Below are 57,671 nucleotides of genomic sequence, written 5' to 3'. Positions count from 1 at the left end.
GGGATTTGGGTTGTCAGGCTCGAGGATCAACCCGATCCAGCGCCCGGTTCACCGCAAGCTCGGCCAGCATGATGATCTGCTGGATCCCGAGCGCAGTACTGCGTTGCGGGCCGCTGAGTTCGTTGGCGAAATTGCTGGCGATGGTACTGGCCGAGGCCAGCGATTCGCAGGCATTGGCCAGCAGGCTTTCGGTGTCGACGTTGGGAGTGACCCTATACATCGTGCTCGGGCGCGGTTTGGAAGGGTTGGGACACAGGTAATAGTCGAGGGCGCGTTTGATGGCTTCGCGGTTGCGGGCGAGGTCTTCGGCGCGCATGGCTTCTTCGAGGGGTGTGGGTGATTCGAGGGGTGGGTCGGGTATCAGCTTATCCATGTAGCATTTTCTCCAAGTTATGGAGCCACTTTCCCGATCTCACTCGAAGAAGAGGTGGCAGCTATGTACGGGGTGAGATCACCGGTATGGATACCCGGCAGGACATTCGTCCACCCGTACACAGCCGCCATAGAGAATCGCTGACAGTCTAAGCTGGCGGCGATTATGAAGGGGCTCGCACAAGTATCCAAATGAATAGCCGGGATCTCACTCCCGGTCGCTGAATTGGCAGCGACAACCAAAGACTAGGGATCGTGCTTCCGACGGACAACCTGAAAACTTTGTGGGAAGGTTCGGTGAATCCCACACCTCTTTAAACATCCGAAAATGGAACGCGGAGCGTCCCGGGCTGCATTCCCACGCGGAGCGTGGGAACGATCAAGCAGTCCGCAGTTGCTTTCCGCTTTTCGCTTCCCACCACTCAACACGATGAGCGTTAGCTCGAGTAAAGCTCTTGATCTTCTGGCCCCTTCGGCAGGCTGAGTGGAGGGATTCATCCGGGGGTGGGAGCGCAGCGACCGTGCGGCGCAGCCGCATGCATCGAGAGGAGGTGCAGCGAAGCAAACCGTAGGCGATGCCCCCGGATGAATCCCGGAACGAAGGAACACCGAGCCCCAGCGAGGTGCCGTACGCCGGGGCCCAGCCTTTTGGTTACTTTTTGGCGTTTGAAAAAGTGACCCGCTGTAAGAGCGGAACCATAAGAAGCCGTTACCGCAGCAACGGATATGTACCCAACCACCCCAGATATACCGAGATAGACACCTAACCTAGAAAAACGATATTTCCGCGCCCACCAAAACCCCAGCTAACCTCCCCCGCCACAACCACCTCCAGACAAGCGGGCCAGACATGCATAGATCCACCCTGAAACCACTCCTGATCACCCTGGCCCTGACCGCCATAACCCCAATCGCCAACGCAGCAACAACCCTGGTCTACTGCTCCGAAGCCAGCCCCGCAGGCTTCGACCCAAGCCAATACACCAGCGGCACCGACTTCGACGCCTCCGCCGAAACCGTCTTCAACCGCCTCACCCAATTCAAACGCGGCGGCACCGAAGTCGAACCCGGTCTGGCCACAAGCTGGGACGTAACCCCGGACGGCCTCCAGTACACCTTCCACCTGCGCCAGAACGTAAAATTCCACACCACCGACTACTTCACCCCGACCCGAACCTTCAACGCCGACGACGTCCTGTTCACCTTCCAGCGTCTGCTCGACCCGGACAACGCCTTCCGCAAGGCCTACCCCGCCGAGTCCCCCTACTTCACCGACATGGACCTGAACACCACGATCAAGTCCGTGGAAAAACTCGACGAAAACACCGTGCGCTTCAACCTGAACAACGTCGACGCCGCGTTCGTGCAAAACCTCGCCATGAGCTTCGCCTCGGTGCAATCGGCCGAATATGCCGAGCAGTTGCTGAAGGAAGGCAAGGCAGCAGACATCAACCAGAAACCGGTCGGCACCGGCCCCTTCGTGTTCAAGCGCTACCAGAAGGATTCGCAGATCCGCTACGCGGCGAACAAGGACTACTGGAAACCCGAAGATGTGAAAATCGACAACCTTGTGTTCTCGATCACCCCGGACGCCGCCGTCCGCTTGCAGAAGCTCAAGACCGGCGAATGCCAGGTCAGCGGCTACCCGCGCCCGGCCGACATCGAAGTGATGGAAAAAGATCCGAACCTGCGAGTCTTGAAGCAGGCCGGCTTCAACCTCGGCTTCCTCGCCTACAACACCACCCATCCGCCGCTGGACCAATTAAAGGTCCGTCAGGCGCTGGACATGGCCATCGACAAACCGGCGATCATCAAGGCGGTTTACCAGAGTGCCGGGCAGCTGGCACAGAACGCCTTGCCACCCGCGCAATGGTCCTATGACCCGAATATCAAGGACGCACCGTACGACCCCGTAAAAGCCAAGGCGCTACTCAAGGAAGCCGGGGTTGCACCGGGTACAACCATCAACCTCTGGGCGATGACCGTGCAGCGTGCGTCCAACCCGAATGCACGGATGTCGGCACAGATGATCCAGCAGGATTGGGAGAAGATCGGCATCAAGGCCAACATCGTCAGCTATGAGTGGGGCGAGTACATCAAGCGTGCCAAGAATGGCGAACACGACGTGATGATCTACGGCTGGACCGGTGACAACGGCGACCCGGACAACTGGCTGGGCGTGCTTTACAGCTGCGCGGCGGTGAAAGGCAGCAACTACGCCAAATGGTGCGATCCGGCCTACGACAAGCTGGTGCAGCAGGCCAAGGTGTCCACCGATAAATCGCAGCGGGTAAAACTGTATCAACAGGCGCAACTGATCCTGAAACAGCAAGTGCCGATCACGCCGATCGCCAACTCCACGGTGTTCCAGCCACTGCGCAAGGAAGTCACCGACTTCAAGATCAGCCCGTTCGGTCTAACCCCGTTCTATGGCGTGGGTATAAATAAGTAACACCCGGCCCCAAGGCGGCGCGCAAATCGTGACCGATGCACCGTTTTGGGGCTTCATTTGCACCGTAAAAACCGACCGCAAACGGTCAAATGCGTCAGAAGTTATACAGATGCGACATTAAGGTACGTTCGTGCCACCGTTTGATGCCGCCGGGCGCTCTGGATCTTGCATTGGGTATGGGCCCTGCATAAGTATCCGCAGGCACGACTCACGAGGTCGTACCTCACTATTAAAAAATGACAACAAATCATGAGGCCAACATGCTTAAACACGCGGTCATTCCGTTTTTAGTCGGCGCAGGCTTGTTAGCCTCCGCACCTTTCGCTTCCGCTGCGACTAACCTGGTGTTCTGCTCCGAAGGCAGCCCGGCCGGTTTCGACCCAGGCCAATACACCACCGGAACCGACTTCGACGCCTCAGCCGAAACCATGTTCAACCGTCTGACCCAGTTCGAGCGTGGCGGCACCGCCGTTGTTCCTGGGCTGGCGACCAGCTGGGACATCTCCCCGGACGGCCTGACCTACACCTTCCACCTGCGTAAAGGCGTGAAGTTCCACACCACCCCGTATTTCAAGCCGACTCGTGAGTTCAACGCCGACGACGTGCTGTTCACCTTCAATCGCATGATTAACAAGGATGACCCGTTCCGTAAGGCGTACCCGACCGAATTCCCGTACTTCACCGACATGGGGATGGATACCAACATCACCAAGATCGATAAAGTCGACGACCACACCGTCAAGTTCACTTTGAAAGAAGTCGACGCCGCGTTCATCCAGAACATGGCCATGAGCTTCGCGTCGGTTCAGTCCGCCGAGTACGCAGCGCAGCTGCTGAAGGAAGGCAAGGCGGCCGACATCAACCAGAAGCCGATCGGCACTGGTCCGTTCGTGTTCAAGAGCTACCAGAAAGACTCCAACATCCGTTACACCGGCAACAAGGATTACTGGAAGCCTGAAGACGTGAAGATCGACAACCTGATCTTCGCCATCACCACCGACCCGTCGGTACGTATCCAGAAGCTGAAGAAGAACGAGTGCCAGGTCACGCTGTTCCCGCGTCCGGCCGACCTCGCGGCACTGAAAGCAGATCCTGCGTTGAAGATGCCTGACCAGGCCGGCTTCAACCTGGGCTACATCGCTTACAACGTGATGGACAAGGTCAAGGGCAGCAACGAGCCGAACCCGCTGGCCGACCTGCGCGTTCGCCAGGCGCTGGACATGGCTGTGAACAAACCGCAGATCATCGACTCGGTTTATCAGGGCGCAGGCCAATTGGCCGTCAACGCCATGCCGCCGACCCAGTGGTCCTACGACACCACCATCAAGGACGCCAAGTACGATCCTGAGAAAGCCAAGCAGCTGCTCAAGGAAGCCGGCGTGAAGGAAGGTACCGAGATCGTCCTGTGGGCGATGCCGGTTCAGCGTCCGTACAACCCGAACGCCAAACTGATGGCCGAAATGCTCCAGTCCGACTGGAAGAAGATCGGTCTGAACGTGAAGATCACCAGCTACGAGTGGGGCGAGTACATCAAGCGTTCCAAAGGTGGCGAGAACCAGGCCATGATCATTGGCTGGAGCGGTGACAATGGTGATCCGGACAACTGGCTCAACGTGTTGTTTGGTTGCGACTCGCTGAGTGGCAACAACTTCTCCAAATGGTGCGACAAGAAATTCGACGGCCTCGTGAAAGAAGCCAAGCGCACCACTGACCAGGCCAAGCGCACCGAACTCTACAAAGAGGCGCAACACGTCCTCAAAGATGCAGTCCCTATGACACCTATCGCTCACTCGACGGTGTATCAACCCATGCGCGCCAACGTGCAGGACTTCAAGATCAGCCCATTCGGCTTGAACTCCTTCTACGGCGTCAGCATCAAGTAAAAAAGCCGGCGGCGACGTTTTCAGCGTCGCCGCTGTTTTTTTCTGCCGAATAGTTAGGAATTTGCCTACATCCCTTTCCACTTGGTCTTACCAGGTTGGTTTAGGACGTGTCGCCTTTTCCTACGAGTCTTTAGGACTCAGCGCATTTACTGCCAGACCTGCGGCCCCTACCGTCGGGTTCTGACCAGTGACTGCGTGGGCTATCGGTTTGCTGCTGGATTGAGCTCAATGCGGCCACAACTTCCCTGGAAGGGATCGCGGCGCATTGAAAAACACTGAGACAAGAGGGAGCGTCATGCGCCACACCTTGGTTTTTTCCGCATTGCTGGGCGCCGGCCTGTTGGCCGCTACGTCCGCGAGTTTTGCCGCCAGCGACAGTCTGGTGTTCTGCTCCGAAGGCAGCCCGGCCGGTTTCGATACCGCGCAATACACGACCGCGACCGATAACGACGCCGCCGAACCGCTGTACAACCGTCTGGCCGAGTTCGAAAAAGGCGCGACCAATGTCGTACCGGGCCTGGCAACGAGCTGGGATATTTCCGAGGATGGCCTCAAGTACACCTTTCACCTGCGTGAAGGGGTGAAATTTCATACAACGGCGTACTTCAAACCTACCCGCGATTTCAACGCCGACGACGTGCTGTTCACGTTTAACCGCATGCTCGATCCGCAACAGCCTTTCCGTAAGGCTTATCCGACCGAGTTCCCGTATTTCAACGGGATGAGCCTCAACAAGAACATCGCCAAGGTCGAAAAGACCGGGCCGCTGACCGTGGAGTTCACGCTCAACAGCGTAGACGCCGCGTTCATCCAGAACATCGCCATGAGCTTTGCCGCCATTCTGTCCGCCGAATACGCCGACAAGCTGCTGGCCGAAGGCAAGCCGAGCGACATCAACCAGAAGCCGGTCGGCACTGGCCCGTTCGTGTTCAAGAGCTATCAGAAAGACTCGAACATCCGCTACACCGGCAACCCGCATTACTGGGATCAGAGCCGGGTGAAGCTGAAGAACCTGATTTTCGCGATCAATACCGACGCATCCGTGCGTGTGCAGAAGCTCAAGGCCGGCGAATGCCAGGTCACGCTGCATCCACGCCCGGCCGATGTGCCGGCACTGAAAAACGACCCGAAACTGCAACTGATCGAAAAACCGGGTTTCAACCTTGGCTACATCGCCTACAACGTGCGCCACAAACCGTTCGACCAGCTCGAAGTGCGTCAGGCGCTGGACATGGCGGTGAATAAACAGGGGATTCTCAACGCTGTTTATCAAGGTGCCGGCCAACTGGCGGTCAACGCCATGCCGCCGACCCAATGGTCCTACGACACCAGCATCAAGGACGCCGCCTACAACCCGGAAAAAGCCAAGGCACTGCTCAAGGCTGCCGGCGTCAAGGAAGGCACCGAGATCACCCTGTGGGCCATGCCGGTGCAGCGCCCGTACAACCCGAACGCCAAACTGATGGCCGAAATGCTCCAGGCAGACTGGGCCAAGATCGGTCTGAAAGTGAAGATCGTCAGCTACGAATGGGGCGAGTACATCAAGCGCACCAAGAATGGCGAACATGACGTCAGCCTGATCGGCTGGACCGGTGACAACGGGGACCCGGACAACTGGCTCGGCACGCTGTACAGCTGCGACGCCATTGGCGGCAACAACTATTCCATGTGGTGCGACCCGGCTTACGACAAGCTGATCAAAGAGGCCAAGGTCGTCACCGACCGCGACCAGCGCACCGTGCTCTACAAACAGGCCCAGCAATTGCTCAAGCAGCAAGTGCCGATCACGCCTGTCGCCCACTCGACGGTCAACCAGCCGCTGAGCGCCAGGGTTGAAGGGTTCAAGGTCAGCCCCTTCGGCCGCAACGTGTTTTCGGGTGTCAGCATCGATTAAACCCATAACCGATTAGCCGCAATGCTGAGGAGGCTGTCTACCTCCTCACGCAAGCGCTTTGCCGAAATTTGCCGATCAGGCCTTTTGCAAACGTTTGCGATGTGTGAATGAGTTCTAAAACCAAAAACCGGCCCAACAAAAAAAGCCGGCATAAAAAGAAAGTAAAGGAGCTTCACCCATGAAACTGAGCAGCACCGCGATACTGGCCTTGGCCATCAGCAGCATCACCGCCACGGCGTTTGCCGAGGAGCAGAGCCAGGCGTTCACCCCGGTGACCGTCAACGAGAAAAGCGCCCAGGCTGACGCCACCGGCTTCCTCGAAGGCTCCAAAGTCAGCGGCACGACCCGTAACTGGTACGCCAACGAGCAACTGAAGCGCGGCGGCAAGTTCACTTACCGCAAAGACGGCGTTGCCACCCCGACCGATCGTCGTATCAACTGGGTACAGGGCACCATCGTCAACTTCACCTCCGGCTTCACTCAGGGCACCGTGGGTGTCAGCACTGAAGTAGCCGCCTACAACGCCGTGGCCCTGGAGCGTGACCGCAAGGCCCTGGCCTCCAACAACGGTGGTGCACCGGGTTCGCGTCCAGGCGCGGGCAACAACCGTACCCTGACCAAGGAAGGCGGTGACGCTGAAGGCCAGTGGAGCAAACTGGGCCTGGCCAACGTCAAGTTCCGCGTTTCCAACACCACCCTGACCGCCGGTCGCCAGAACTTCAGCACGCCAATCGTCGACACCATCGGCAACCGTGCGCTGCCTTCGAGCTTTGAAGGTGTGAGCCTGCACAGCGAAGAGCTGAACAACCTGTCGTTCGACGCCGGCAGCTTCGACCGCGTATCGCCGCGTACCGAAGAGAGCCTGTCGAAATTCCGCACCGAGTACAGCGCCAACGGCGCCGAAACCGATCGCGTGAGCATCGTCGGCCTGAACTACCAGCCGCTGCAGAGCCTGAAGACCAGCCTGTACGCCTCCAAGGCTGAAGACTTCTGGAACCAGTACTACTTCGGCGCCACCCACGAACTGGGTGACAGCAACGTCGTGAGCCTGACCACCGGCCTGAACTACTACAAGACCGTCGATACCGGCAAGAAAGAGATGGGCAACATCGACAACGACACCTACTCGCTGTCGTTCGGCCTGACTCACCAGGCCCACAGCCTGACCTTCTCGTACCAGGCGATCAACGGTGACGAGTACTTCGACTACCTGCACGAAACCAACGGCATCTACCTGGCCAACTCCCTGCTGTCCGACTTCAACGGCCCGAACGAGAAATCCTTCCAGGTCGCCTACGGTCTGAACATGGCCGAATACGGCGTGCCAGGCCTGAAGTTCAACATCTACCAGGCCCGCGGCTGGGGCATCGACGGTACTCACTACACCGGCACTGCGTATGACGTACGCAGCATGGACGGCGAGCACCACTACGAATACGGCATCGGTGCCACTTACGCGGTACAGAGCGGCCCGCTCAAGGCGACCACCGTGCGTGCCACCTACACTGCTCACCGCGCCAGCGAAAACCAGGCTGACGGCAGCATCAACGAGTTCCGTCTCGTGACCACCGTACCGTTCAACATTCTGTAAAAACGCGTGCCGACGGCTGACTCAGTGACGAGTCGGCCGTTCGGCTTTTTGTCTTCAACCGATTGCAGAGGGTTATCGATGAAAATGCTTCCCCTACGTGCGGCCGTCGCTGCCGCCCTGTTGAGCGCCGCCATCGGCGTCTCGGCCAAACCCTTGGTGGTCTGCACCGAAGCCAGTCCGGAAGGCTTCGATATGGTCCAGTACACGACTGCAGTCACTGCCGACGCGGTGGCCGAAACCATTTTCAACCGCCTGGCCGACTTCAAGCCCGGCACCACTGAAGTGATCCCGGCGCTCGCCGAGTCCTGGGACATCAGCGACGACGGCCTGACCTACACGTTCCACCTGCGCAAAGGCGTCAAGTTTCACACCACCGAATATTTCAAGCCGACCCGCGACCTGAACGCCGACGACGTGGTCTGGAGCTTCCAGCGTCAGCTGGACCCGAATCACCCGTGGCACAAGCTGTCGAGCGTGGGCTTCCCGTACTTTGAAAGCATGGGCTTCAAGGAACTGCTCAAGAGCGTCGAGAAAGTCGACGACAACACCGTAAAGTTCACCCTGACCCGCCGCGAAGCGCCGTTCCTGGCCGACATCGCCATGGCATTCTCCTCGATCTACCCGGCCGAATACGCCGACCAGTTGCTCAAGTCCGGCAAGACCGGCGACCTGAACAACAAGCCGGTCGGCACTGGCCCGTTCGTCTTCCAGCGCTACAACAAGGACGCCCAGGTTCGCTTCAAGGCCAACCCGGACTACTTCCGTGGCAAGCCGCCGGCCGATGCGTTGATCCTGGCCATCGCCACCGACAACAATGTGCGCCTGCAGAAACTCAAGGCCAACGAGTGCCAGGTCGCGCTGTATCCGAAGCCGGATGACATCCCGAGCATCAAGAAAGACGACAAGCTGAAAGTCGATGAAATGGACGCGATGACCGTTTCCTACATCGCCATGAACACCCAGCACAAATACATCAGCGACGTGCGCGTGCGTAAAGCGATCGACATCGCCTTCGACAAGGAAGCCTACGTCAACGCGCTGTTCGGCAAGGGCAACGCGACCGTCGCGGTCAACCCGTACCCGCCGACCCTGCTGGGCTACAACCACGAGCTGAAAAACCCGCCACGTGACCTCGACGCAGCGCGCAAACTGCTCAAGGAAGCCGGCGTGCCGGAAGGCACCGTGTTTACTCTGTTTACCCGCAACGGCGGCGGCCCGACCAACCCCAACCCGATGCTCGGCGCGCAAATGATGCAGGCTGACCTGGCGAAAGTCGGGATCAAGATCGACATCCGCGTGATGGAATGGGGCGAAATGCTCAAGCGCGCCAAGGCCGGCGAACACGATATGGTGTCGGCCGGATGGGCGGGCGACAACGGCGACCCGGATAACTTCCTGACGCCTATGCTCAGTTGCGAGGCCGCCAAGAACGGCGAAAACTACGCTCGCTGGTGCAACGAGAAATTCCAGACCCTGCTCGACGAAGCACGGGCTAAAGTAGATCCGGCCGAACGCGCCAAACTGTACGAAGAAGCCCAGGCCATCTTCAATCAGGACCAACCGTGGATCAGCATGGCCCACACCCGGATGTTCACCGCAATGCGCAACAACGTAGAGGGTTATCACATCAGCCCTCTGACAACCAATAACTTCGCCACCACCCAGGTGAAGTAGATAAGAAACTCCCGGCCTCCCTGACCCCAGGGTCGCCGGGCACGCCTAACCGGCTGATGAGGTACCACAAAAGATGTTTAGTTTTATTGCCCGCCGACTGGGGTTGTTGATCCCCACGTTTTTCGGCATCACCTTGCTGACTTTCGCGTTGATTCGCATGATTCCCGGCGACCCCGTGGAAGTGATGATGGGCGAACGTCGGGTCGACCCCGAAATGCACGCTCAGGCAATGGAACGCCTCGGTCTGAACAAACCGCTGTATGCCCAGTACCTGGACTACATCGGCAAACTGGCCCACGGCGATCTCGGCGAATCCCTGCGCACCCGTGAGAGCGTATGGACCGAGTTCACCTCCCTCTTCCCGGCGACCCTGGAACTGTCCATGGCCGCCCTGCTGTTCGCCGGCGTCCTGGGCCTTCTGGCCGGGGTGATCGCGGCCCTCAAGCGAGGATCCCTGTTCGACCACGGGGTGATGGGCATCTCCCTGGCGGGGTATTCGATGCCGATCTTCTGGTGGGGCCTGATTCTCATCATGTTCTTCTCGGTGAGCCTGGGCTGGACCCCGGTTTCCGGGCGGATCGACCTGCTCTATGACATCGAGCCACGCACCGGCTTCATGCTGATCGACACCCTGCTGGCCAATGACACCGGCGCGTTCCTGGATGCGCTGCATCACCTGATCCTGCCGGCCATCGTCCTCGGCACCATTCCGCTGGCGGTGATCGCGCGGATGACCCGTTCGTCGATGCTCGAAGTGCTGCGTGAAGACTACATCCGTACCGCCAAGGCCAAAGGCCTGTCGCCGTCGCGCGTGGTGTTCGTGCACGGTCTGCGCAACGCCCTGATCCCTGTGCTGACCGTGGTCGGCCTGCAAGTCGGCACCCTGCTGGCCGGTGCGGTACTGACCGAGACCATCTTCTCGTGGCCCGGCATCGGCAAATGGCTGATCGAAGCCATTGGCGCCCGGGACTATCCGGTTGTGCAGAACGGCATTCTGTTGATCGCCTGCCTGGTGATCCTGGTCAACTTCGTGGTGGACATCCTCTACGGCTTTGCCAACCCACGCATCCGTCATCAGCGCTGAGGTCAATACCCATGAGCACTCCAACATCCTCAGTAGTCACCGCTGCACCTGGCGCGGATCAAAGTCTGCTGTACCCGTCGCCGTACAAAGAATTCTGGCAAGCCTTCGCCAAGAACAAGGGCGCCGTTGCCGGCCTGCTGTTCATGCTGCTGGTGATTTTCTGCGCGATCTTCGCGCCGTGGGTCGCCCCGCATAACCCGAGCGAGCAATACCGTGACTTCCTGCTGACGCCGCCGGCGTGGCTCGAAGGCGGGCAGATGCAGTTCCTGCTCGGCACCGATGAACTGGGGCGCGACCTGCTGTCGCGTCTGATCCAGGGTTCGCGCCTGTCGCTGCTGATCGGTCTGTCGTCGGTGGTGATGTCGCTGATTCCGGGGATCCTGCTGGGTCTGTTCGCCGGTTTCTTCCCGAAAGTGGTCGGCCCGACCATCATGCGTCTGATGGACATCATGCTGGCCCTGCCGTCGCTGCTGCTGGCTGTGGCGATCGTCGCCATCCTCGGCCCTGGCCTGATCAACACCGTGATCGCGATTGCCGTGGTTTCGTTGCCGTCCTACGTGCGTCTGACCCGTGCTGCCGTCATGGGCGAGCTGAACCGCGACTACGTGACCGCTGCGCGCCTGGCCGGTGCCGGCCTGCCGCGCCTGATGTTCATCACCGTGCTGCCGAACTGCATGGCACCGCTGATCGTCCAGGCAACGCTGAGCTTTTCTTCGGCGATCCTCGATGCCGCCGCCCTGGGCTTCCTCGGCCTCGGCGTCCAGCCGCCAACCCCTGAGTGGGGCACCATGCTGGCCTCGGCCCGCGACTACATCGAACGCGCCTGGTGGGTCGTGAGTCTGCCTGGTCTGACCATTTTGCTCAGCGTGCTGGCAATCAACTTGATGGGCGACGGCCTGCGCGATGCGCTGGACCCGAAACTCAAGAACGCCGCCTGAGGAGATTCCCATGTCACTGCTAGAAATCAAGAATCTCAACGTTCGCTTCGGCGACAAGAACGCCACACCGGTGGTCGACGGCCTCGACCTGAAAGTCGACAAGGGCGAAGTCCTGGCGATCGTGGGCGAGTCGGGTTCCGGCAAGTCCGTGACCATGATGGCGCTGATGGGCCTGATCGAGCACCCGGGGATTGTCACTGCCGACTCTCTGAGCTTCGACGGTAAAGACATGCTCAAACTGAGCAATCGCCAGCGTCGGCAGATCGTCGGTAAAGATCTGTCCATGGTGTTCCAGGATCCGATGACCGCGCTGAACCCGAGCTACACCGTCGGTTTCCAGATCGAGGAAGTGCTGCGCCTGCACCTGAAAATGTCCGGCAAGGCCGCCCGCAAGCGCGCCATCGAACTGCTGGAAAAGGTTGAAATCCCCGGCGCTTCCAGCCGTATGGACGCTTATCCGCACCAACTGTCCGGCGGCATGAGCCAGCGTGTGGCAATTGCCATGGCGATTGCCGGCGAGCCGAAACTGCTGATCGCGGACGAGCCGACCACCGCACTCGACGTAACGATTCAGGCGCAGATCATGGACCTGCTGCTGGCGTTGCAGAAAGAGCAGAACATGGGCCTGGTGCTGATCACCCACGACCTCGCCGTGGTGGCCGAAACCGCCCAGCGCGTCTGTGTGATGTACGCCGGCCAGGCCGTTGAAGTCGGTCAGGTGCCGCAACTGTTCGACATCCCGGCCCACCCCTACAGCGAAGCGCTGCTCAAGGCGATTCCGGAACACAGCCAGGGCGCCGAGCGTCTGGCGACCCTGCCGGGCATCGTTCCGGGCCGTTACGACCGTCCGCAAGGCTGCCTGCTGTCGCCGCGCTGCCCGTACGTGCAGGACAGCTGCCGCGCGCAACGTCCGACCCTTGATCCGAAAAGCCACAGCCTCGCCCGCTGCTTCTACCCGCTGAACCAGGAGGTGGCGTAATGGCCGTCGTACTTACCGCCCGCGACCTGACCCGTCACTACGAAGTCTCCCGTGGCCTGTTCAAGGGCCATGCGACCGTACGCGCCCTCAACGGTGTGTCGTTCGAGCTGGAAGCCGGCAAGACCCTCGCCGTTGTGGGCGAATCGGGCTGCGGCAAATCCACCCTGGCCCGTGCCCTGACCCTGATCGAGGAGCCGTCGTCCGGTTCCCTGAAAATCGCAGGGCAAGAAGTGGCCGGCGCCGACAAGGCCCAGCGCAAGCAGCTGCGCAAAGACGTGCAGATGGTGTTCCAGAGCCCATACGCCTCGTTGAACCCCCGGCAGAAAATCGGTGATCAACTGGCCGAACCGCTGCTGATCAACACCAACCTGTCGGCTGCCGAACGTCGCGAACGAGTCCAGGCGATGATGAAGCAGGTCGGCTTGCGTCCCGAGCACTACCAGCGTTATCCGCACATGTTCTCCGGCGGTCAGCGTCAGCGTATCGCGTTGGCTCGCGCCATGATGCTGCAACCGAAAGTGCTGGTGGCGGACGAACCGACTTCGGCACTGGACGTGTCGATCCAGGCGCAGGTGCTGAACCTGTTCATGGACATGCAGCAGGAGTTCAACACCGGTTACGTGTTCATCTCGCACAACCTGGCGGTGGTGCAGCACGTGGCCGATGACGTGATGGTGATGTACCTCGGGCGTCCGGTGGAAATCGGTCCGAAGCACGACATCTATGCCCGTCCTCTGCACCCGTACACCCAGGCGCTGCTGTCGGCGACTCCGACCATCCATCCGGATCCGGACAAGCCGAAGATCAAGATCGTCGGCGAGCTGCCCAACCCGCTGAACCCGCCACCGGGCTGCGCGTTCCACAAGCGCTGCCCGTACGCGACCGAACGTTGCAGCGCGGAAGAGCCGGCCCTGCGCCAGCTCGACACGCGTCAGGTAGCTTGCCACTACGCCGAGCAGTTCCTCGACGGCGCGGCATAAAAAACCCGCCCTGTTGCCGGGGCGGGTCGTTAAAGCGTTGACCAAACCTCTTCTTTCTCGATTGCGCATCAGTCGGGGAAGAAGAGGTTTTCTTTTGTCTGCGAGCTATGTCTGGCTGTCGCCATCGTCCGGATCATCGGTGTCCGGCTCGTCGGTGGTCGAGTCGTCATCGTCCTTGCTGCCACCCTGATCCTGATCACCGGGTTCGGATTCGGACTTGGCGAGCATGATCACACCCGCGTGCCCCTGGGCCGCATTGAAGCCCTGTGCGGGCGCCGCGTTGCTCGCCCACGCCGCCGTGGTGCCAAGCGTCAGCATCACCAAAACCTTAAGCAACAACACTATGCGTTGAAAAATGCTCATAAGCGTTTCCATCCTTTCGTGGTTGAAGCCAGAGTGCCGGTCCGGCGCTGAATAAAATCTAGTTCCGATCAGCCGGGTTCACCAGATAGGACGCTAACCAATGCCCGGAAATGCCATGGCTGGACAGACCGCTTTCGAATAACCCCCATAACCGGATCAGCTAAGCGAGGCGGCCTTGCGGGTTTGCACGGGCTGGCTGGCCGAGACGCGCAAACGAGTCGCCAGACAAACCAGCGGGACCGACATAATGGCCAGCGCCGCACTGGCTACCCAGACACTGTGCCCACCGAACTGCCCGTATAACTGGCCGCTGAGCACCGGCGACAGCAACGCACTTGCGCTCCAGGCCATGAAGAACAGACCGAAGTACTGACCGCTTTTGCCGCTTTGCGCATGCTGCATGACCAGCACATTCAGCGGCGGCATGAACAGCGCCTCCCCCAGCGTCCAGACCACCGTCGACAGGCAGGCATAAACCAGCCCGGAACCCAATGGCAGCATGCCGAGCCCGACCGCCAGCAACACGCAACCGGCGATCAACGGCCGACGCGAGCCCCAGCGTTCGCCCCAATGCGAGATTGGAATCTGCAACGCCACGACAAGGACCGCGTTGATCGCGAACTGCCAGCCGATGGCCTCGGTACTCAAGCGATAGTAGTCGCGCAGATAGTTGCCGAGTGTGCTGTAAACGGTGTCGAACGCCATGCCGAGCAGGACGGTCGCCGCCAGCAGCCAGAGAAACGGTTTGTCGCGATATGGCAGGCCGGAGCCGGCCTGCGTCTCTGGAGTTTCGTCCGGGATCAGCACCGTTCGCCCCCAGGTCGTGCGGACAAACCACAGCAGCGCCACCAGCGTCAGCACCGCACTGATGAAGAACACCCAGCGAAAATCCGTCTGCGCCAGCACACCGCCCGCGATACCGGCGGCGGCCATCCCGAGGTTTCGCGCGATACGGCTCAAGGCCTGCGCCCGGGCGCGCTGTGCAACCTCGCAATATTCCATGATCAGGCGTTGATGCAACGTACGGATCGCGCCGTCGATCGTACCGCTGAGCAACAGCAACGCGGCCAGCAACGGCACTTGCGTCACCAGCCCGAGCCCGAGCAGCACCCAGGCTGAAACGAAGAACAGCGCCGCCGTCAGCCGCGCGGTGCGGATATGGTCGCTGAGCAAGCCGCCCAGCATCGAACCGATCAACAGTCCGCCGCCGTACGCCGCCAACAGCCAGCCGACCGTCTCGATGGCGAAACCCAGCTCCTGACGCAGATACAACGCCATGAACAGCTTGACCATGCTGCTCAGGCGATTGATGAACAACAGCGCCGCGAGTACCCAGGCCATGGTGCTGAAGTAACCGTCGAATCGCAGCAAGTGAGTGAACAACCCTCTCATTCCATTGATCCTTGGAGGTGCGTGAGCGTTGACACTAGCCGCCAGAAAGCGGGTTGTCGCCTGGACAATCAGTGAAGATTGAAATCCGGAGTCCGCTCACCTACTGATAGGAAAAGGCCTACACGAAGAGCCTGTGCACTCTTTTACATCGCACGTAGCATTGGCATCGAATTGAGAGTGCCTCCAGGCAACCAGGCGAGAGCCGAAAGCGCTCCACTGGTCTGAAAAGAGCGTCTTCATGATCGCAAAATCATCACGAAATCTTAGCTAGCCTATAACACAAAGAAATATTTTCATTTGCACGCACTTCATCGCATAAAACAAATAAAAATTTTCCTTAGAGAGTCGAATGAAAAGATCTAAAACTATGCATAATGCAAAAAAATATTTTCCTTGAGTCTGAAAATAGACCACAACAAAAAGGAATATTTTCCTTATGCGAATACAACGTAAAAGTGATGACGCAATCTCCGCTCAGTTAGGTGAGGCCCTGCGCGCGCGCCGCCTGCGCAAGGACATCACACAAGACCAGCTTGCAGACAGTGTCGGAGTCAGTACTCCCACGATTCAAAAGCTGGAAAAAGGCAAAGGCACCCTACAGTTACTGATCGCAGTGCTACGAGAGTTTGACTCTCTGGACCTTCTCTCCGGCCTGATCGAGCCTCCCCGTGCGAGCCCGATGGCTGCGGCTCAGACAGGCAAGACAGGTCGTGTCCGTGCGCTGGGGGCCGTTCGTACCAGCGACGGCCGGATACATGTCCACCAAAGCACTCAACCGCAGACATCACCAGAAAACAAAGAGCAGGGCAAAGCGAAACCTTTGCTGATACCAAGGAAGAAATGACGTGGCGATAACTGCAGAAGTGTGGATGTGGGATACCAAGGTAGGCGCTGTGCTTTGGGATGAAAGCCAGTCCCCCGCAACAGCAACATTTGAATTCGATCCAGCGTTTACGGAAATCGGACTGGAGATTGCACCACTGACCATGCGAGCAGTGGCAGGTGAGGTGTACGCCTTCCCATCGCTGAACGTTCAGGCTTTCAAATCTCTCCCGCCATGCCTTTCAGATTCGCTTCCCGATGACTTCGGTAACGCAGTGATCGACGCTTGGCTGGCCAAGGAAGGACGCGACCCCAACAGCTTCACTCCCGTTGAGCGATTGCTTTACATCGGCGCCCGAGGCATGGGGGCGCTGGAGTTCCGCCCTGCCGTGGACAGGGCCAGGACCAGGATCGAAAAGCTGGAGCTCGATTCTTTGGTGGAGCTTGCCGGACAGATCCTCGAGCAGCGTCAACAGCAGTTTGCCGGGCTGCAACTGGGTCATGAAGGCAAGCAGGGTGAGGAAGCGCTCAAGCATATGTTTCAGGTGGGTTCATCGGCTGGCGGCCAACGACCGAAGGCAATCATTGCCATCAATGAAAAGACCGGTGAGCTTTGCTCGGGACAAATCACGGCCCCGGCGGGGTACAGCTATTGGCTGTTCAAGTTCGACGTGCCCAAAGGGGCAAACTCACTGGGTGACCCTGCCGGCTTTGGCCGGGTGGAATACGCTTACCATCTGATGACTGTCGCCTCGGGGATTACCATGACCGAGTGCCGTCTGCACATTGATGGTCCTCGCGCTCACTTCATGACTCGCCGTTTCGACCGGATGGACGATGGTGACAAGATTCACGTGCAAACATTGTGCGCCATGGACATTGCCGACTACACCAAACCAGGCGCGTACTCTTACGAACAAGCGCTACTCGTAGCGAGGGATCTGAGTCTTCCCAGAGAGGATCAAATAGAGCTGTTTCGACGCGCCGTGTTCAATGTGATTGCGCGAAATCAGGACGACCACACTCGAAATATTGCTTTCCAGGTCTGGAGGGACGGCGTTTGGCGCCTGACTCCGGCATATGACATGTGCTGGGCTTATCGCGTCGACTCGCCATGGGTATCCACTCACCAGATGACCATCAATGGGAAAAGGGATGCCTTTACGGTCGAAGATCTGCTCGCACTGGCGAAACAGATCCCCAGGTTGAACGGGCGCAAAATCATCAAGGAGGTCGCCGATTCGGTTCGTCGATGGCGCGAATTCGCAGGTATCGCTGGCATTGAAAATGAAAAACTGATCGAAGAAATTGAACACAGCCACCGGCTGTATCTTGCGGACGACCTGTGAAGCAAAAACAAAAAAGCCCTGCAGGCGTAAACCTGCAGGGCTGTTCGGTCTGAACCCCGCAGTTTGCGCTGCAGGGAATCAGCACAGTAGATCAGCGCTTAGTGGTGCTCACGGGTCGCACGGAATTTCACGTCCGGCCAGCGTTCTTCCATCAGCGCCAGGTTGACCCGGGTCGGGGCGAGGTAGGTCAGGTGACCGCCGCCGTCCAGCGCGAGGTTTTCCACCGCCTTGTTGGAGAATTCCTCCAGCTTCTTCTTGTCGCTGCATTCGATCCAGCGCGCGGAGTACACGGTGATCGGCTCGTAGGAGCACTCGACCTTGTATTCCTCTTTCAGGCGGCTGGCGACCACATCGAACTGCAGCACACCGACGGCGCCGAGGATGATGTCGTTGCTGCGTTCCGGGAAGAACACCTGGGTCGCGCCTTCTTCGGCCAGCTGTTGCAGGCCCTGGCGCAGTTGCTTGGATTTCAGCGGATCGCGCAGGCGTACGCGGCGGAACAGTTCCGGAGCGAAGTGCGGGATACCGGTGAAGCCCAGGGTTTCGCCTTCGCTGAAGGTGTCGCCGATCTGGATGGTGCCGTGGTTGTGCAGACCGATGATGTCGCCGGCGTACGCCTCTTCCAGCTGTTCACGCTCGGAGGAGAAGAACGTCAGGGCGTCGCCGATGCGCACGTCCTTGCCGGTACGCACGTGGCGCATCTTCATGCCTTTCTCGTACTTGCCGGAGCAGATACGCATGAAGGCGATGCGGTCGCGGTGTTTCGGGTCCATGTTCGCCTGGATCTTGAAGATGAAGCCCGAGAACTTCTCTTCCACCGGCTCCACGGTGCGCTCGTTGGCTACGCGTGGCAGCGGACGCGGCGCCCAATCAACCACAGCGTCGAGGACGTGATCGACACCGAAGTTGCCCAGTGCGGTACCGAAGAACACCGGGGTCAGCTGGCCGTCGATGAACTCCTGCTGGTTGAACTCGTGGCAGGCGCCCTGCACCAGTTCCAGCTGCTCGAGGAAGCGGTCGTACTCGTCACCGAGGTGGGCGCGGGCTTCGTCGGAGTCGAGCTTCTCGATGATCTTGGTTTCGGTACGTTCGTGACCGTGGCCAGCGGTGTAGACAATGATGTAGTCGTCCGCCAGGTGGTACACACCCTTGAAGTCGCGGTAGCAACCGATCGGCCAGGTGATCGGCGCAGCCTTGATCTTCAGGACGGCTTCGATCTCGTCGAGCAGTTCGATCGGGTCGCGGATGTCACGGTCGAGTTTGTTGATGAAGCTGACGATCGGTGTATCACGCAGACGGCAGACGTCCATCAGGGCGATGGTACGTGGCTCTACACCTTTACCACCGTCGAGAACCATCAGGGCGGAGTCCACCGCGGTCAGGGTGCGGTAGGTGTCTTCGGAGAAGTCTTCGTGGCCCGGGGTGTCGAGCAGGTTGATCATGTGTTCGCGATACGGGAACTGCATGACCGACGTGGTAATGGAAATACCCCGCTGCTTCTCCATCTCCATCCAGTCGGATGTCGCATGGCGGTCGGATTTACGGGATTTCACCGTACCGGCCACTGCAATCGCCTTGCCCATCAACAGGAGCTTTTCGGTGATCGTGGTTTTACCGGCATCGGGGTGGGAAATAATGGCGAAAGTGCGGCGTTTCGCGACTTCGGCGGCCTGTCTGGTCATGGGAAATCGCCTGGCGGTGATTCAAAAAAGGGCCGCGATTATAGCCCAAGTCAAGACAATAACCGAACCGTTGAGCACATTAAGGGTGGCCAAATGCTGCCTCAGATGGGAACCTTTTAAAGCACGGAGACGTCCATCCCCTGTTACGACTTTTCGTCAGGGGCTGAAAAATCAGCAAGTTAGCCTGACGAGGCTGCGCTCATGGCTCGCTTTCAGACCGCTTTTCGCCGGTGCTGGGGGAGCTGCTTCTCGCGAACGTTCACTCCCGGCAGCCAGGCATGGCATGCCACTCGGGACAGCGTCCGCCGACTATAAAAAAGGAGTCCGCCTGTGGCTATCCGCTATGGCAAAGGGCTGATGGGAGGTGCGGTGGTGATCGCGCTCCTGGCCCTGCTGGTCCACTGGATCGGCATCAACACGATCGAACACTACCGCGACGATTTGTTGTTTTACCTGCAAGCTCATCTGATTCTTGTCCTCGCTTCAATGCTGGCCGCCCTTGTCGTGGGCATCCCCGCCGGTATCTTCCTGAGCCGCCCGACCATGGTCGGACGCGCCGAACGCTTCATGCAGATCTTCAACATCGGTAACACCGTGCCACCGCTGGCCGTACTGGCGATTGCCCTGGGGATTCTCGGCATCGGCAGTGGTCCGGCGATCTTCGCTTTATTCCTCGCCTCACTCTTGCCGATTGTGCGCAACACCTACGAAGGCCTGAAAAACGTCCAGGGCTCGCTAAAAGAAGCCGCCACCGGCATCGGCATGACCCCGCGTCAGGTGTTGTGGCAAGTCGAGTTGCCCAACGCCGTGCCGATCATCGTCGGCGGTGTGCGAGTGGCCCTGGCGATCAACGTCGGTACGGCGCCGCTGGCGTTCCTGATCGGCGCCAACAGCCTCGGCAGCCTGATTTTCCCCGGCATCGCCCTGAACAACCAGCCGCAACTGCTGCTCGGCGCCGCGTGCACCGCGCTGCTGGCCCTGCTGCTCGATGGCGTGGTCACCCTCGCCAGCCGTCTCTGGCTGGAACGCGGTTTGCGCCCGTCTTAAGGCTTCGGCAAAGGAATATTCATGAAACGACTTAGCTTGATCTTGGGCTGCGTTCTGCTGTTCGCAGGATTTGCCCAGGCGGCGGAAAAGCCGCTCATTCGCCTCGGTGCCCGAGTGTTCACCGAACAAACCCTGCTCGCAGAAATCACCGCCCAATACCTGCGCAGCAAAGGCTACGACGCGCAGACCACCGGCGGACTGGGCAGCAACCTCGCCCGCAGCGCCCACGAAAGCGGGCAACTGGACATGCTCTGGGAATACACCGGCGTGTCGCTGGTGGCCTACAACCATGTCTCCGAAAAACTCGACAGCGAACAGTCCTACGCCCGGGTGAAAGAACTCGACGCGAAAAAAGGCCTCGTCTGGCTGACCCCGTCGAAGTTCAGCAACACCTACGCCCTGGCCCTGCCAAAAAAGGTCGCCGAGGAATATCCGCAGATCAGCACCATAAGCCAGTTGAACGATGTGCTGCGCAGCGAGGCCAAGAGCAATCATCTGGTGGCGCTGGACACCGAATTCGCCAATCGCTCCGACGGCCTTAACGGCATGGTCAAGCTCTACGACATGAACCTGACCCGCCAGAACATCCGGCAGATGGACGCGGGACTGGTCTACACCGCACTGCGCAACGGCCAGGTGTTTGCCGGTCTGGTCTACACCACCGACGGTCGCCTCAACGCGTTCGGCCTGAAGCTGCTGGAAGACGACAAGCATTACTTCCCGGACTACACCGCCGCCCCGGTGGTGCGTCAAGCCTACCTCGACGCTCACCCGCAACTGGCGGCGCAACTCAAGCCGCTGGCCGAGCTGTTCGACGACGAAACCATGCGCCAGCTCAATGCGCGGGTCGATGTCGATCACGAGAGCCCGTCGAAAGTCGCTGCCGATTTCCTGCGCCAGCACCCACTGAACTGAAGGAGGAGAAGTCATGGAATTCCTGAACGCCTTTTCCCACCTCGACTGGCAGCAGGTGATGCACCTGACCTGGCAGCACATCACACTGGTCGGCATCGCCGTCAGCCTGGCGATTCTCATCGGCGTGCCGCTGGGCATCCTGATGACGCGTTTCCCGAGCCTCGCCGGCCCGTTGCAGGCCAGCGCCACGGTGCTGCTGACCGTGCCGTCGATTGCACTGTTCGGCCTGTTGCTGCCGTTCTACTCGAAGTTCGGCCAGGGCCTCGGCCCGATGCCGGCGATCACCGCCGTGTTCCTTTATTCACTGCTGCCGATCATGCGCAACACCTACCTCGCCCTGACAGGCGTCGAACCGGGCATTCGCGAAGCTGCACGCGGCATCGGCATGACCTTCGGCCAGCGCCTGCGCATGGTCGAGTTGCCGATCGCGGTGCCGGTGATTCTCGCCGGCGTGCGCACCGCCGTGGTGATGAACATCGGCGTGATGACCATCGCCGCGACCATCGGCGCCGGCGGCCTCGGCGTGCTGATCCTCGCCTCCATCAGCCGCAGTGACATGTCGATGCTGATCGTCGGCGCGCTGCTGGTCAGTCTGCTGGCGATCTTCGCCGACCTGTTTTTGCAGTGGCTGCAACGCTCTTTGACTCCAAAAGGATTACTCAAATGATCGAACTTCAAAACCTCAGCAAGACCTTCCAAAGCAACGGCAAAGATGTGAAAGCCGTGGACTCGGTAAGCCTGACCGTCAATGAAGGCGAAATCTGCGTGTTCCTCGGGCCATCGGGTTGCGGCAAAAGCACCACGCTGAAAATGATCAACCGCCTGATCAGACCGACCTCGGGCAAGATCCTGATCAACGGCGAAGACACCACCGACCTCGACGAAGTGACCCTGCGTCGCAACATCGGCTACGTGATCCAGCAGATCGGCCTGTTCCCGAACATGACTATCGAAGAGAACATCGTGGTGGTGCCGAAACTGCTCGGCTGGGACAAACAGAAATGCCACGACCGCGCCCGCGAACTGATGAGCATGATCAAACTTGAACCCAAGCAATATCTGCATCGTTATCCGCGAGAGCTGTCCGGCGGCCAGCAGCAACGGATCGGCGTGATCCGCGCACTGGCGGCGGATGCACCGTTGTTGCTGATGGACGAACCGTTCGGTGCGGTCGACCCGATCAACCGCGAGATGATCCAGAACGAGTTCTTCGAGATGCAGCGGGCGCTGAACAAGACCGTGATCATGGTCAGTCACGACATCGACGAGGCGATCAAGCTCGGCGACAAGATCGCGATCTTCCGCGCCGGCAAGCTGTTGCAGATCGATCATCCGGACACCCTGCTGGCGCATCCGGCAGACGACTTTGTCAGCAACTTTGTCGGCCAGGACAGCACGTTGAAACGTCTGTTACTGGTAAAAGCCGAAGATGCGGCGGACAACGCTCCATCCGTGAGCCCGGAAACTCCGGTGGCCGATGCGCTGGAATTGATGGACGAGCATGACCGTCGTTACGTGGTGGTCACCTGCGCCGAGAACAAGGCACTGGGTTATGTGCGACGTCGCGACTTGCATCGCCAGACCGGGACCTGTGCGCAGTTCCTGCGTGAGTTCAACGCCACGGCTGCGTACGACGAGCATTTGCGCATCCTGTTGTCGCGCATGTACGAGTTCAATCGTGCGTGGTTGCCGGTAATGGATGCCGAGCGAGTGTTCCTCGGCGAGGTTACCCAGGAGTCGATTGCGGCGTATCTGAGTTCGGGTCGCTCGCGCGGAATGAAGACCAATATCGTGTCACCGGCCGAGGCGGTGGCCTGATCAAAAGCAAAAGGGCTGTTCGACGGCCCTTTTTTTCGACCACCGGATCCTCAAGGCCGGGATTTTTTCGCCGACGATGAGCCGGCAAGAAATATCAACACACCAGAGCGCCGAACCCGGCCGATTTTGTCAGCTTCAACCAGCAAATCCCCCCTCACCTGCCCTTCTCGCCGCCAACGTCGCCGATGTTGAAGTGATCGTAGTTATCTGAGAGTTGGCGCACATCAGCATCGAACGTGCAGGTATTTTTAACACCTGAAAATTATTGCGGAACATCTGACCGTCATCTCGGTCGGCTACAAAGAGTGATATCCGCGACGCACGTCAGAAGCGTGCAGAAACGCGACATTTTTAGTTGATCTCAGGCCCCTCACGCCCTAAAGTTCGCGCCGAACGTCCATGCTGGAAACGATCCATCCGGCTCAAGTACTGACGACGAGACAGCAAGGCCAAGGGCAACGACCCATGGCCTTTTTGCTTTCGGCGACATGCCTTGGGAAGTAGGCGAACCAAAGTGGGGATACGGAGGACGTTCATATGCACCCATTGATTAACGACGTTTGCCACTAGGAGTCCCAAGTATGTCGATCCAGGTCGAAGACTATTTCGCGCGCGAAACCTTTCAGAAAATGAAGGCGTTCGCCGACAAACAGGAAACCCCGTTCGTGGTGATCGACACCGCGATGATCGCCCAGGCCTACGATGACCTGCGCGCCGGTTTCGAATTCGCCAAGGTCTACTACGCAGTCAAGGCCAACCCGGCCGTCGAGATCATCGACCTGCTCAAAGAGAAGGGTTCGAGTTTCGACATCGCCTCGATCTATGAGCTGGACAAAGTGCTGAGCCGTGGCGTCAGCCCGGACCAGATCAGCTACGGCAACACCATCAAGAAATCCAAGGACATCCGCTACTTCTATGAGAAGGGCGTGCGTCTGTTCGCCACCGACTCCGAAGCCGACCTGCGCAACATCGCCAAGGCTGCGCCGGGCGCCAAAGTCTACGTGCGCATCCTGACCGAAGGCTCGACCACGGCCGACTGGCCACTGTCGCGCAAGTTCGGCTGCCAGACCGACATGGCCATGGACCTGCTGATCCTCGCCCGTGACCTGGGTCTGGTGCCGTACGGCATCTCGTTCCACGTCGGTTCGCAACAGCGTGACATCAGCGTCTGGGACGCCGCGATCGCCAAGGTCAAAGTGATCTTCGAGCGCCTGAAGGAAGAAGACGGCATCCACCTGAAACTGATCAACATGGGCGGTGGCTTCCCGGCCAACTACATCACCCGCACCAACAGCCTGGAAACCTACGCCGAAGAAATCATCCGTTTCCTGAAGGAAGACTTCGGTGATGACCTGCCGGAAATCATCCTGGAACCGGGCCGATCGCTGATCGCCAACGCCGGTATCCTGGTCAGTGAAGTGGTACTGGTTGCGCGTAAATCCCGCACCGCCGTCGAGCGTTGGGTGTACACCGATGTGGGCAAGTTCTCCGGCCTGATCGAAACCATGGACGAAGCCATCAAGTTCCCGATCTGGACCGAGAAGAAAGGCGAGATGGAAGAAGTCGTGATCGCCGGCCCGACCTGCGACAGCGCCGACATCATGTACGAAAACTACAAGTACGGCCTGCCGCTGAACCTGGCCATCGGTGATCGCCTGTACTGGTTGTCGACCGGTGCGTACACCACCAGTTACAGCGCCGTAGAGTTCAATGGCTTTCCGCCGCTGAAGTCGTTCTACGTGTAAACGTCGATGCCGTAATGCAAAAAGCCCATGACGTGTCATGGGCTTTTTTGTGCCTGCGATTCAGGTGTTCTGTAACTCGGCGCAGCGGCGAGCGTAGGCCTGCGCCAATGCCTGGATTCTCGGATCGGTTGCGCTCGCCAGCGTCTGGCTCGCCACTCTCAGGAAATTCAGATTGCCGCCGGTCAGCGCTTTCTCCAGCCAGACAATCGCGTCGTCGACGCGCCCCTCAGCCGCCAGCACCGCCGCATGACTGAACTGCCCGCGAAAATCCCCGCCCTCGGCCGAACGTCGATACCAGTCACGGGCCGCTACGGGATTCGCCGGGCACACTTGCCCTTCTTCCAGATAACGCCCGAGCAGATTCATCGACTTGGCATGACCGGCTTCGGCCGCGCGTTGATACAGCGTCATGGCCTGAAGATGATCGACCGCTACACCGCGCCCGGTCGCCAGCAGATTGGCGAGGTTGTACATCGCCCAATCCAGCCCGGCATCCGCTGCAACGCGATAATGCCTGGCGGCAACCGCCGCGTCGGCCACACAACCCCATCCGTGTTCATGGCAACGGCCGAGCATGTTTCGCGCCATCAGATGACCTTGTCCTGCGGCGATTCCAAACCAGCGCAATGCCAACGGTTGATCCTGAGCGATCCCGTGACCATCGAGCAGAATCTGCCCGAGCAGCGCCTGTGCCTCCAGCACTCCCTCACCCGCCGCCATCAGAATCGCTTGAGCCGCGCGGGCCGGACTTTCTTCAAGCATCGCGGTGAGGCGTTCGCCGTCGAGGACTTCCTCGCGGCGCAAACGAAAATCCGCCACTCAGACCTCGACCCAGCGACGCAACAGGTTGTGATAAGTGCCGGTGAGGCGGATCAACGAAGGGTGATCGGGCATGTCATGGGTGAGTTGCTGGATCGCGCCGTCCATCTCGAACAGCAAGGCGCGCTGGCTGTCTTCGCGCACCAGGCTTTGGGTCCAGAAGAACGAGGCATAGCGCGCGCCGCGCGTGACCGCGTTGACCTTGTGCAGGCTGGTGCCGGGGTACAGGACCATGTCGCCAGCGGGCAGTTTTACGCGCTGGGTGCCGTAGGTGTCCTGGATCTCCAGCTCGCCGCCGTCGTAATCCTCGGGCTCACTGAAGAACAGCGTGGCCGACAGATCGGTGCGCACGCGCTCGATGCTGCCCTTGGGCTGACGCACCGCGTTGTCGATGTGAAAATCGAAACTGCCGCCCGCCGTGTAGCAATTGAGTAACGGCGGAAATACTTTGTGCGGCAATGCGGCCGACATGAACAGCGGATTTTTCCACAGGCGTTCAAGCATCGCGGCGCCGATTTCCTTGGCCAGTGGGTGGCCTTCCGGCAGTTGCAAATTGTGCTTGGCCTTCGCCGATTGATAGCCGGCGGTGATCTTGCCATCGGCCCAGTCGGCCTGTTCCAGAGCCTCGCGGATGCGCCGCACTTCGTCTTTCTCGAACAGAGCGGGGATGTGCAGCAGCATGTCGAAGTCACCTGATGGCAAAGAGGCGGCAATGGTATTGATTCTTATTGGCTGTGTAAAACCCGCTAGACGAATGAATCGGCAAAAACCGTAAGGTTAAATTGTAAAGAATGTAAATTCGTCGCGAATAACAATGTTTCGCAATTGATACGAATACCTGTTTACCCTATATTCCGCCGCCTCAAATCCTTGGGGAGGGGAATAAAAATGTCACGTCAACACGCACAATTACCCGTCAGCTCACCACGTCTGCTCGCCTCTGCCATCGGCGTTGCACTGACCGCCGGCTCCGCTGGCCACATGGTGTTCGCGGCCGAAAAGACCGACAGCAAAGCCTCCGGCAATGCCATTGCCCTGGACGCCACCGCCATCACCGGCGAAGCCCAGGACTCGACGTCCTACCAGGTCGAGAAAGCCTCCTCGCCCAAGTACACCGCGCCGCTGGTCGACACGCCGCGCTCGGTCACCGTGATTCCGCAACAAGTCCTGAAAGACACCGGCGCCCTGAACATGCAGGATGCGCTGCGCACCGTACCGGGCATCACCTTCGGTGCCGGTGAAGGTGGCAACCCACAGGGCGACCGTCCGTTCATCCGTGGTTTCGATGCCCAGGGCGACACTTACCTCGACGGCGTGCGCGACACCGGTTCCCAGAGCCGCGAGATCTTCGCCGTGGAAAACATTGAAGTCAGCAAGGGCCCGAACTCCGCTATCGGCGGTCGCGGCGCAGCTGGCGGCAGCATCAACCTGGTGAGCAAGAAAGCCCACCTGGGCAACTCGTTCGACGGTGGTTTCACCTGGGGTTCCGACCAGACCCAGCGCTACACCCTGGACGGCAACTACCAGTTCAGCGATACCGCTGCCGGCCGTCTGAACCTGATGAGCCACGAGAGCAACGTCGCCGGTCGCGACAGCGTCGACTACGACCGTTGGGGCATCGCGCCGTCCCTGGCCTTCGGCCTGGGCACCGACACACGCGTCAACCTCGACTACTACCATCTCGAAAGCAACGACACGCCGGATTCGGGCATCCCGTACACCATTCCCAAGGCCGGCTCGGCGGCACGTACCAAGTCCAACCCGGACAAGCCGTACTCGGGTGGCGATCACAGCAACTTCTACGGTCTGGACGGTCGCGACTTCCGCAAGGGCCGCACCGACACCGCGACCTTCGCCATCGAGCATGACCTGAGCGACTCGCTGACCATCAAGAACACCCTGCGTCACGGCACCAGCATGCAGGACTACATCCTGACCCAGCCGGACGACAGCAAGGGCAACGTCAACAACGGCAGCGTCTGGCGTCGTGCGAACACTCGCGTGAGCAACACCGAGACCACCACCAACCAGACTGACCTGTTCGGCAACTTCTACGTTGCGGGCTTCAAGAACAGCTTCTCCACCGGTGTCGAATACACCCGTGAGGAAAGCCGCAAGTCCTCGTACAACGTCAACACCGACACCACGCCGCGCACCAGCGCCGCGACCACCAACTGCACCCCGTCGATGATCGGCGCGTCGAGCGGCTACAACTGCACCTCGCTGTCGAACCCGAACCCGAACGATCCGTGGAACGGCGCGATCTCGCGCAACTACGCCGGCACCGACACCCAGTCCGATACCTACGCGCTGTATGTGTTCGACACTCTGGAACTGTCCTCGCAATGGCTGGTGAACATGGGCCTGCGTTACGACCACTTCGAAACCGGCTACCACACCTACACCAACGCGGGCACCACCACCGCCAAAGGTGCTGACACCAGCGAGTTCGTCACCGGTCAGTTCGGCATCGTCTACAAACCGGCAGAGAACGGCAGCATCTATGCGTCCTACGCCACCTCCGCCACGCCACCAGGCAACACCCTCGGCGAAGGCATGGACGGCAACCCGCTGGGCGGCACCACCGATCGCAACGGCAACCTGCTCAAGAGCGACATGGAGCCGGAAACCACCAAGAATTACGAAATCGGCACCAAGTGGGATCTGTTGAACGATCGCCTGTCGCTGACCGCCGACATCTTCCGCACCGAGAAAGAAAACGCTCGTGTCCAGGTTGATACCACCTCGTACGAAAACGCCGGCAAGACTCGTGTACAAGGTATCGAGTTGTCCGCCAGCGGCAAGATCACCGACAAGTGGCAAGTGTTCGCCGGTTACGCCTACATGGACAGCGAACAGGTTGATGGCGGCCCGCTGAACCGTGCCACCGACGGCAACGAACTGCCTAACACGCCGAAAAACAGCGCCAGCCTGTGGACCACTTACCAGGTCACGCCGAAGCTGACCATCGGTGGCGGTGCGTTCTACGTGGATGACGTGTTCGGCAGCGTGGCCAACACCACCATGGTCGATTCCTACGTTCGCTACGACGCGATGGCCGCGTACAAGCTGACCAAAAACGTCGACCTGCAACTGAACGTGCAGAACCTGACCAACGAAACCTACTACGACAAAGCCTTCTCGACTCACTTCGCCAACCAGGCGGCGGGCCGTACGGCATTGCTGAGCACCAACTTCCACTTCTGATAGAAGCCGGAAGCCTCGGGCCCCGTTCATTCACTTGAACGGGGCTTTTGTGCGTAATAAAGAACGTTTCTCGATAAGCCACGGCATAATGCACGCCGTGAACACAATTTCCGAACGGACAAGGCTAGCGACGTGTTGAAGAAAACCCTGTTCCAGTTGCACTGGTTTTTTGGCATCACTGCCGGGCTGGTGCTGGCCCTGATGGGCATCACCGGCGCTGCCTATTCGTTTCAGGACGAGATCCTGAAAGCCCTCAACCCATCTGTTTTGCAGGTGGAGAAACAGGTCGCCGGCGTCCTGCCGCCCGCTGAGCTGGTGGCGCAGATCGAAGCCGCCTCGGGCAAGAAAGTCTCGATGCTCTCGGTCGAGACCGAGAGCGGCACCGCCGGGCGCGTCTGGTTCACCCCGCCGAAAGGCGAGCGACGTGGCGAGATGCGTTACTTCGATCCCTACACCGCCGAGTTCAAGGGTGAGGCCACCGGTCAGGACTTCTTCGGGCTGATGTTGCAGTTGCACCGGTTCCTCGCCATGGGCGATACCGGCCGCAACATCACCGGTGCCTGCACCCTGATGCTGCTGTTCTTCTGCCTGTCTGGCCTCTATCTGCGCTGGCCGCGCCAATGGAACAGCTGGCGCGTCTGGCTGACTCTGGACTGGAAGAAAAAGGGTCGCAGCTTCAACTGGGACCTGCATTCGGTGTTCGGCACCTGGTGCATGCTGGTTTACCTGCTGCTGGCGCTGACCGGACTGTCCTGGTCCTACGAGTGGTACAACAAAGGCCTGACGAAACTGCTGTCGGACGCGCCGCAAAACGAGCGCGTGCGCGGCGGCCGTGGCCCGGCTCCCGAAGGTCCGGCGCCGACTGCCGATTACGCAGCCATGTGGATCAGCATCTACAGCGCCGCCGGTCCAGGCCTCGCCTCCTACAACATCCGCATGCCGCCAGTGGCCGGCCAACCGGCGACCGTGTTCTACCTGCTCGACAACTCGCCCCACGAGCGTGCGCTGAACCAGATCACCCTCGACCCGGCCACCGGCGTCGTCAAACGGGTCGACCGCTACGCCGACAAGAGCTTCAAGGCGCAATTGCTGACCAGCATTTATGCGCTGCATGTCGGAAGCTATTTCGGTCTGGTCGGGCGGATCATCGTGACGGTCGCGGCGGTGCTGATGCCGCTGTTCTTCATCACTGGCTGGCTGTTGTACCTGGATCGCCGACGCAAGAAAAAGCAGATCAAGGATGCCCGTCAGGGTCTCGAACAACCGGCCGGCGATGGCCCGGCGTGGCTGATCGGTTTCGCCAGCCAGAGCGGTTTTGCCGAACAACTTGCTTGGCAGACGGCAGGCCAGTTGCAGGCCGCCGGTTTGCCGGTGAAAGTGCAGCCGTTGGCGAATGTCAGCGAACAGGATCTGCAGGAATCAAACAACGCGCTGTTCGTGGTCAGTACCTTCGGCGACGGCGAGGCGCCGGACAGCGCTCGCGGTTTCGAGCGCAAAGTCCTGAACCGTGCCTCGGCTCTCGACAACCTCAACTACTCGGTGCTCGGTCTCGGCGACCGTCAGTATCAGCACTTCTGCGGCTTCGCCCGACGCCTGCATCAATGGCTGGGCGAACACGGCGGCAAGACCCTGTTCGCCCCGGTGGAAGTCGATAGCGGCGACCCTTACGCGCTGCGGCACTGGCAGACCCAGCTCGGTCTGATCACCGGCCAGGTGCCGGTCGATACCTGGCAGGCACCGAGCTACGGCAACTGGACGCTGGTCCGCCGCGAGTTGATGAACCCTGACAGCAGCGGCTCGCCAGTGTTTCTGCTGGGACTTTCCGCACCGGATACCAGCAGCTGGCTGGCCGGCGACCTGGTGGAAGTGCTGCCGCGCAACTGCCCGTGGGCCATCGAACACTTCCTCGACGGCCTCGGCATTCGCGGCGAAACCAGCGTGAAGGTCAACGGCCTGGAAGAATCGCTGGAAGTGGCCCTCGCCACCCGCCAGTTGCCCGAGCACCGCGCCCATCTGGTCGGCCTGCACGCTCAGGCGCTGGTGGATGCGATGGTGCCGCTGGCGATGCGCGAATACTCGATCGCCTCGATTGCCGCCGACGGCGTACTGGAACTGATCGTGCGTCAGGAACAGCACAGCGACGGCACCCTCGGCATCGGCTCCGGCTGGCTGACCGAGCACGCGCCGGTGGGCGGCAGCATCAGCCTGCGGGTTCGGCGTAACAGCGGGTTCCACCTGCCGAACCAGCCTGTGCCGATGATCCTGTTGGGTAACGGCACCGGCCTTGCCGGTTTGCGCAGTCTGCTCAAGGCGCGGATTGCCGACGGGCAGCAGCGCCAATGGCTGTTGTTCGGCGAGCGCAATCGGGAACACGATTTCCTCTGCCGCGCAGAACTCGAAGAGTGGTTGATCAATGGTGATCTGGCGCGTCTGGACCTGGCGTTCTCCCGGGATCAGGCCGAGAAGATCTACGTCCAGGACCGCTTGCGCGAATCGGCTGGGGAACTGAAGAAGTGGCTGGCGGACGGTGCCGTAATCTACATCTGCGGCAGCCTGCAAGGCATGGCGTCAGGCGTCGACCTGGCGCTGCATGACATCCTCGGCGCCGAAGAAGTCGAACGCCTGATCGAACAGGGTCGCTACCGCCGCGACGTTTACTGACCATAAATAACAACTGTGGGAGCAAGTTCGCTCCCACAGTTTGTTTGCGCTGAACTCAGGTCGGCTGTAACTTCTGCTCGAATACCGCCACCCCGTTCAGATCCCGCAACACCACGCTCATCTCCCCGCTCTGCCCCTCGATATTCACCTCGCCAAAAAACTGGAATCCGGCAAACGGCGAGGCGTTTTGCGTCGGCGGCGCTTTCTGGAACACCACTTCCGGGCCAAAAGTCTTGTCCAGCGGATTGGGTCCGAAGCTCCCGGCATTCAACGGTCCTGCGACAAACTCCCAGAACGGTTCGAAATCCTGGAACGCCGCGCGTTCCGGGTGATAGTGATGCGCCGCGCAGTAATGCACGTCCGCTGTCAGGAACACGAAATTGCGCACCTGATGTTTACGTAGAAACCCGAGCAATTCCGCGACTTCCAGCTCACGGCCCTGAGCCGGGCCGGGGTCTCCGTTGGCCACGGCCTCCCAACGCGGCACGCCGGGGCTGACTTCACCGTCCGGCACGCCAAGACCGATCGGCATGTCGGCCGCGATGACTTTCCACTGGGCTTTCGAGGCCTTCAATCCGCGCTTGAGCCAGTTCAGTTGCTCACGCCCGAGGAACGGTTTTTCCGCCCCGAGATTGTCGTCGTTGGCGCCGCGATAGCTGCGCATGTCGAGCACGAACACATCGAGCATCGGCCCATAGCTCAACTTGCGATAAATCCGCCCGCCACCGTCCGCTGCCTGACGGCGCATCGGCGAATATTCGAGCCAGGCCTGACGCGCGCGCCCGACCAGGGTGTGGATATCTTTTTCCTGATAGCGCTCGTCGAGCTGCTTGCCCGGCGACCAGTTGTTGACCACTTCATGGTCGTCCCATTGCCATATCTGCGGCACTTCGGCGTTGAAGCGGCGGATGTTTTCATCCATCAGGTTGTAGCGATAGTTGCCGCGATAATCGTCGAGGGTCTGGGCGACCTTGCTCTTGGCTTCCGTGGTGAGGTTGCGCCACACGCGGCCACCCTCGGTGGTCAGTTGCGCCGGCACCGGGCCGTCGGCGTAGATGGTGTCGCCGCTGTGGATAAAAAAGTCCGGCAGACGCAAACGCATGGATTCGTAGATGCGCATGCCGCCGATGTCCGGGTTGATGCCGAAGCCTTGACCGACCGTGTCGCCGCTCCAGACGAATCGGATATTGCGCCGTGCGGTCGGTGCGCTGCGCAGGTGGCCGAGCCACGGTTCACTGGCGACGCCGGTCTGGGCGTCCTTGAAATACACGCGATAGAAAATCGCCTGATCGGCGGGCAATCCGGTGAGCTCGACGCGGGCGGTGAAATCGCTGCGCGCGTCGGCCAACGCGGAGATGACACGCCGAGGATGGCGGAACTGACTGCGGGTGTCCCACTCCACCACCATCCGCGCCGGGCGGTCGCTGCGGCTCCAGATCATTGCCCGGTCGCCCTGCAGGTCGCCGGACTGCACGCCGTCGGTGAGTTGCGGTCGATCCTTGACCGAGGCGATCACGGCCGGCGCCAGCCCCGGCATCAGCAAACCGGCGCCGACCACTTGCATCACGCGCCGGCGACCGAGGTTGAAATCGCTCATGCTGTTCTCCCTGAAAAAAGGAAAACTTAACCATCACCAGATGAAGCGGGTATGACACCTCAGGCGTTGGCCGGCTCCAGCGCCAGCTCGACCGCTTCCGGCCGCTTGACCAGCGCATACACCACCGCCGTCAGCAGACTGCCCGCGACAATGGCCAGCAGGTACAGCAGCGCATGGTTGATCGCATTCGGAATCGCCAGCACAAACAGGCCACCGTGGGGCGCCATCAGCTTGCAGCCGAAGTACATCGACAGCGCACCGGTCAGCGCACCGCCGGCAATGCTCGCCGGGATCACCCGCAACGGGTCTTTCGCGGCAAACGGAATCGCCCCTTCGGAAATGAAGCACAAGCCCAGCACCAGCGCCGCCTTGCCCGCCTCGCGTTCGGTCTGGGCGAACTTGCGTCGAGCGATGAACGTAGCGATGCCCAGACCAATCGGCGGCACCATGCCGGCGGCCATGGTCGCGGCCATCGGTGCGTAACTCTGCGAAGCCAGCAGCCCCACCGAGAACGCATACGCAGCCTTGTTGATCGGCCCGCCGAGGTCGACGCACATCATGCCGCCCAGCAACACACCCAGCAGGATCGCGTTGGTGGTGCCCATGCTGTCGAGGAAGTGCGTGAGCGCCGCGAGCATCCCGGCCACCGGTTTGCCGACCACGTAAATCATCACCAGCCCGGTGATCAGGCTGGCGAACAGCGGGATGATCAGAATCGGCTTCAGCGCTTCCAGACTTTGCGGCAATGCCACATAACGACTGATCAGCTTCGCCGCATAACCGGCAATGAAACCGGCGACGATCCCGCCGATGAACCCGGCGCCCAACGTACTCGCCAGCAAACCACCGATCATCCCCGGCGCCAGGCCCGGACGGTCGGCAATCGAGTAGGCGATGTAACCGGCCAGCAACGGCACCATCAATTTGAACGCGGTTTCGCCACCGATCTGCATCAGCGCCGCCGCCAGCGTGCCCTCTTCCTTGAACGCGGTGATGCCGAACACGAACGACAACGCAATCATCAAACCGCCCGCCACCACCATCGGCAGCATGAACGACACACCGGTCAGCAGGTGTTTGTAGACGCCGGTTTTCTCTTGTTTGGCCGGGGCCTTGCCGTCGCTTGCAGCGCTTTCCTGCTTGCCTTCGGCCAGGGCTTTTTTCAGCGTGGCTTCGGATTGCTTCAACGCGATCCCGGTGCCGCAGCGGTAGATTTTCTTGCCGGCGAATCGCTCGGTGGCGACTTCGATATCGGCTGCCAGCAGCACCACGTCGGCCTCGGCAATCGCTGTTGCGCTCAGGGGATTTTTCGCTCCCACCGATCCCTGGGTTTCCACTTGAAACTCATAGCCCAGACGCTTGGCGGTTTGCTGCAACGCTTCGGCGGCCATGAAGGTGTGGGCCACGCCGGTCGGGCATGCAGTGACGGCGACGATGCGTGGCACGCGTTGCTCGACCGCAGCCGGGGCGACTTCGCCGGCGACATGGATTTCGGCTTCTTCGGCACCGCGACGCAGCGCCGCTTCGACATCCTGCAGCGCTTGCGCCGGCGCGATCCGGAATACGCGCTTGCCGATGAAACGCGTCATGTCGATGTCGCCGGTGGCCACCAGCAACACCCACTCCGCCGCCTCGATGGTGGCCGCCGACAACGCGCGTTCAGGATGCGCCGCATCCACCACTTCGACGCTGGTGCTCCAGCCCTGACGCTGGGCCGCGGCATCCAACAGCCGGGCACACAGCACACTGGTGACCATGCCGTTCGGGCAGGCCGTGACGATGGCTAACTTCATGACAAACCCTCTTATTGTTCTGTCAGGGGACGCACGCGCACGCCCTGTTCGAGCTGCGTCAGTTGCGCAGCATCGTGAATACCGAAACCGATCTGGGTCACCGCCTGCGCCGCAATCGCCGTGGCCGTGCGCAGGGTCTGTTCCGGCGTATCGGCGCTGAGCAGACCGTGGAGCATGCCGGCCAGCAACGAATCGCCGGCACCGACCGTGCTGGCGACGCTGACCTTCGGCGGCGTGGCATGCAACGCCGAGCCGACGCTGAACCAGTTCACACCGTCGGCGCCGTGGGAGATCACCACATGCTCGATGCCTTGAGCGTGCAAGCGACTGGCCGCTTCTGCCTCTGCGACGTGGGACAGCACTTCACACCCCAGCGCGTCGGCCAGTTCTTCGGTGTTCGGTTTGATCAGCCACGGCCCAGCCTTGAGTGCCGTGCGCAGCGCTTCACCGCTGGTATCCAGCGCCACTTTCAGGCCCAGCCCCTTCAGGCGCTCGATCAATTCGCGCAACCACTTCGCACTGACCCCGCGCGGCAGACTGCCGGCCACCACCACCGCGTCATGCCCCGGCGCAATCTGCACCAGTCGATCCAGCAACGCCTGTTGCGCCACTGCGCCCACTACCGGCCCCGGACCGTTGATGTCGGTGATTCGTCCTTCCTGTTCCGCCACTTTGATATTGCTGCGGGTCTCGCCCGGAACGCGGATGAAGGCGTCGACGAAGCCGCGTTTGGCGAACAGGTTTTCGAACGCCTGCAGATTGTCTTCGCCGAGAAATCCGCTGACGGTCAGTTGATGACCGAGATCGGCGAGCACCTGCGCGACGTTCACGCCTTTACCGGCAGCGTGGGTGTGCATCTCGTCGCTGCGATTGACCTGACCGGGTTCCAGACGCCGCAACTGCACCGTGAGGTCCAGCGCCGGGTTGAGGGTCAGGGTAAGAATCTTGGCCATTACAGGGCCTCCACTAATGCGCGCACTTCGTTGGCGCTGCCCACGGCCAGGGCTTGTTGAGCAAGGGTTTGCGTCTGGGTCAGGCTGAGTTCGCGGATGCGCGCCTTGACTTCGGCGATGCTGCGCCCGGAGACACTCAATTCATCCACGCCGAGACCGACCAGCACCGGCACCGCCAGCGGATCCGCCGCCAGCTCACCGCAGACGCCGACCCATTTGCCGTGGGCATGAGCCGCGCGCACGGTGATGTCGATCAGTTGCAGCACCGCCGGGTGCAGGCCGTCCGCCTGGGCGGACAGGGTCGGATGACCACGGTCGATGGCCAGGGTGTATTGGGTCAGGTCGTTGGTGCCGACGCTGAAGAAGTCGACCTCTTTGGCCAGCACCGGCGCCAGCAAGGCAGCGGACGGCACTTCGATCATGATCCCCAGTTGCAGGTCGGCGACCGGGATTTCCAGACGCAGGCGCTCGGTCATGTTCCGGGCCTGACGCCACTCGTCGACGCTGCCGACCATCGGGAACATGATCCGCAGCGGACGGTTGTCCGCCGACCGCAGCAAGGCGCGCAACTGCGCTTCCATGATCTGCGGACGCTGCAGGGTCAGGCGAATCCCGCGCACACCGAGGAACGGGTTTTCTTCCTTGGCAATCGGCCAATACGGCAGCGGTTTGTCGCCGCCGACGTCGAGGGTGCGCACCACCAGCGGCCGACCGGCGAGGCCATCGAGTACGCGGCGGTATTCGGCTTCCTGAGTCGCCTCGTCGGGCGCCTGCGGGTGGGCCATGAAAATCAGTTCGGTGCGCAGCAGACCGATGCCTTCGGCACCCTGCTCCATCGCACTGATCACACCCGCGCTTTCGCCGATGTTGGCGAACACTTCCACGGCGTGGCCGTCGGTGGTGTGTGCCGGTTGATGACGTTGTTCGGCGGCGGCTTTCAGGCGTTGTTCGCGTGTGTTGCGTTCTTCGGCGGCGCGTTGCAGGGTCGCGGCATCCGCATCGACATGCAGGCGACCGCGCTGGCCGTCGAGCAGCAACGGCGTGCCCGGATTCAGCAGCAACACTGCAGCGCCCGCACCGACCAGCGCCGGAATCCCCAGAGCGCGGGCCACGATGGCGCTGTGAGCGGTGGCGCCACCACGGGCGGTGAGAATCCCCGCCACCCGCGCCGGATCGAGCCGCGCCACGTCGGACGGACCGACCTCATCCATCACCAGAATGTACGGTTGCTCAGGCTCGGCAGGCGTCTGCACGCCGCACAGTTGCGCCAGCACCCGACGCCCGATATCACGCAGGTCGGCAGCACGTTCGGCGAGCAAGGCATCCTGCAACGATTCCTGTTGTTTCGCGGCGGCCTCGATCACCGCCATCCATGCCGCTTCGGCGCTTTCGCCTTGCTTGAGGCGGGTGTCGAGCTCATCGGTGAGTTCCGGGTCGTCGAGCATTTCCTGATGGGTGATGAAAATCTCGCGGATCGCCTTGGCCTTGCTGCGTTCGATCAGGCCCTGAATGTCCTGACGCACGTCGGCCAGCGAGTTTTTCAGACGCTCGCGTTCGATGGCGGCGGACTCGCCACGCAACGGGTAATCGATGGTTTGCTGGACCTGAATGTGTGCCGGGCCGATGGCAATACCGGGGGCGGCGGGAATCGCTTGCAGCAGGCTGCCGGAGGCCGGGGCGCTCAGGACTTCGGCAATGTCGGCAATGACTTCGCGTTGCTGACTGACTGCCGGCAGCGGTTCGACTTCTTCGCCGAGGCCTTCTTCGATGGCGGCCAGCAAGGCCGGCAAGGCATCGGCAGCGATGCTCGGCTCGGCGATGATTTCCAGCACCTGGCCGCGACGGGCGCCGAGGCTCAGCAGTTTGCTCAGGCTCTTCACCGATACAGCGCTGTCCTGACCGTCGACGATGCGGACACGGATTTCACCGTCAAAACTCTTCGCCAGTTGCGCGAGGATCTTCGCCGGCCGCGCATGCAGACCATGGGCGTTGGCCAGCGCAATCCGCGCACTCGGCCAGTCGGCCGGCAATTCGCCGCCGAGCACTTCGAGGACTTTGCGGCTGCTGGTGGCACGGCCCAGTTCATGGCCGCGACCTTCGATCAGCAATGCACACAAGCGCTCGAGCAACGCCTGATGCGCTTCGCCGAGGCTGGCCAGGCAAAACAGACCGCTGAGGGGCTGGCCGAGGTAACGCATCGGTTTGTCCGGCGTGACGAAGGCAAGACCCGGACGCTTTACGGTCTGCTCGCTATGCAGCCACCACAGGCCATCGCCCAGCGGCAGTGCTTCGACTTGCTGCAGCACGCCGGCAAAACCGTTGCTCACGCAATCGGCCTGACGCAGCAGACGCGCACCGCGCCAGACCAGTTCTTCGAAATCGTCGGCGGACACCCCGAGGCCGATCATCTGCGCATCCAGTGCCAGTTCCTGCGGCGCGCCTTGCAGCAGTTTCAGCAGCGCTTCGGGCGAACTGGCGCGGCGCAGGGCCTGGCCCAGATCGGTCTCGCCGAGGGCGCGGGTCAGCAATTGCAGCAGGCGCAGGTGTTCGTCGGATTTGGCCGCGATGCCGATGGCCAGGTAGACGATCTGCCCGTCGCCCCAGTCCACACCGTCGGGAAACTGCATCAACCGCACGCCAGTGGCGAACACCTGATCGCGGGTTTCGGGCGTGCCATGGGGGATCGCAATCCCCTGACCGAGAAAGGTCGAGCCCTGGGCTTCCCGCGCCTGCAAACCGGCCAGGTAACCGTCGGCGACCAGACCATCAGCGACCAGATGATTGGCCAGCAATTGCAGGGCGGCGGGTTTATCCACAGCCGATTGGCCCATGGATATCTGCTCTACAGTGAGCTCGAGCATGCGATCTCCTTTTTGACGCGTTGGTGCGCCAGGTATTGTTTTGAATGGTTGCAGCTTAGGCGCTTGTAGGCTTCCCTTTCAGGAGGCAGTTTTGGCGGTTTCACGGCAGAACCGGCCAAAGGCATCTAAAACGTAGAAAATACGCTTGCTGAAACGTTTAATCTAGATTGATCGGCACGTTACTCGATAATGTCTCATCCTTGAAGTCCAACTTGTCGGATGCGCTGCGACAATGGTCGCCTGCCTGAATCGGGTAGGATTGGCGAAAATGTGGCGGCAAGCTCGAAAAAACAAGGAAATCCCGGGTTGAAACTCAGTGATATCGCGCGGTTGGCCGGAGTGTCCGTGACCACCGCCAGCTACGTCATCAACGGCAAGGCCGAACAGCAACGCATCAGCACCGCGACCGTCGAGCGGGTGCGGGCGGTGGTCGATCAGCACGGCTTTACTCCCAATCCACAGGCGGCCGGGCTGCGCAGTCGGCACACCCGGACCCTGGGTTTCATCCTGCCGGATCTGGAAAACCCCAGCTACGCGCGGATCGCCAAGCTGCTGGAACAAGGTGCCCGGGCGCGGGGCTATCAGTTGCTGATCGCCAGCTCCGACGATGCGCCGGACAGCGAACGGCAATTGCTGCAACTGTTCCGCGCCCGACGCTGCGATGCGTTGATCGTCGCCAGTTGCCTGCCGGCCGGTGACGACAGCTATCGCCAATTGCAGGCCAAGGGCTTGCCGGTCATCGCCATCGACCGGGTGATGGATCCGGAACACTTCTGCTCGGTGGTCAGCGATGACCGCGAAGCCAGCCTGCACCTGACCGAAAGCCTGCTCGACCCGCAGCCGAAACAGATCGTGCTGCTGGGCGCCCGCCCGGAACTGAGCATCAGCCAGGAACGTGCCGCCGGTTTCAAACAGGCCCTCGCCGGCTTCAAGGGCGAAGTGCTGATCGAGCACGCCGAGTCCTTCAGCCGCGAGTGCGGCAAGCAATTGATGGAAGAACTCCTGCAACGCCTCGGGCATTTGCCGGATGCGCTGGTGACCACGTCCTACGTACTGCTGCAGGGCGTGTTCGATGCACTGCATGACTTCCCGCTGAAAAACCGCCCGTTGCGTCTCGGCACGTTTGGCGACACCCAGTTGCTGGACTTCCTGCCGCTGCCGGTCAACGCCATGGCCCAACAGCATCAGCTGATCGCCGACAAGGCGCTGGCACTGGCGCTGGCAGCGGTCGAGCAATCGGATTACCAACCTGGCGTACAGGCCATCGCCCGTACCTTCAAGCAGCGTATTCACCGGGACTGAACCGTGGAGCTGATCGACAGCCACACCCATCTGGACTTTCCCGACTTCGACGCCGACCGAGCGGCGCTGCTGGCCGAAAGCCGCGCCCTCGGGGTCCGACGGATGGTGGTGCTGGGGGTGTATGAAGGCAACTGGCAGCGGGTATGGGATCTGGTGCAAGGCGATCCCGATCTGTACGCGGCTTTCGGCTTGCATCCGGTGTATCTGGATCAGCATCGGCCGGAAGATTTGCTTGCGTTGGGCGACTGGCTGACACGGCTGCGCAGTCATCGACAGCTGTGCGCTGTCGGCGAAATCGGACTGGATTACTTCATCGAAACCCTCGACCGCGAACGCCAGCAGGCGCTGTTCGACGCGCAACTGCAACTGGCAGCGGATTTCGAGTTACCGGCGTTGATTCATGTGCGGCGCAGCCACGCGGCGGTGATTGCCACGCTCAAGCGCTTCAAGCTCAAGCGCGCCGGGATCATCCACGCCTTCGCCGGCAGCTGTGAAGAGGCGCGGGAATACATCAAACTCGGTTTCAAACTGGGTCTCGGCGGCGCGCCGACCTGGCCCCAGGCGTTGCGTATGCATCGGGTACTGGCGGATTTACCGCTGGGCTCGGTGGTGCTGGAAACCGACTCACCGGACATGGCGCCCGCCATGTACCCCGGCGTGCGCAACACACCGGCGCATCTGCCGGCGATCTGCAACGTGCTGGCGGGATTGATGAGTATCAGTGCAGAACAACTTGCCGAGGCCAGCACCGCCAACTGCTGTGAAGTGTTCGGCTGGTAGTCAGTCGCCGTGGGCTTTCGCCGCATCGAGAATCAAAGTCATGTGCTGACGGTGGCGAACAAAACGTGCCAGCGCGAAGTACACGAAAATCACGATCAGTGAAGCATTCAACTGTTCAGTCACACTGAGCAGTCCCACCCATTCCATCACCAGCGCCACCAGCAACGCGGTACACACCGTCACTGATGCACTGAAGCGCAACAGGCCCAGCGAATCCAGGGATTTGAAACGTCTGATCTGTTTCGGGCAGCGCAGCTCCAGGGCTTTCTGGCAGTGAGCGCAGGTGAACGGTTCATTGATCGCGATGGCATTCAGTTGCCAGGGTTTGAGCAGCAGCGTGGTCTGGCAATGGGCACAGCGGCCCTGGACTCCCAGGGTTGCAACAGACATGTGTGGCCTCCTCCAAACGGTCAGTTGATGTGATCTTGATCCATTGAAGACGAAAAATCAGAGCCCGGAGGAAATCAGGAAATTGCTTACAAACGTAAGCAAAGAAGTACTACAAATTATTCCGACATACCTGCCTCCGGAGAGGCAGGCTGCTTATACCCGGAAGGCGCTGATCAACTGCTTCAACTCAACCACCTGCGCCGACAGGGCCCGACTGGCATTTTCGGTCTGATGGGCACCTTCAGCCGTGCGCTCGCCGGCGCGGTTGATCTCGACGATGTTCTGGTCGATGTCATGGGCGACCGCGGTCTGCTGCTCCACGGCAGCGGCGATCTGCTGGTTCTGATCAACGATCATGCCTACCGCACCGAGGATGTTTTCCAGCGCCTGCTGGACCTTTTCCGACTGTCCGACGGTGCCGCTGGCCATCGAATGACTGACGCCCATGGCTTTCACCGCTGCACCGACCCCGCCGTGCAGTTTGGCGATCATCTGCTCGATTTCTTCGGTCGATTGCTGGGTGCGTTTGGCCAGCGTCCGCACTTCATCCGCCACCACCGCAAAGCCCCGGCCCTGCTCACCGGCCCGCGCCGCCTCGATCGCCGCGTTGAGGGCCAGCAGATTGGTCTGCTCGGCAATGCTCTTGATCACCTCCAGCACGCTGCTGATCGACTGGCTGTCGCTGGCCAACTGATTGATCACCCGCACCGACTGATCGATCTCGCTGGCCAGTGCCGCGATGCTGCCCTGCTGCGACTCCACCAGGCCACGTCCGCTGATGGTTTCGTCGTTGACGCTGTGGGCGCTGCTCACCGCAGCCGCCGCACTGCGCGCGACTTCCTGCGAGGTCGCCGACATCTGGTTCATGGCCGTGGCCACCTGCTCGATCTGGGTGCGCTGACCGGCCACGGCCTGGTTGCTTTGCGCCGAGACATCTTCCACTTGCCCGGCCTGACGCTCGACCTCGCCGACCGTATGGCCGACCCGCTCGATCAGGTCGTGGATCTTGCGCACCGTGCCATTGAACACCTCGCCCAGTTCACCCAGTTCATCGCGGCTATGGGCCACGAAGTTGACCGTCATGTCCCCGGCCGCGACTTTGTCCATGATCGCGCCAAGACGTTTGAGCGTGTTGCGAGTCGAGGCGTAGAAGCCGCCATAGAGATAGAAAATCAGCACAAACACCACCGACAGCGCCACGGCCTGCAAGATCATGTGCGTGCGGTTCTGCGTCAGGCGTTGTTGTAATTGGGTGTCGAGGAATTTCAGGGTGGCTTCGTTAAGCTGATACGTGCGGTCCATCAGCCCGGTGACCTGGTCGTAAAAAGCCTGCCACGGCGCATCGAGGGTCTCGGCAACCACCACTTGCTCTTCGAATATTTCGCTGGCCTGCTTCAGCGAGGCCTTGCTGGCGTCGGCCGCCGCACTCAGCGAATCCCGCGCGGCCTTGCTCGAGCCCAGCGCGTCCTGCAGTTTCAGCCCGTACTCGCCCTGAAGCTTTTCGATCTGCGCCAACAGTTCATCGAAGCGGGTGCTGGAGGAACTGTTGAGAAATCCCTGCCCCAACGAAAAAGAGCCCATGGCCCGGCCTTCGCCAAGGGTCTGGGTGATGGCTGGCGTGATCGCGGTGACCAGTTCGCTGAGTTGGCGGATGTCGCTCTGGTTGTCTCGGCTCAGGCCGGCCTGGCTGGCGACGATCTGGCTGAAAATCTGTGCACTGCCGAGCAGTTTGCCGATCAGCGCGCTTTTGCTTTGCAGGGAGTTCTCCGCTTGCTGGGCCTTGAACGCGGCAATCATTTCATCGCGCTTGGCATCGAAGACCTTGATCTGTTCCGGGTCCTCGGTCATGGCCGTCAGCCCTTGCAGGCGCGCCAGAACGTTTTGCTCGAGGCTGGTGATTTGCGACTCGACATTGCCGGCCTTGCCCGACTGGCCGAGGGTGACGTTGATCTGCACCAGGTTGTTGAGGGTTTCCAGATCCCGACGCAGGGTCAGGCTGCTGCCCAGCAGGTCGAGGCTTTGCAACTCCACCCGGGTGCCCTGGAATTCGCGATAGGAATCGCGCACCAGATAGAAGTTGGTCACCAGCATCGGTACCAGGAACAGCACGCTGATCAGGCTGAACTTCATGCCGAAGCTCAGGCGGTTCATCAGCGAGACGGCGGGATAGAGCAAGCTCTTCACTGGAAGTCTCCCTTGGTTTTTTTCTTGTTTTTATTGGCAGGCGCGGAGCGACAGCAGATAGCCACTATCGGGCGCTATCTCTGTATAGCTCAAATCGAAGGGAGGTTTTGTAACTTAAGGTTAATGGCAGAGAATCGCCCGAACGCGGGCTGCGTTCGGGCGACATTTTGATCTTCAGGCAGGCATCAGTGGATCAGGACGGTCCACAGGGCAAACCCGGCGTACCACAACACCGCTGCACGCAGCAGCAGCTCCCACAGGCAATCGAGGGTGTTGATGCCTTCCGGGCCAACGACGGCGGGCGGAATTTCTCCGGCGGCCAGGCCAACCCTGTTGATCAATTGCTCGGCGCTGATGTTCCAGTTCAACAGTTCATGCAGCATGATCCGGCTGACCGCGACGAAGTTGCCGACCAGAGCCAGACTCGCCGCCAGCAGGCGCACCGGTACCCAGTCGAACGCGTGCCGCAGCTGCTCTGCCCGCTCGGCCAGTGCCGGGTTTTGCGCGTTTTCCTCCGCCAGCGCCAGCAGGCGATAGCTCAGCGCGGCAACCGGACCAAGCAGGAAGTACCAGAAAATCACCGCAAAAAAGCTCTGGTAGGCCTGCCACAACAGATGGCGCTGCACTTGTTCCAGCAATTGCTCGCCGCTTTCGGCACAGATATCCAGATCGCGCTTGGCCACGTGGGCGGCGGCCTGCAAGTCTTCCCGACGCCAGGCATCACGGAACGGGCCGAGACCGCCGAGCAGATCACCGCGCCCCAGGCTGTAAATCACCACCAGCAAATGCACCGGCAGGGCCAGCAGGCCATAGGCAACCGGCTCCAGCACCAGCAGCAACAACCCCAACAATGCCACCGGCAGCAGCACCAGAATGACCAGCACCAGCCACGGCCGTTTGGCCAGGTTGCCGCTTTCAAGCTTGTGCAGTTCGCGGATCCATCCGCCATCGCGTTGAACCCGATGGCGCAGGGCCGAGAACTTCTCGATCCATACCGCCAGCAGTAACACCAGAAAACTCATTGTCCTTCCTCTTGTGCCAGGGCGGCGCGGTAGCGTGCCCAGTCGAATGCGGGTCCAGGGTCGGTCTTGCGTCCGGGTGCGATGTCGCTGTGTCCGCAGATACGTTCGACAGTGATCGCTGGAAACGCTTTTTGCAAATGCCGGGTCAGCACGATCAACGCCTGATACTGCGCCTCGGTGAACGGCAGATCATCGGTGCCTTCGAGTTCGATGCCCACGGAAAAATCGTTACAGGTTTCCCGCCCTTCGAACACCGACACGCCGGCATGCCAGGCACGCTCAAGGCAGGAGACAAACTGGGTGACCTTGCCGTCACGTTCGATCAGGAAATGCGCAGAGACGCGCAGGTCGGCGATCCCTGCAAAATAGGGATGCTCCGTGACATCCAGACGATTCTGGAAAAATTCCTGCACCTTGCCGGTGGCGAACTGCGCCGGCGGCAGGCTGATGTTGTGGATGACCAACAGGGAGACTTCGCCCGCCGGGCGTTCATTGAAGTTGGGCGAGGGGCAGACCTGCACCCCGTGACACCACCCGCTTGCGGGATCCAACTGCATACCGATTCCTTCAACGCCGACTGTGTTGCGCCCAGTATGCCGTGATCGGCCCCCGGCGCGCGATCACTTGCCGCGATTGAGCCGTCGCAGATTGCCGAGCACCGACTCCAGCGCGCGGTCGAACAACAACGTGTCATCCAGCGCCCGCACCGTCCCGCGACGGAACTCCATGGCCAGGGCGATGCGGTTACGCTCCTGCACTTTCGTTCCGGTACGGTCGACAAACACGTACTTGCCGGTCGCCTCGATGATCGCCGCCAGTTTGCAGCGCAACGTATGTTCCTCATCCTCTTCGAACGCCACCCAACTGCCCAGGCGCAACTGATCGACCTGACGCAGGCTGGCGTCATCGGCCGGCAAACGCTCCGGCCCCAACATCGGATGACCTTCGTCGGCGGTCTGCAAAACGATGGCCTGAGACACCTGGATCATCGGCGGCGACTTGGCCTGATCCGGCTCGGTTGAAGGCTGGAGCAAACGAACGTGCAATGCTTCCAGCGCGCTGAAAAACTCGCTGGTGGCAAACGGATCGAACGCCGAGCTGCTCAAACCGTCACGCAATGACTTGAGCAGTCCCGGCACCAGCGACAGCAAACGCAGGCCCGACTCGGCATCCTCGTGACGCTGCACGCTCCAGATCAACTGCTCCATGGTCTGCACGTCGGCCTGCCATTCGGCGGACTGATCGCCGTGCTTGAGGCACGTCAGCAGCAAGACTTTGCTCCAGGCCGCCTGGGCGAAAGTCACCACCGTCGGTGGCAGGACTTTGCCGAGCATTGCCTGGTTCAACGCCTGCTCGACACGCAGGCGGGCCAGTTCGGTTTTCGCCCGGCCCTCTTCAGCATCACGCAGACGCTGCTCAAGCAGTTCGCTGCGGCGGCGCTGGTCGCTGGTGAAGGTGAGGAAATCCGCCAACAACTCGGAGAAAATCGCCGGGTCATCGACGAAATCCGTCAACAAGCGCTGCACCACTTGCTCGATGCGCAGATAGAGGCTGTCGCGCGCGTCGCCGTCGCATTCACCCCAGCCCATGGCCGCTTCGGCGATTTCATTGAGCAGGCGTCGTGCCGGATGGCTGCTGCGACTGAAAAAACTCTTGTCGATCACCGCGACTTTCAACATCGGGATCTGCAACCGGGCGATCAGCGCCTTGAGCGAATCCGGCAGGTTGCGGTCGTCGAGAATGCAGTCAAACACCATCGCGACCAGGTTGATCACGTCCTCGTCCGCACCACCGACGATCCGCGATTTGCCGCTTTTTACGCTGACCCGGGTCAGCAATTGTTCAAGCTGATTGCGCAGATCGAAGTCTTCCTGCCCCGCCAGCGCCGGCACGTATTGCTGCAAGTGCGAGAGTAGACGCAGCAGGTCGCGGGTGGAAATCGGCTGGGGTGCCGCACTCGGTTCAAGGGTCGGCGCGACACTGCCGCGCACGTGCAGCAGCAACTCCTGGAGTGCGGCGAAAACTTCCTGCACGCCCGCGTCCGCCGGCGATTGATCGTGTTCGTCGAACTCGCTGTGCGCGCTGGCCGAGGCGTGATCCCTGGCCCGGCGGGCCGGTGCAGGCTTGAGCTCGGGCAACACCCCGGTGGCGACCAACAGTTGGTTGGCCTCCGCGAAAAGTTGGTCGGTGTCGGCCAGCACATAGCGCTCGAACAGTTTGAGCAGGATCAGCTTGACCTTGATCTCCACGCCCAGATTGCGCCCGGCCTGGAGGAAAAACTCACACAGCATCGCCGGGCCCAGCGGGTTGTGTTGATCGTCCAGGGATTTGCCGAGCAGTGCGCTGAATCGCGCGGTCAATTGATCAAGGGCGAAACCGTCGCGATTCAGCACACGGCCGACCATGGTTTCGATCGCAACGCTGCGCTCCATGTCGTCGGTGCGCGCCGTGGTGTCCTCATACTGCAGCGCGTGAGGCACGACATTTGGTACGGGATCATATTGAGTGAGGCCGACAAAGGCCTCAAAGAATTGTTCGAGAAAGCCGCGCTCGATGTTCTTGCGCTTGAGGCGCAAGTCGCGCATGGCTTCGAAAAAGATGTTCTGTTCGACGTCGTTGCGGGCCCGGTCGGCCATTTCGAATAGCGTGTCGTCGGCGTTATCGAACAGTTCCTGCAGGCCATTGCGCAAGCGCTGTGCAGCCTTGTCGCGAACCTGAAGCAGAATCACAGGCAGGCGGGCGAGCGGCGAGTGAGTCGCCTGATCGGTAGCAACCTTGTGCAAAGGCACTACATTCCCGTCGTTGTGCATCCAAGCCTCCTGAAACGGTGATTTGCCGACGTCAAAGTCATGGCGTCAAATGCAAGGCGGATTATCTTGCAAAAGTTGTCTCCGGCGCCAGAGCCGTCAGGGTTTCCCCTATAAGCCGTCACCTTCCAGTGACCACGACGGAATCGGGTTTGCTCAAAGAAAATCGACCGGATGCAGCGCTACGTAGCCGTTCTCGCCTTGGGTTGGCCGACGCCATGCCCCTATAATCGGGTCACTTAGTTTGTGGAGCCCGTTATGCCGAATCTACGTCTCGCCGATTTGACCGCCGAAATCGAAGCCAACGTGCGCCGTGCGTTGCTCGAAGACATCGGCAGCGGCGACATCACCGCGCAACTGATCCCGGCCGAACGCCTGGCCAAAGCCACCATCATTACCCGCGACGCGGCTGTCATCTGCGGCACAGCCTGGGTCGATACGGTATTCCGTCAGCTCGACCCTCGGGTGGCGGTGCACTGGCAAGTGCGCGATGGCGAACGGGTTTCGCCGAACCAGCCGTTGTTTCACCTGGAAGGCCCGGCCCGTTCCCTTCTGACCGGTGAACGCAGTGCCCTGAACTTCCTGCAGTTGCTGTCCGGCGTAGCCACCCGTGCGCAGTACCTGGCCGACTTCGTGGCCGAAACCGACGTGAAACTGCTCGACACCCGCAAGACTCTGCCGGGTCTGCGCCTGGCGCAGAAATACGCGGTCACCTGCGGTGGTTGCCATAACCATCGCATCGGTCTGTACGACGCGTTCCTGATCAAGGAAAACCACATTGCCGCCAGCGGCGGAATCCCGCAGGCCATTGCCGCCGCACACAAGATCGCGCCGGGCAAACCGGTGGAAATCGAAGTGGAAAGCCTGGATGAACTGAAGGAAGCGCTGGCGGCCGGCGCCGACATCATCATGCTCGACGAACTGAGTCTCGACGACATGCGCGAAGCCGTGCGCCTGAACGGCGGCAAAGCGAAGCTGGAAGCCAGCGGCGGCATCAACGAAAGCACGTTGCTGCCGATTGCCCAGACAGGGGTGGATTACATCTCGATCGGTGCGATGACCAAGGATGTGAAGGCCGTGGACCTGTCGATGCGCCTCAGTCTCTGAATCGAGCGCGCAATAAAAAACGCCAACCCTTTCGAGGCTGGCGTTTTTGTTTCAGACCACCAGATTATTCATCTCGCAGTACTCTTCCCAATCGACACCCAGCACTTCGGCCGCCTCCTTGTGCAGTTCCAGGCGTTTGGCCTCGAACTCTTCAGGGCTGCTGGTGTACTTGAGCGTCAATTCCCACGGCTGCAAACCCTGGGCTTCGGCTTCATCTTCGAACGCCCACTGGATCTGGTCCTTCTGCTCATCGGGACTCAGGTCCTTGATCTCGTCCATCAACTCCGGCGCATCAAGTTTGTACTTCTCCAGCGCTTGTTCGTGGCGTTGCTCTTGGGTCAATTCAGTCATGGCGTTCTCGCTGATCGTAAGAATGGAAGATGGATCTGGATCATCAAGGATCTCTCTGACGCGGATTGTCCGGCCTTCGGAACCATTCGGGATCATCTGAAAACTGCTGGGCGATGCTCATGCAGACAGCGAATATAGGACGTTTGGCGAGCGAATTACACGGGTCTTTACATCTCTCCCACAAAAAGTTGACCTGCGGAACATAAACCGGATTTCCAAGTCATAGCGATGTGCCATATCGGCACGCCCCTTCGCTGTTCACAAGGAAACCCAGTGATGCGCAGTTTTTCGAAGATTTCTTCTGTTGTGTCCGCCACCGCTTTGACCGCCCTGCTGGGCACACTGGCCCTGCCGGCCAGCGCAATGGCCGTTGAACTGAGTAGCAGCAGCCCTTCCTATGGCGACCAGATCTCCGCCATTCACAACGATTTCGGCAAAGACGTGGTGATCAAGAGCGGTATCGGTGTCGAAGACCTGAAAAAGATGCGCGACACCGTCAACGACCAGTCGCGTCAGATCGAAGAACTGAAGCGCAGCAGCGGTTCGAGCTCAAGCTCCAGCGGCAGAGAGATTGATGACCTGAAGAACAAGGTCAAGGAACAGGATCGTCAGATCGATACGCTGAGCCGTCAGGTCGACGACCTCAAGCGCAACAGCGGCTCAAGTTCCAGTTCGAACAACAGCGAAATTTCCAGCCTGAAGCAGAAGCTCAACGATCAGGATCGCGCGATGGATCAGCTCAAACGCACCGTCGAGGAGTTGAGCCGCAAGGTGAAATAAGGGGAAGTGGTGCCCGAGACAGGAATCGAACCTGCGACCTTCGCGTTACGAGTGCGCTGCTCTACCGGCTGAGCTACACGGGCGGTGGGCTAAACCTAGCACCGGTATTGAAGGTCGGCAACTTCGTAGAATGACTCGATATTTCGCAGACAAAAAATGCCCCGCCGTTTTCACGGCGGGGCATTTTTATTGCGCTAAAGCGACGGGGTGATTAAACGCCCGAAGCCTTGGCCGCTGCCACGTCTTTGATGGACAGCTTGATACGACCGCGGTTGTCCACGTCCAGTACCAGCACTTCCACTTCCTGGCCTTCTTTCAGGATGTCGGTCACTTTCTCAACACGAGCGTCGCTCAGCATCGAGATGTGAACCAGACCGTCCTTGCCCGGCAGGATGTTGACGAACGCGCCGAAGTCGACGATGCGCTCAACCTTGCCGACGTAGATCTTGCCGATCTCGGCTTCTGCGGTGATACCCAGAACGCGCTGACGTGCTGCTTCAGCCGCTTCCTTGGTTTCGCCGAAGATCTTGATCGAACCGTCGTCTTCGATGTCGATCGAGGCCTTGGTTTCTTCGCAGATCGCACGGATGGTCGCGCCGCCTTTACCGATAACGTCACGGATCTTGTCGGTGTCGATCTTCATCGCGATCATGGTCGGAGCGTTGGCCGACAGCTCGGTACGCGACTGACCGATGATCTGGTTCATCTGGCCGAGGATGTTCAGGCGCGCTTCCAGGGCCTGGCCCAGAGCGATTTCCATGATCTCTTCGGTGATGCCCTTGATCTTGATGTCCATCTGCAGCGCGGTAACACCTTTGGCGGTACCGGCTACTTTGAAGTCCATGTCGCCCAGGTGGTCTTCGTCACCCAGGATGTCGGTCAGAACAGCGAATTTCTCGCCTTCTTTAACCAGACCCATGGCGATACCGGCAACTGGTGCCTTCATCGGAACACCAGCATCCATCAGGGCCAGGGAAGCGCCGCAAACGGAAGCCATCGAGCTCGAACCGTTGGATTCAGTGATTTCCGAAACCACACGGATGGTGTACGGGAACACGTCAGCAGCAGGCAGCATGGCCGAAACCGAACGACGGGCCAGACGGCCGTGACCGATTTCGCGACGACCGGCGCCACCCATGCGACCACACTCGCCCACCGAGAACGGAGGGAAGTTGTAGTGCAGCATGAACGGGTCTTTTTTCTCGCCTTCCAGGGTGTCCAGCAGCTGTGCGTCACGGGCGGTGCCCAGCGTCGCGACGACCAGAGCCTGGGTTTCGCCACGGGTGAACAGTGCCGAACCGTGGGTCTTCGGCAGAACGCCGACTTCGATGTTCAGCGGACGTACGGTGCGAGTGTCGCGACCGTCGATACGTGGCTTGCCGTTAACGATGTTTTCGCGAACGGTGCGGTATTCGATTTCGCCGAAAGCGGCTTTGACGTCGGAAGCCGAAGGCTGGCCTTCTTCGCCGGACAGCTTGGCAACCACTTGGTCACGCAGCTCGCCCAGACGCGCATAACGGTCGGCCTTGATGGTGATGGTGTAAGCCTGGGAGATCGCTTCGCCGAACTCGGAACGGATGGCGGCCAGCAGCTCGGTTGCTTCCGGAGCCGGTGCCCAGGTCCAGGTTGGCTTGGCCGCTTCGGCAGCCAGTTCTTTGACTGCATTGATCACGACCTGGAACTCGTCGTGAGCAAACAGTACCGCGCCCAGCATCTGGTCTTCGGTCAGCTCTTTGGCTTCCGATTCAACCATCAGTACGGCGTCCGAAGTACCGGCAACGACCATGTCCAGGCTCGAGGCAGCTTGCTGCTCGTAGGTCGGGTTCAGCAGGTAGCCGGTGCTTTCGTGGAAAGCAACGCGGGCGGCGCCGATCGGGCCGTCGAACGGGATGCCCGAGATCGCCAGGGCAGCCGAGGTACCGATCATCGCAGCGATGTCCGGATCGGTCTTTTTGCTGGTGGAAACGACAGTGCAGACAACCTGCACTTCGTTCATGAAGCCTTCAGGGAACAGCGGACGGATCGGACGGTCGATCAGTCGGGAAGTCAGGGTTTCTTTCTCGGAAGGACGGCCTTCACGCTTGAAGAAACCGCCAGGGATCTTGCCGGCAGCGTAAGTCTTTTCCTGGTAGTGAACGGACAGAGGGAAGAAGCCCTTGCCCGGATCGGCTTGCTTGGCACCGACTACGGTCACCAATACGCTGACGTCGTCGTCAACGGTGACCAATACTGCGCCGGAGGCCTGACGGGCGATACGGCCAGTCTCGAGGGTAACGGTCGACTGACCGAACTGGAATTTTTTGATTACCGGGTTCACGGTGTCCTACCTTCTTTGTGGCTCTTGGGGGAACTGGTTTCTTGCGAAATTCTTGGGCAACGTCGGGAATCGGCCCGCCGACTGTCCGGGTAAAACGGTAGTTCAGATAAAACTTGAGGCTGGGAGCCTGCCATGCGCCAGCGGGAAACCCGTTGACGCACGACAGACAACCAACCTCTAGCGCAATCGCTGATTAGCGACGCAGACCCAGGCGAGCGATCAGAGCGCTGTAACGGCTCAGGTCCTTGCCTTTCAGGTAGTCCAGCAGCTTGCGACGCTGGTTTACCATGCGGATCAGACCACGACGGGAGTGGTGGTCTTTACCGTTGGCCTTGAAGTGACCTTGCAGTTTGTTGATGTTGGCGGTCAGCAGTGCAACTTGCACTTCTGGCGAACCAGTGTCACCAACAGCTTGCTGGTAGTCAGCTACGATTTGGGCTTTTTCTTGAACGTCGAGAGCCATGAGGCAATCCTTTTATCAGGAAACCGTTACAAAAACGGTTTCAACAGGCCAGGGACAAATCCCTGTATCTATAAATGAGTAGTGACCGTGCCTGTTAACAGCCACACTCGTTCGGTCATTCTGACCGAATCAGTCGACGCGGCGCGATGCGCCCGTCTTCGCTCACTTCACCGATACCGATGAAGCGACCGTTATGATCCTGTACCCGCACCATGCCGAACTTCGGAGCATCCGGGGCACGTACCGGCTGGCCGTTGAGCCAGTAGAACGCGCTCGCCTCCGAGAACTGCAGCAGTGGCCAATCCTGCAGGCCGCTGTCCGATGGCATCAGGAAGCGGTCGACCGCTTCGTTGCCGCCTTCGGCATGTACCGCTTCCAGCTCTTCGAGGGTCACGGTCTGCGCCAGGGTGAAAGGCCCGGCCTGGGTACGGCGCAATTCAGCGACGTACGCACCACAACCGAGTTGCTCACCGATATCCTCCACCAGGGTACGAATATAGGTGCCCTTGCTGCAATCCACCGCAAGACGCGCAGTATCGCCTTCGAAGGCCAGCAATTCCAAGCGCGCAATAGTAACAGAACGCGGTTCGCGCTCCACTACTTCGCCTGCACGGGCCAGCTTGTACAGCGGCTGGCCATCACGCTTGAGAGCCGAGTACATCGGCGGTATCTGACTGATTTGACCGCGAAATTTCGGCAGGACCGCTTCAATGTCGGCCTGACCAACGGTCACCGGACGCTCCTGCAAAACCTCGCCTTCGGCGTCTGCCGTGGTGGTGGTCTTGCCCAGTTGCGCCAGGGTTTCATAACCCTTGTCGGAATCGAGCAGGTACTGCGAGAACTTGGTCGCCTCGCCAAAGCACAACGGCAGAACACCGGTAGCCAGCGGGTCGAGACTGCCGGTGTGGCCGGCCTTCTCGGCGTTGAGCAGCCAGCGAACCTTCTGCAACGCGGCGTTGGAGGTGAACCCCAACGGCTTGTCGAGCAGGATGATGCCGCTGACGTTACGACGGATACGTTTGACCTGAGCCACCGAGTTACTCCTTGGAGTCTTCGGGTGCAGCAGTTTCGTGCTGACTGTCTTCGGCCACCGCGCGCTCGATCAGAGCCGACAGGTGCGCACCACGGGCGACACTTTCGTCGTAGTGGAAATGCAATTGAGGCACGCTGCGCAGCTTCATTTCACGGGCCAGCTGCATGCGCAGGAAACCGGCGGCAGCATTGAGCACCTTGATGCTTTGCGCGATGTCTTCGGCGTTGTCCTGCCCCATCACGGTGATGAAGATCTTCGCGTGACCCACGTCACGGCTGACATCAACAGCGGTAATGGTGACCAGGCCGACACGCGGATCTTTGACTTCACGACGGATCAGCTGGGCCAGCTCACGCTGCATCTGATCGCCGATACGTTGGGTACGGCTGTATTCTTTTGCCATGATTTGTTACCTGTTACTGCCCCGCGGTGAAACCCGCAAGGTCTGAAAGCGGCAAACGCCCGGCCTGACAAAAAGCCAGACCGGGCGTTGCGTTTAGAGTCCTGACGCCGTGCCGCGCATTTTCATGCGACGGCCCGACGTGGCCCTTGAAGTGCGCGAGTCAGAGGCTGCGAGCAACCTGAACCTTCTCGAAGACTTCGATCTTGTCACCGACCTTGACGTCGTTGTAGCTCTTCACGCCGATACCGCATTCCATGCCGGCACGGACTTCGGAAGCGTCATCCTTGAAGCGGCGCAGGGATTCCAGCTCGCCTTCGAAGATCACGATGTCTTCACGCAGTACACGGATCGGACGGTTACGGTGAACAGTACCCTCGATCACCATGCAGCCGGCGATGGCGCCGAACTTAGGCGAACGGAACACGTCACGGACTTCGGCCACACCGAGGATGTTCTCGCGAACATCGCTGCCAAGCATACCGGTCAGGGCTTTCTTGACGTCTTCGATGATGTCGTAGATCACGTTGTAGTAACGCATGTCCAGACCTTCCTGCTCGACGATCTTCCGTGCGCCGGCATCGGCACGCACGTTGAAGCCGAACAGTACAGCGTTGGAAGCCAGTGCCAGGTTGGCGTCGGATTCGGTGATACCACCGACACCGCCACCGACCACGCGCACTTGCACTTCGTCGTTGCCCAGGCCGTTCAGAGCGCCCTGCAGTGCTTCCAGCGAACCACGGACGTCGGATTTGAGGACGATGTTAAGCGTCTTCTTCTCTTCCTGACCCATGCTTTCGAAGATGTTTTCCAGCTTGCCGGCGTGAGCGCGAGCCAGTTTGACTTCGCGGAACTTGCCTTGACGGAACAGAGCCACTTCACGGGCTTTCTTCTCGTCGGCAACCACGCTCATCTCGTCGCCAGCATCAGGCGTACCGTCCAGGCCGAGGATCTCGACCGGAATGGCCGGACCTGCTTCCTTGATCGGCTTGCCGTTCTCGTCGAGCATGGCGCGCACGCGGCCGTAGTTCGAGCCGACCAGCACCATGTCGCCTTGACGCAGCGTACCGTCCTGAACCAGAACAGTCGCCACCGGGCCACGGCCCTTGTCCAGACGCGATTCAACCACGACGCCACGGCCAGGAGCCGATGGAGTGGCAGTCAGTTCGAGAACTTCGGCTTGCAGCAATACCGCTTCAAGCAGTTCGTCGACGCCGGTACCCATTTTCGCCGAGACCGGAACGAATGGAGTGTCGCCACCCCAGTCTTCGGAGGTCACGCCGTGGGCCGACAGTTCGCTACGGATGCGATCGAGATCAGCGCCCGGCTTGTCGATCTTGTTCACTGCAACTACCAGCGGAACGCCAGCTGCCTGAGCATGCTGAACAGCTTCGATGGTTTGTGGCATCACGCCGTCGTCCGCCGCAACCACCAGGATCACGATGTCGGTCGCCTTGGCGCCACGGGCACGCATTGCGGTAAACGCGGCGTGACCCGGGGTGTCGAGGAAGGTGACCATGCCGCGTTCGGTTTCAACGTGGTAGGCACCGATGTGCTGGGTGATACCACCGGCTTCGCCAGCAGCTACCTTGGCACGACGGATGTAGTCGAGCAGCGAGGTCTTACCGTGGTCAACGTGACCCATTACGGTCACGACCGGCGCACGAGGAACAGCCTCACCTTCAAACTTCAGGGACTCGGCCAGGGAATCTTCCAGGGCGGTGTCGCTGACCAGGGTCACTTTGTGGCCCAGCTCTTCGGCTACCAGCTGAGCAGTTTCCTGATCAAGCACCTGGTTGATGGTCGCTGGAGTACCCAGTTTGAACATGAACTTGATGATTTCGGCAGCCTTCACCGACATCTGCTGAGCGAGATCGCCAACAGTGATGGTTTCGCCGATCTTCACTTCACGCACGACAGGGCCGGTCGGGCTCTGGAAACCGTGGGCGTTGCGTTTCTTCAGCTTGGCCTTGCCGCGACCGCCGCGACGGAAGCCATCGCTTTCTTCGTCGGTAGTGCGTGGCGCCACACGTGGAGCCGGTGCCTTTTCCTTGACCGAAGCGCGATGCGGAGCGTTCTTGCGCTCGCCATCGCCGCTGCCGCGACGGTTGTTGTCGTCGGCGCGTGGTTTGTCCGGACGGCGCTGTTCGTCACGCTTGCGAGTGTCGGCAGCTGGCGCAGCAGCCACAACCGGTGCAGCTTCGCGCACGGGTTCAGCGGCTGGAGCAGGCGCAGCAACAGGCTCGGCAGAAGCGGTCGGTGCAGCAGCAGGCTGGCGACGCGCTTCTTCTTCGGCGCGAACGCGGGCTTCTTCTTCAGCCTTTTGACGGGCAGCATTTTCTACTGCGCGACGCTCATCCAGTTCACGCTTGCGCTCGGCTTCGATTTCTTCCGGGCTACGCTGTACGAAAACTTTCTTCTTGCGGACTTCAACGCTGATGCTTTTGCTGCCAGCCACACGCAGGGTGCTGGTGGTTTTACGCTGCAGCGTGATCTTGCGTGGTTCTTCCACTTTCGCCTTGTGGCTGCTCTTCAAGTGGGTCAGCAGGGATTGCTTCTCACTGTCAGTCACATGTTCTTCGGCGGCGGTGTGCGGCAGACCTGCCTCACGCATCTGCTGCAACAGGCGCTCTACCGGTGTTTTGACCTCATCGGCCAGTTGTTTCACCGTGACTTGCGTCATGCATTTCTCTCCTCAGGCCGCGCCTAATTACTCGAACCAGTGGGCTCGGGCGGCCATGATCAACTTGCCGGCACGATCATCGTCAATGCCGTCGATGTCGAGCAGGTCGTCAATAGACTGCTCGGCCAGGTCTTCGCGGGTAATTACGCCGCGCACCGCCAGTTCCATCGCCAAATCCTTGTCCATACCCTCAAGCGAGAGCAGGTCTTCGGCCGGATGGGCGTCTGCCAGCTTTTCCTCAGTAGCGATGGCTTTGGTCAACAAGCGATCCTTGGCACGAGCGCGAAGCTCGTTGACGATGTCTTCGTCAAAGCCGTCGATGTTGAGCATTTCTTCCAACGGTACGTAGGCAATCTCTTCCAGGCTGGTGAAGCCTTCGTCTACCAGCACCTGAGCCAGCTCTTCGTCGACTTCCAGCTCGTCGATGAAGTTGCGCAGGATGTCACCGGTTTCCGCTTGTTGCTTAGCCTGGATGTCCGATTCGGTCATCACGTTCAGGGTCCAGCCAGTCAGCTGGCTCGCCAGACGCACGTTCTGACCACCACGACCGATGGCCTGAGCCAGATTGTCTGCGCCAACGGCGATGTCCATGGCGTGGGCATCTTCGTCAACGATGATGGCCGCCACTTCTGCCGGCGACATGGCATTGATCACGAACTGCGCCGGGTTGTCGTCCCACAGGACGATGTCGACACGCTCGCCACCCAACTCGCCCGACACGGCCTGGACGCGCGAACCGCGCATACCGATGCACGCGCCCTGCGGGTCGATGCGTTTGTCCTTGGAGCGGACAGCGATCTTGGCGCGCGAACCCGGATCACGGGAAGCGGCCATGACTTCGATGAGGCCTTCAGCGATTTCCGGCACTTCGATACGGAACAGCTCGATCAGCATTTCCGGCGCGGTACGCGACAGGATCAGCTGCGGGCCGCGGTTCTCGGTGCGGATTTCCTTGAGCAGCGCACGCAGACGCACGCCAACACGGAAGGTTTCGCGAGAGATGATGTCTTCACGGGCCAGCAACGCTTCAGCGTTATTACCCAGATCGACGATCACGTTGTCGCGGGTCACTTTCTTCACGGTGCCGGAGATGATTTCTCCCAGGCGCTCGCGATAAGCGTCGACCACTTGAGCGCGCTCGGCTTCGCGCACTTTCTGCACGATGACCTGCTTGGCGGTCT

The 57,671-nt window shown here is 60.4% G+C and carries 44 protein-coding genes and 1 tRNA gene (1 of these 45 only partly in view); 22 read left to right on the top strand and 23 right to left on the bottom strand.

Going from position 1 to position 57,671, the window contains the following annotated elements; genetic code table 11:
• Positions 1-13: 13 nt before the first annotated feature.
• The gene (locus tag AC07NR_RS23465; RefSeq protein WP_495079580.1) at positions 14-373 is read right to left on the bottom strand and encodes a DUF6124 family protein; all 360 of its coding nucleotides are present in this window, start codon (positions 371-373) and stop codon (positions 14-16) included.
• An 849-nt stretch (positions 374-1,222) separates the two neighbouring features.
• On the opposite strand from AC07NR_RS23465, the gene AC07NR_RS23460 reads away from it, so the two are divergent.
• From AC07NR_RS23460 to AC07NR_RS23420, 9 genes are all read left to right on the top strand, one after another.
• Complete coding sequence (locus AC07NR_RS23460) at positions 1,223-2,824, top strand: ABC transporter substrate-binding protein (protein ID WP_495079579.1); 1,602 nt, start codon at positions 1,223-1,225, stop codon at positions 2,822-2,824.
• A 260-nt stretch (positions 2,825-3,084) separates the two neighbouring features.
• Positions 3,085-4,707: an ABC transporter substrate-binding protein gene (locus AC07NR_RS23455; RefSeq protein ID WP_495079578.1), complete on the top strand. Its 1,623-nt coding sequence runs from the start codon at positions 3,085-3,087 to the stop codon at positions 4,705-4,707.
• 295 nt (positions 4,708-5,002) lie between these two features.
• Positions 5,003-6,601: an ABC transporter substrate-binding protein gene (locus AC07NR_RS23450; protein WP_305836610.1), complete on the top strand. Its 1,599-nt coding sequence runs from the start codon at positions 5,003-5,005 to the stop codon at positions 6,599-6,601.
• A 178-nt stretch (positions 6,602-6,779) separates the two neighbouring features.
• Positions 6,780-8,192 (top strand): OprD family porin, encoded by a 1,413-nt coding sequence (locus tag AC07NR_RS23445; RefSeq protein WP_085711816.1) that lies wholly within the window; start codon positions 6,780-6,782, stop codon positions 8,190-8,192.
• Between the two features lie 78 nt (positions 8,193-8,270).
• Positions 8,271-9,866, top strand: coding sequence for an ABC transporter substrate-binding protein (locus tag AC07NR_RS23440; RefSeq protein WP_248738329.1), 1,596 nt, complete (start codon positions 8,271-8,273; stop codon positions 9,864-9,866).
• Between the two features lie 73 nt (positions 9,867-9,939).
• A complete protein-coding gene (locus AC07NR_RS23435; RefSeq protein ID WP_119426677.1) occupies positions 9,940-10,950 on the top strand; it encodes an ABC transporter permease subunit in 1,011 nt (336 codons plus the stop codon).
• Between the two features lie 11 nt (positions 10,951-10,961).
• Positions 10,962-11,888 carry an ABC transporter permease subunit gene (locus tag AC07NR_RS23430; protein WP_085711819.1) on the top strand — a complete coding sequence of 309 codons (927 nt, stop codon included), beginning with the start codon at positions 10,962-10,964 and terminating at the stop codon, positions 11,886-11,888.
• Between the two features lie 10 nt (positions 11,889-11,898).
• Positions 11,899-12,867 (top strand): ABC transporter ATP-binding protein, encoded by a 969-nt coding sequence (locus AC07NR_RS23425; protein WP_085711820.1) that lies wholly within the window; start codon positions 11,899-11,901, stop codon positions 12,865-12,867.
• Positions 12,867-13,847 (top strand): peptide ABC transporter ATP-binding protein, encoded by a 981-nt coding sequence (locus AC07NR_RS23420; protein WP_114881404.1) that lies wholly within the window; start codon positions 12,867-12,869, stop codon positions 13,845-13,847. The genes AC07NR_RS23425 and AC07NR_RS23420 overlap by 1 nt, the downstream gene beginning before the upstream one ends.
• 105 nt (positions 13,848-13,952) lie before the next feature.
• On the opposite strand, the gene AC07NR_RS23415 is transcribed toward AC07NR_RS23420, so the two are convergent.
• On the bottom strand, positions 13,953-14,210 hold the full coding sequence (locus AC07NR_RS23415; RefSeq protein ID WP_114881403.1) for a hypothetical protein: 258 nt from the start codon (positions 14,208-14,210) through the stop codon (positions 13,953-13,955).
• Between the two features lie 156 nt (positions 14,211-14,366).
• Positions 14,367-15,602, bottom strand: a complete 1,236-nt coding sequence (locus AC07NR_RS23410) for an MFS transporter (protein WP_495079577.1) — start codon at positions 15,600-15,602, stop codon at positions 14,367-14,369.
• Between the two features lie 436 nt (positions 15,603-16,038).
• Here AC07NR_RS23410 and AC07NR_RS23405 point away from each other — a divergent pair, with 436 nt between their 5' ends.
• Together AC07NR_RS23405 and AC07NR_RS23400 are read left to right on the top strand one after the other, a co-directional pair.
• Positions 16,039-16,446: a helix-turn-helix transcriptional regulator gene (locus AC07NR_RS23405; protein ID WP_423204899.1), complete on the top strand. Its 408-nt coding sequence runs from the start codon at positions 16,039-16,041 to the stop codon at positions 16,444-16,446.
• Position 16,447: 1 nt separating this feature from the next.
• Positions 16,448-17,773, top strand: coding sequence for a type II toxin-antitoxin system HipA family toxin (locus AC07NR_RS23400; RefSeq protein WP_248738333.1), 1,326 nt, complete (start codon positions 16,448-16,450; stop codon positions 17,771-17,773).
• A 98-nt stretch (positions 17,774-17,871) separates the two neighbouring features.
• On the opposite strand, the gene AC07NR_RS23395 is transcribed toward AC07NR_RS23400, so the two are convergent.
• On the bottom strand, positions 17,872-19,455 hold the full coding sequence (locus AC07NR_RS23395; protein ID WP_085608055.1) for a peptide chain release factor 3: 1,584 nt from the start codon (positions 19,453-19,455) through the stop codon (positions 17,872-17,874).
• A gap of 357 nt (positions 19,456-19,812) precedes the next feature.
• Here AC07NR_RS23395 and AC07NR_RS23390 point away from each other — a divergent pair, with 357 nt between their 5' ends.
• The 5 genes from AC07NR_RS23390 to AC07NR_RS23370 all read left to right on the top strand — a co-directional run bounded on the left by AC07NR_RS23390 (position 19,813) and on the right by AC07NR_RS23370 (position 24,980).
• On the top strand, positions 19,813-20,502 hold the full coding sequence (locus tag AC07NR_RS23390) for an ABC transporter permease (protein ID WP_170931630.1): 690 nt from the start codon (positions 19,813-19,815) through the stop codon (positions 20,500-20,502).
• 21 nt (positions 20,503-20,523) lie between these two features.
• The gene (locus tag AC07NR_RS23385; protein WP_495079576.1) at positions 20,524-21,417 is read left to right on the top strand and encodes a glycine betaine ABC transporter substrate-binding protein; all 894 of its coding nucleotides are present in this window, start codon (positions 20,524-20,526) and stop codon (positions 21,415-21,417) included.
• A gap of 13 nt (positions 21,418-21,430) precedes the next feature.
• The gene (locus tag AC07NR_RS23380; protein ID WP_085729571.1) at positions 21,431-22,084 is read left to right on the top strand and encodes an ABC transporter permease; all 654 of its coding nucleotides are present in this window, start codon (positions 21,431-21,433) and stop codon (positions 22,082-22,084) included.
• On the top strand, positions 22,081-23,235 hold the full coding sequence (locus tag AC07NR_RS23375; RefSeq protein WP_248738336.1) for an osmoprotectant ABC transporter ATP-binding protein OsmV: 1,155 nt from the start codon (positions 22,081-22,083) through the stop codon (positions 23,233-23,235). Before AC07NR_RS23380 ends, AC07NR_RS23375 begins: the two co-directional genes overlap by 4 nt.
• Positions 23,236-23,816: 581 nt before the next feature.
• Complete coding sequence (locus AC07NR_RS23370) at positions 23,817-24,980, top strand: type III PLP-dependent enzyme (RefSeq protein WP_039769212.1); 1,164 nt, start codon at positions 23,817-23,819, stop codon at positions 24,978-24,980.
• Between the two features lie 60 nt (positions 24,981-25,040).
• On the opposite strand, the gene AC07NR_RS23365 is transcribed toward AC07NR_RS23370, so the two are convergent.
• A complete protein-coding gene (locus tag AC07NR_RS23365; RefSeq protein WP_305836634.1) occupies positions 25,041-25,742 on the bottom strand; it encodes a tetratricopeptide repeat protein in 702 nt (233 codons plus the stop codon).
• Positions 25,743-25,799: 57 nt separating this feature from the next.
• Positions 25,800-26,480, bottom strand: coding sequence for a Fe2+-dependent dioxygenase (locus tag AC07NR_RS23360; protein WP_248738337.1), 681 nt, complete (start codon positions 26,478-26,480; stop codon positions 25,800-25,802).
• A 207-nt stretch (positions 26,481-26,687) separates the two neighbouring features.
• Between AC07NR_RS23360 and AC07NR_RS23355 the strand changes: the two genes are divergently transcribed.
• Together AC07NR_RS23355 and AC07NR_RS23350 are read left to right on the top strand one after the other, a co-directional pair.
• Complete coding sequence (locus AC07NR_RS23355; protein WP_305836604.1) at positions 26,688-29,006, top strand: TonB-dependent receptor; 2,319 nt, start codon at positions 26,688-26,690, stop codon at positions 29,004-29,006.
• A 132-nt stretch (positions 29,007-29,138) separates the two neighbouring features.
• Complete coding sequence (locus tag AC07NR_RS23350) at positions 29,139-31,667, top strand: PepSY domain-containing protein (RefSeq protein ID WP_248738339.1); 2,529 nt, start codon at positions 29,139-29,141, stop codon at positions 31,665-31,667.
• A gap of 55 nt (positions 31,668-31,722) precedes the next feature.
• Here the strand turns inward: AC07NR_RS23350 and AC07NR_RS23345 are convergent, their stop codons facing one another.
• From AC07NR_RS23345 to ptsP, 4 genes are read right to left on the bottom strand one after another with little or no spacing between them, the layout of a single operon-like run.
• On the bottom strand, positions 31,723-33,264 hold the full coding sequence (locus AC07NR_RS23345; protein WP_248738340.1) for an alkaline phosphatase D family protein: 1,542 nt from the start codon (positions 33,262-33,264) through the stop codon (positions 31,723-31,725).
• Positions 33,265-33,323: 59 nt separating this feature from the next.
• Positions 33,324-35,057: a PTS fructose-like transporter subunit IIB gene (locus tag AC07NR_RS23340; RefSeq protein ID WP_248738341.1), complete on the bottom strand. Its 1,734-nt coding sequence runs from the start codon at positions 35,055-35,057 to the stop codon at positions 33,324-33,326.
• A gap of 11 nt (positions 35,058-35,068) precedes the next feature.
• A complete protein-coding gene (gene pfkB, locus AC07NR_RS23335) occupies positions 35,069-36,010 on the bottom strand; it encodes a 1-phosphofructokinase (protein WP_248738342.1) in 942 nt (313 codons plus the stop codon).
• The gene (gene ptsP / locus AC07NR_RS23330; protein ID WP_495079575.1) at positions 36,010-38,871 is read right to left on the bottom strand and encodes a phosphoenolpyruvate--protein phosphotransferase; all 2,862 of its coding nucleotides are present in this window, start codon (positions 38,869-38,871) and stop codon (positions 36,010-36,012) included. Before ptsP ends, pfkB begins: the two co-directional genes overlap by 1 nt.
• A gap of 306 nt (positions 38,872-39,177) precedes the next feature.
• On the opposite strand from ptsP, the gene cra reads away from it, so the two are divergent.
• Positions 39,178-40,173, top strand: coding sequence for a catabolite repressor/activator (cra, locus tag AC07NR_RS23325; protein WP_248738344.1), 996 nt, complete (start codon positions 39,178-39,180; stop codon positions 40,171-40,173).
• 3 nt (positions 40,174-40,176) lie between these two features.
• Positions 40,177-40,953, top strand: coding sequence for a TatD family hydrolase (locus tag AC07NR_RS23320; protein WP_495079574.1), 777 nt, complete (start codon positions 40,177-40,179; stop codon positions 40,951-40,953).
• Here AC07NR_RS23320 and AC07NR_RS23315 read toward each other — a convergent pair whose 3' ends face one another.
• The 5 genes from AC07NR_RS23315 to AC07NR_RS23295 all read right to left on the bottom strand — a co-directional run bounded on the left by AC07NR_RS23315 (position 40,954) and on the right by AC07NR_RS23295 (position 47,359).
• On the bottom strand, positions 40,954-41,343 hold the full coding sequence (locus AC07NR_RS23315; protein ID WP_495079573.1) for a hypothetical protein: 390 nt from the start codon (positions 41,341-41,343) through the stop codon (positions 40,954-40,956). It abuts the gene before it with no gap.
• A gap of 153 nt (positions 41,344-41,496) precedes the next feature.
• A complete protein-coding gene (locus AC07NR_RS23310) occupies positions 41,497-42,201 on the bottom strand; it encodes a methyl-accepting chemotaxis protein (RefSeq protein WP_423205729.1) in 705 nt (234 codons plus the stop codon).
• 1,511 nt (positions 42,202-43,712) lie between these two features.
• Positions 43,713-44,549 carry a regulatory signaling modulator protein AmpE gene (gene ampE, locus AC07NR_RS23305; RefSeq protein ID WP_495079572.1) on the bottom strand — a complete coding sequence of 279 codons (837 nt, stop codon included), beginning with the start codon at positions 44,547-44,549 and terminating at the stop codon, positions 43,713-43,715.
• On the bottom strand, positions 44,546-45,106 hold the full coding sequence (ampD, locus tag AC07NR_RS23300; protein WP_085711840.1) for a 1,6-anhydro-N-acetylmuramyl-L-alanine amidase AmpD: 561 nt from the start codon (positions 45,104-45,106) through the stop codon (positions 44,546-44,548). Before ampD ends, ampE begins: the two co-directional genes overlap by 4 nt.
• A gap of 63 nt (positions 45,107-45,169) precedes the next feature.
• Positions 45,170-47,359, bottom strand: coding sequence for a DUF1631 domain-containing protein (locus AC07NR_RS23295; RefSeq protein ID WP_495079571.1), 2,190 nt, complete (start codon positions 47,357-47,359; stop codon positions 45,170-45,172).
• Between the two features lie 255 nt (positions 47,360-47,614).
• Here AC07NR_RS23295 and nadC point away from each other — a divergent pair, with 255 nt between their 5' ends.
• The gene (gene nadC, locus AC07NR_RS23290; protein WP_085711842.1) at positions 47,615-48,463 is read left to right on the top strand and encodes a carboxylating nicotinate-nucleotide diphosphorylase; all 849 of its coding nucleotides are present in this window, start codon (positions 47,615-47,617) and stop codon (positions 48,461-48,463) included.
• Positions 48,464-48,514: 51 nt separating this feature from the next.
• Here the strand turns inward: nadC and AC07NR_RS23285 are convergent, their stop codons facing one another.
• Complete coding sequence (locus tag AC07NR_RS23285; RefSeq protein ID WP_085729552.1) at positions 48,515-48,814, bottom strand: DUF6388 family protein; 300 nt, start codon at positions 48,812-48,814, stop codon at positions 48,515-48,517.
• Positions 48,815-49,090: 276 nt separating this feature from the next.
• Between AC07NR_RS23285 and AC07NR_RS23280 the strand changes: the two genes are divergently transcribed.
• Positions 49,091-49,594: a hypothetical protein gene (locus AC07NR_RS23280; protein WP_248738349.1), complete on the top strand. Its 504-nt coding sequence runs from the start codon at positions 49,091-49,093 to the stop codon at positions 49,592-49,594.
• A 7-nt stretch (positions 49,595-49,601) separates the two neighbouring features.
• On the opposite strand, the gene AC07NR_RS23275 is transcribed toward AC07NR_RS23280, so the two are convergent.
• From AC07NR_RS23275 to nusA, 7 genes are all read right to left on the bottom strand, one after another.
• A tRNA-Thr gene (locus tag AC07NR_RS23275) sits at positions 49,602-49,677 on the bottom strand.
• A 128-nt stretch (positions 49,678-49,805) separates the two neighbouring features.
• The gene (pnp, locus tag AC07NR_RS23270; RefSeq protein WP_007953735.1) at positions 49,806-51,911 is read right to left on the bottom strand and encodes a polyribonucleotide nucleotidyltransferase; all 2,106 of its coding nucleotides are present in this window, start codon (positions 51,909-51,911) and stop codon (positions 49,806-49,808) included.
• 193 nt (positions 51,912-52,104) lie between these two features.
• A complete protein-coding gene (rpsO, locus tag AC07NR_RS23265; RefSeq protein ID WP_085698397.1) occupies positions 52,105-52,374 on the bottom strand; it encodes a 30S ribosomal protein S15 in 270 nt (89 codons plus the stop codon).
• A gap of 115 nt (positions 52,375-52,489) precedes the next feature.
• The gene (truB, locus tag AC07NR_RS23260) at positions 52,490-53,407 is read right to left on the bottom strand and encodes a tRNA pseudouridine(55) synthase TruB (protein ID WP_007953739.1); all 918 of its coding nucleotides are present in this window, start codon (positions 53,405-53,407) and stop codon (positions 52,490-52,492) included.
• 4 nt (positions 53,408-53,411) lie between these two features.
• Positions 53,412-53,810 (bottom strand): 30S ribosome-binding factor RbfA, encoded by a 399-nt coding sequence (rbfA, locus tag AC07NR_RS23255; protein WP_248738350.1) that lies wholly within the window; start codon positions 53,808-53,810, stop codon positions 53,412-53,414.
• A gap of 160 nt (positions 53,811-53,970) precedes the next feature.
• Entirely contained in the window at positions 53,971-56,490 is a 2,520-nt protein-coding gene (gene infB / locus AC07NR_RS23250; protein ID WP_085711845.1) for a translation initiation factor IF-2, read from the bottom strand.
• A 27-nt stretch (positions 56,491-56,517) separates the two neighbouring features.
• Positions 56,518-57,671, bottom strand: the 3' portion of a protein-coding gene (nusA, locus tag AC07NR_RS23245) for a transcription termination factor NusA (protein WP_003221546.1). It continues 328 nt past the right edge of the window; only the last 1,154 of its 1,482 coding nucleotides appear in the window; its start codon lies beyond the right edge, outside the window — the gene reads right to left on this strand; its stop codon occupies positions 56,518-56,520.

The sequence above is a fragment of the Pseudomonas sp. GW821-FHT09C09 genome, from assembly GCF_059418105.1.
This window is presented reverse-complemented; position numbering and strand designations above follow the sequence as displayed.

Excerpts from the sequence above, each read along its gene's own strand:
- AC07NR_RS23465 (WP_495079580.1), bottom strand. The coding sequence starts at position 373 with ATGGATAAGCTGATACCCGACCCACCCCTCGAATCACCCACACCCCTC.
- AC07NR_RS23460 (WP_495079579.1), top strand. The coding sequence starts at position 1,223 with ATGCATAGATCCACCCTGAAACCACTCCTGATCACCCTGGCCCTGACC.
- AC07NR_RS23455 (WP_495079578.1), top strand. The coding sequence starts at position 3,085 with ATGCTTAAACACGCGGTCATTCCGTTTTTAGTCGGCGCAGGCTTGTTA.
- AC07NR_RS23450 (WP_305836610.1), top strand. The coding sequence starts at position 5,003 with ATGCGCCACACCTTGGTTTTTTCCGCATTGCTGGGCGCCGGCCTGTTG.
- AC07NR_RS23445 (WP_085711816.1), top strand. The coding sequence starts at position 6,780 with ATGAAACTGAGCAGCACCGCGATACTGGCCTTGGCCATCAGCAGCATC.
- AC07NR_RS23440 (WP_248738329.1), top strand. The coding sequence starts at position 8,271 with ATGAAAATGCTTCCCCTACGTGCGGCCGTCGCTGCCGCCCTGTTGAGC.
- AC07NR_RS23435 (WP_119426677.1), top strand. The coding sequence starts at position 9,940 with ATGTTTAGTTTTATTGCCCGCCGACTGGGGTTGTTGATCCCCACGTTT.
- AC07NR_RS23430 (WP_085711819.1), top strand. The coding sequence starts at position 10,962 with ATGAGCACTCCAACATCCTCAGTAGTCACCGCTGCACCTGGCGCGGAT.
- AC07NR_RS23425 (WP_085711820.1), top strand. The coding sequence starts at position 11,899 with ATGTCACTGCTAGAAATCAAGAATCTCAACGTTCGCTTCGGCGACAAG.
- AC07NR_RS23420 (WP_114881404.1), top strand. The coding sequence starts at position 12,867 with ATGGCCGTCGTACTTACCGCCCGCGACCTGACCCGTCACTACGAAGTC.
- AC07NR_RS23415 (WP_114881403.1), bottom strand. The coding sequence starts at position 14,210 with ATGAGCATTTTTCAACGCATAGTGTTGTTGCTTAAGGTTTTGGTGATG.
- AC07NR_RS23410 (WP_495079577.1), bottom strand. The coding sequence starts at position 15,602 with ATGAGAGGGTTGTTCACTCACTTGCTGCGATTCGACGGTTACTTCAGC.
- AC07NR_RS23405 (WP_423204899.1), top strand. The coding sequence starts at position 16,039 with ATGCGAATACAACGTAAAAGTGATGACGCAATCTCCGCTCAGTTAGGT.
- AC07NR_RS23395 (WP_085608055.1), bottom strand. The coding sequence starts at position 19,455 with ATGACCAGACAGGCCGCCGAAGTCGCGAAACGCCGCACTTTCGCCATT.
- AC07NR_RS23390 (WP_170931630.1), top strand. The coding sequence starts at position 19,813 with ATGGGAGGTGCGGTGGTGATCGCGCTCCTGGCCCTGCTGGTCCACTGG.
- AC07NR_RS23385 (WP_495079576.1), top strand. The coding sequence starts at position 20,524 with ATGAAACGACTTAGCTTGATCTTGGGCTGCGTTCTGCTGTTCGCAGGA.
- AC07NR_RS23380 (WP_085729571.1), top strand. The coding sequence starts at position 21,431 with ATGGAATTCCTGAACGCCTTTTCCCACCTCGACTGGCAGCAGGTGATG.
- AC07NR_RS23375 (WP_248738336.1), top strand. The coding sequence starts at position 22,081 with ATGATCGAACTTCAAAACCTCAGCAAGACCTTCCAAAGCAACGGCAAA.
- AC07NR_RS23370 (WP_039769212.1), top strand. The coding sequence starts at position 23,817 with ATGTCGATCCAGGTCGAAGACTATTTCGCGCGCGAAACCTTTCAGAAA.
- AC07NR_RS23365 (WP_305836634.1), bottom strand. The coding sequence starts at position 25,742 with ATGCTTGAAGAAAGTCCGGCCCGCGCGGCTCAAGCGATTCTGATGGCG.
- AC07NR_RS23360 (WP_248738337.1), bottom strand. The coding sequence starts at position 26,480 with ATGCTGCTGCACATCCCCGCTCTGTTCGAGAAAGACGAAGTGCGGCGC.
- AC07NR_RS23355 (WP_305836604.1), top strand. The coding sequence starts at position 26,688 with ATGTCACGTCAACACGCACAATTACCCGTCAGCTCACCACGTCTGCTC.
- AC07NR_RS23345 (WP_248738340.1), bottom strand. The coding sequence starts at position 33,264 with ATGAGCGATTTCAACCTCGGTCGCCGGCGCGTGATGCAAGTGGTCGGC.
- AC07NR_RS23340 (WP_248738341.1), bottom strand. The coding sequence starts at position 35,057 with ATGAAGTTAGCCATCGTCACGGCCTGCCCGAACGGCATGGTCACCAGT.
- pfkB (WP_248738342.1), bottom strand. The coding sequence starts at position 36,010 with ATGGCCAAGATTCTTACCCTGACCCTCAACCCGGCGCTGGACCTCACG.
- ptsP (WP_495079575.1), bottom strand. The coding sequence starts at position 38,871 with ATGCTCGAGCTCACTGTAGAGCAGATATCCATGGGCCAATCGGCTGTG.
- AC07NR_RS23315 (WP_495079573.1), bottom strand. The coding sequence starts at position 41,343 with ATGTCTGTTGCAACCCTGGGAGTCCAGGGCCGCTGTGCCCATTGCCAG.
- AC07NR_RS23310 (WP_423205729.1), bottom strand. The coding sequence starts at position 42,201 with ATGTCGGCGACCTCGCAGGAAGTCGCGCGCAGTGCGGCGGCTGCGGTG.
- ampE (WP_495079572.1), bottom strand. The coding sequence starts at position 44,549 with ATGAGTTTTCTGGTGTTACTGCTGGCGGTATGGATCGAGAAGTTCTCG.
- ampD (WP_085711840.1), bottom strand. The coding sequence starts at position 45,106 with ATGCAGTTGGATCCCGCAAGCGGGTGGTGTCACGGGGTGCAGGTCTGC.
- AC07NR_RS23295 (WP_495079571.1), bottom strand. The coding sequence starts at position 47,359 with ATGCACAACGACGGGAATGTAGTGCCTTTGCACAAGGTTGCTACCGAT.
- nadC (WP_085711842.1), top strand. The coding sequence starts at position 47,615 with ATGCCGAATCTACGTCTCGCCGATTTGACCGCCGAAATCGAAGCCAAC.
- AC07NR_RS23285 (WP_085729552.1), bottom strand. The coding sequence starts at position 48,814 with ATGACTGAATTGACCCAAGAGCAACGCCACGAACAAGCGCTGGAGAAG.
- AC07NR_RS23280 (WP_248738349.1), top strand. The coding sequence starts at position 49,091 with ATGCGCAGTTTTTCGAAGATTTCTTCTGTTGTGTCCGCCACCGCTTTG.
- rpsO (WP_085698397.1), bottom strand. The coding sequence starts at position 52,374 with ATGGCTCTCGACGTTCAAGAAAAAGCCCAAATCGTAGCTGACTACCAG.
- rbfA (WP_248738350.1), bottom strand. The coding sequence starts at position 53,810 with ATGGCAAAAGAATACAGCCGTACCCAACGTATCGGCGATCAGATGCAG.
- infB (WP_085711845.1), bottom strand. The coding sequence starts at position 56,490 with ATGACGCAAGTCACGGTGAAACAACTGGCCGATGAGGTCAAAACACCG.